We start from the raw sequence: 51,592 nt of genomic DNA, 5'->3' as shown, positions 1-51,592 counted from the left end.
AGATCCGTTCCAAAATTTAAGATTTTTTATGTTAATTCGTTTTTGCAACGGAGCCCTTTTTTATGCAATTGAAACATAGAAATTTTTGGTGGAAAAACTCTTACGGTAATCCCCTTCATTTAATAAGGGGTAAATGGATTTAGTTGAATACATATCCGGGTGTAGAACTAAAGAGGAACAAATATTCCTAAAGTGATGTGTGGTACAGAAATAAGAAGTGAAGCTTAACACCTCATTTCATGGCTCTTTCAACTGGCTGAAACATAAGAAATTTATTCTTTCGCCTCTCGAAGAAGCGCACCTAAGACTTCTAAGTCTCTCCCCATCTTCAAAGATCTAAAAATCCGCCCGTTCCTGACATGTTTTGAACAATAATCTTGTAAGCTGAAACAAAGTTGAGGTTGACATAGAGTTTTGAGGAAATTTTCTTTTTATTTCATGCAAGAACTATACTTGTGTTCTATTTGAACAAATAATGTCAATGGCTCGATAAATGGTTAATTATTTGACAAATTAATTTCTCTTATTAATCTTAAATTAAGACCATGAGAAAATGCGAAGGCTATAGGAGAAAAATCATGAAAGGATTTAATGAGAACATGAATGAAATTAAACAAAAATCTAATGAATTATATGACACTGCTAAAGAAAAGGCGACAAATGCCTATAATGAAACGAAACCCAAGGCTGAGGAATTAGCAGAGCAAATTGGAAAGACTGCTTCTGATTTATATGAGTCCGGTAAAAAAGGAGTAGTTCAAAGTGAAGAAAATGTGGAACTCTATATCGACTCTTTAGCCCAAGTAATTCGCAGACACCCCCTTACTTCGATTCTTATTGCAGCAGGAATTGGTTATCTATATGCTAAAATTTTCAAATAATGGATTACTTTCAAGGATAAAAAATGAACTCACCACAATTAACTAAGGATCCCTATAATAATCTTGAAAAAATTAAAAAGCAAGCCCATGAATCTTTAAAGGAAGGAGCTATTACCCAAGACTATCCATTGGTTGTGGAGGAAGCATGCCATCATTTGAATAAGGCGTTAGCGACAGAAATTATGTGTGTATTACGCTATCGACATCATCAAATTATAGCCAAAGGAATCGATAAGCCTCAAGTGGTTGCTGAATTTGCCGAACATGCTGCAGATGAAGAAAGACATATGATGATGATTGCCGAACGTATCAACCTCTTAGGGGTAATCCTGATTTTAATCCGGCAACAGTCGTAGAGCGAACAGCTACAGAATATGGTACTGGGGAAAATTTATTTAAATTAATTGAAGAGGATTTAGTCGCTGAACGTATTGCTATTATGATTTATCGAGATCTTATTGAATGGTTTGGAACTAAAGATCCTACAACTCGACGAATGCTAGAAGATATCTTGAAAGATGAGGAAGATCATGCGGATGATTTATCGGATTTATTGCATCGGAATGGATTATTTTTATCCAATTTCTATAAGGGGTGGATAGAATAAATCCCAAATACAAATATATTACAATGGTCTTCGATAAAAATTAAAGAATATCTAAAGAAAAGAGGCCACATACTCAATTTACTTTAAAGCGTTAAATCGTAAGTCCCTTTAGAGGATATTATCTAAAGGGACTGTCGCGTTGTCTTCAGATGTGACTCTTTACTTATTTAAAGTGGATTGTTATATCTTTTCCAGTCTTCACTCAAAGTACTATTAGGACGTGTTTCATGAACACCTAAGACAATACCTCCGGATTGAATTCCAGTCTCATAAATTTTTGCTTTATCTTCGGGAATACCCCAGCCGATTAATGCACCGATTAACCCTCCTGTGATGCCTCCTGCTCCAGCACCTGCTAAACCAGCCGCTAAAGGGCCGGCAACTACAAGACCTAGGCCAGGGATAACAAGACTGGTACCAATAGCTGCTAAGGCTGCAACAATACCTCCGATAGCAGCTCCTGTGGCACCACCTACACCTGCGCCTTGAGGCGCTTTTGACTCTTCTTTTACTAAAACAGAATCATAGTATTTTTTACGCGAATCTTCCGACATAAGGACATTAATGTCTTTTGGAGTATACCCATTTTTTAGGGCGTCATTATATGCTTTTTCTGCTGACTCTTTATCTTTGAACAATTCGGTTGTAATAAGAATATCTTTTTTGTCGCTCATGATTATTTCCTTATAAACGTTAATGAAAAATTATTTTTTTAATAAATGAGATACAAGAAAGCCTATACCTCCTGCGATAAGCAGGGAAGTTAAGGGCTTTTCTTTCACCTTATTTATTAATTCCTCCGTGTAGTTACAGATAGTGTCATCCAAATCATTAATTGTTTTTTTTCCTTCCTCATACAAATGTTCTGCTTCTTCTCTAATTTGGTGAGCTAATGATTCGGTGTTTTCTTTTTGCTGGTTAAAGGATTTATTGGCTTTATATTTAGCCTCATCGCTTTTTTCATTAAAATCACTCATGGTAGTTCCTTAATTACTGTTTATTAAATAGACTTTAATTATCTGGATAGCAATAAATCATAGTTCCCGTGGCATTTTGTGGCTTTAACACTACAGGATTAACCCCCGGAATTTCTGTTTTATTAATGAGGCATCGATAACCTGAATAAGTATAATAATAATTACCTTCCGGCAATAAAAAACCTTGGGCGGTGGTATAAGTATTGGTGTTTGTATCCACTGTTATGGGAATACTTTTCCAAGTTTTAGTTTGTGTATTAATGGGGTTCTCAGCAAAAGCATGAGCAGTAAATAGAGTAATTATTGAGCATATAATCAATTTTTTCATTTTTATATCTCCGTGTAAAAATTCTCCAAAACTTCTTATCTTTTAGATTTATTTCATTTCTTACTGTGTTTTATGACTGTCCTCTTTTTTCGCTGCAGAAGTCATTGCCTTTTCGGGAGAATCCACTTTTGAGGTATGGGTTTTGGATGAATGGGAGCTTAAGTGAGATGCTTTTTTTCTTGAGGAAGAGGCGCTCTTTGCAGGCTGTGTTCTTGATTTCACACCTGATAGTTTATTCACGCCTGAAGTGGCCGCAGATTGAGTGTGTTGCATTAAATCCTTAGTTTTTTTCTCGGTCTCCTGAGATAAGTTTACCCATGAATTTCCTAAAATATTAAATAATTGATGCATATAATCTATGCTTGTATGAGTATTATCGATAAAAAGTTCTACATTTTTTTCTAATAATGCTTTTGGGTCATGAATGTGAGTTAATTCTTGAGATTCAAGATAGGAAAATTTTTTTAATGTACGTTGATTTAACTCCATAATTTGTTGTAGAGGATTCGCTAAATGGAGTGGATTTATATTTAAGTTGAAATTATTTTGCATGGCTATCTCCTTATTGCATTGCACAATAGTATCTTAGTTTACTTTCGGTAAATGTCAAAAATAATTCTTGGAAATAAACTTCTTTAAAGGGCAATGAGTCATTTTTTGGTAGTTATTAACAGGATGAAATGCAAGAGCACGCAGTTAATTCCATGATTTGTCATAGGGTTTGGAGAGAGGTTTTTCGGATTTTCTTTTTATTAGGAACTTAATCCCGGAACGTGTTAAAAATAAGATTCCAGAAGGTAGGGGTAAAAACAGTCCATCCAAAACTAGGAAGATATAAATTGCTATTAATAAGTTAACCTTCCTAGTTTTGGATGGAATCCATTTTTCAATTTTAAAACCTCTTGGTGGCAAAAGAGTGTTATTCTGAATATTCCTTTTTAAAAACGAGCATGGATAAACCTATTTCCAATAATTGTTTCTCAGTGAGAATTTTTTTCACCTCAGGGAATAATTTTTTTTCTTCCTCTTGAGCATGATGTTCGACATCCTGTTTAAATTTTATAAAGTGTTCTTTCCATGCGGCCTCTGTTTTTAAGCCGTCAATTTTTTTTATTTCTTTTTCAGCACTTTTTTCTTCTTTTAATAAATGCTTGACTGTATCTGGAACCTCATTTTTAAAATGCGGATACCACACGGTATATTCCATCTTCTCATGGCGAATTAGATCATGAATTAGAAGTTCAAAACGTTTTTTTTGAGTGTCAAAATGATGTGAACCATTGGCAATATCATCCAATGTGGTTCGAACTTTATCATGTTCTTTGATTAAAAATTCGATAGCATTCATAATGTCCTCGTTAGGTAGGTAGAGATAATTAGGTATAGCATATTTTTAGATAATTATTATTTTTATAAATCTAGTGCCCATACATAAATCATAAGTAATAAAATTCAGACCACTATAAGTGGGATGGGGTCAAAGCGCTTTTGCACTTTTATCTACTTTAAAAATATCAAAGCATGATGGTCCAAGACCTCTTGCTTTCTATCTGTTGGTTAGGAACCGTCAAGTTAATTAGCTGTGTTAATCTATTGTGATTTAAGGATAGGAAAATGCTTGATCAAAAATTGAAGGGCTATCGCTATCCGTTGGAGATAATCAGCTTTGTGGTATGGAGTTATCATCGATTTAACGACAGTTATCGGGACATTACGGAGCGCTTGCTATACCGAGGCATTTCTGTAAGCCATGAAACGGCTCGAAGCTGGTGTATCAAGTTTGGTTCTCACTTCAAAGACGTGATTAAAAAGAGGGAATCGAGACCCTCTGATAAATGGCACATGGATGAGCAACAAATCAAAATTAACGGCGAGCCTTATTATCTATGGCGTGCAGTGGATGAAGAGGGCTATGAGCTCGATGTATTAGTGCAGAAAAGACGCAATAAACGCGCCGCTATTCGGTTCTTATCGCGTCTTCTGCACTGTTATCCTAGGCCCCGAGTGATTATTACTGACAAACTACGTAGCTACATTAAGCCAATTAAAACGATGTGCAAAGGCACTGAGCACCGCAGTCATAAGCGGTTAAATAATCGCGCCGAAAATGCCCATCTGCCCACACGAAAAAAAGAAAAGTGCTTGATTCGCTTTAAGTCACCGCAAAGCGTACAACAAACCCTGCCTTTAATGGGTAAAACGCGAAATCTCTTTGCTATTTCTGTGGGACGGTACACCAACTCCGCTGCAATACAGCGACAACACTTTGTGAAAGCTAAACAAATCTGGACCCAAGCCGCCATGGAGCTTTTTTGCGCCTGAAATTTAGCAACAGCTTCCTTTTTGCCTCATTATTTTAACTTGACGGTTCCTCCTGGAGCGATGCTTACACCTGAGTTTGAGTCATATCACCAAAGAATAATACGTTCAGACTATGAATTGCCGCCGGTCACTTCAATAGAAACAGAAATAAAAACCACGTCATCTCGTCAGCTTGTGTATGAAGCAATATATTTGATCAAGTGGGCAAAATCAAAAAATATACCTATTTGCAAAGAATATCAGCCAGTTATAACGCCTGAAAGAAAAAAGATAAATTTACTGAATGAGATCAGAGGGTTGGAAATTATATCACTAAGTAAATTTGCAGAATTATTAGCTCTGTATAATAACTATGAGGACGAAAACCATTTTATTCGCATGCTAATTCTAGCTCAGAAAACCAATAAAATAATTCCTTTTGCGCAAACAAAACAGCAGATTGCATCTGATTTTATTGTTGAGCCTGAAAATTATGAATATGAAATATCTCTGCTGCTAACGTGGGCTCATCAAAAGAATTTTTCCTTGCCCATTGAGATGACCCCACAATCCCCAGAAGAATCTGATCCCAGAAGCATTGGATCACTTCAAAAAATGGTATTAGGCATGGCAATAAATAAATATGGTTATGATCCATTAAAAAATAAAAATAGTGCCACAGGAACCAATACAAAAAGCATTGGTGAGGATTTGAGTACAGTAGGACTAGGGCTTTCTGATGATACGATCCGAAATATTTTACAAAAAGCCTCTGAAAAATATCGTGAAAAAATACCAAGCAGCAAAACGTAATATGTAGTTCAAACCTAATAAGCACTAATCGGTTAACTCGTACCCTAATTAGGGTACGGGATTTTTTTAATAAGGCTTAATTCACGTCAGGCGATTGCAACAATCTGCAATCATTTATAGTAAAACCTGATAGGTGAATTATGTTAGAAAAATATCGAATCCCCCCACTATCTACCCTTAATCAATTTTGTGAAAAATACCCCGCGTTTACTCTTGGTGGCATGAGAGATCGAATTTTTTACGCTGAAACAAATGGCTTAAAACAATCCGGTGCTATTTTGCGAAATGGTCGGCGAATTCTGATTGATGAAGAAAAGTTCTTCAATTGGTTGCAGGAGTATAGCGCATGAATAGTAATAATAAAACCGCAAACGGCGTTGGGCGCATATATGAAGCACTAAACTTTATACCAGCAAATGATCGTGATGTATGGCTTAAGATGGGTATGGCAATCAAATCTGAATTAGATGAGGCTGAATTTGAGATATGGGACAACTGGAGTGAGCAGGATAAGACTTATAACACTCGTGATGCGCTCGTTGTTTGGAAAAGTATCCGTGCAGATGGCGGAATAACAATAGGCACCCTATTTCATGAACGCGCTGGCAAAGTATTGACAATATTTAATAGACTTGCGCACCTAGTGTTTTCATCTGAAACAGCAGACAAATCAAAATCCATAATCAAAACTCATAAGTTGCATTTAAAATACACCTTTAATATAATATATCTTATACCGCACACTCCAAAGGAGCATATCATGCCAGTAACTCATAAGTCGGCTAAAACCATCAGCGATAAAATTGCCTTTGGTCTGGTGAAATTTTTTCGTTTTTTTGCAGATACTTTTTTTCAAAAACGTTATGGCAATCGAGCCATTGTGCTGGAAACAGTCGCCGCCGTACCTGGCATGGTAGGAGCTGCTTTGCTGCATTTAAGTTGTTTAAGGAAAATCAAAAATGATGAGGGCTGGATTAAAGTTTTATTAGATGAAGCAGATAATGAACGAATGCATTTGATTACGTTTATGTATATTGCCAAGCCCAATTGGTTTGAACGTTTTATTATTTTTACAGCGCAAGCTATTTTTGTAGTGTTGTATCTGTTGATGTATGTTTTTTCTTCAAAAACAGCACATCGTTTTGTCGGTTATCTTGAAGAGGAAGCCGTTGTCAGCTATACCCATTATTTACAAGAACTGGATGAAGGTCGCATTGAAAATGTCCCAGCTCCTGATATTGCTAAAAATTATTGGGGACTAGCCTCCGATGCGCGATTACGAGACGTACTTTTAGTAGTGCGTAATGATGAGGTAGAACATCGGGATGTCAATCATCAATTAGCGGATAAGTTAGCAAGCGAACGTACTTTGTTAACTAAATTGAAACCGGAATTTATCGATAATACAAACAACAAAGAATCAAAAAAGCTTTAATAACAGTATAAGGATGCCTCATGAGATTAGAACACAATGAGTTACTGTGCTACAAACAAACAGAAATTGACAGTCATAGAAAATTGAAATTTTTCCTGGAAAAACACAGCACAAAAGAAGGAACCTGGGGGCAGCTTTCACTGCATGAAGGAGCAATTGATTTTGTATTTTTAAATGGTGAAGGAAAAGAACTGTCACGTAATCGAATCAATGAAGAGCAGCCCCAAATAATGATCCCTCCTGCTACATGGCATAAAATTATTCTAATCAGTGAATCGTTTAAAGCAACCCTTAAGTTTTATTGCATACCCCAACGTTACTTCAATAAAAAATACGGTCTAAGTGCCGTACACAATGATTTGGTGCCTATCTATCAAACATATTTGCGTCATTTACAAAGCGCATCAATTCTTGATGCAGGCTGCGGTTCGGGCAGAAATTTACTGTATTTAGCAAAAATGGGGCATCGTATAAAAGGGATTGATCACAACCAATCGGCAATAGAGGCGATCCAGGATATCGCTCAAAAAGAAACCTTGCCTAATGTAGTCGCACAATTGCACGATTTAAATCAACCCTTGAATCTTGAACCAGAACATTATGATTTGGTACTCTCAACAGTCACGCTGCAATTTTTAAATCCAGAGCGGATTCCAGCCCTGCTCACTGAACTTCAAGAGGTGACTAAAATAAATGGATATCATTTTCTAGTCTTTCCTATCCAATCAGAACTTTATCCATTGCCTGATTGTTTCACTTATCTTCCACAAAAAGAAGAGATCTATCATAGGTATCAAGACAGTGGGTGGTCTATACTGGAATATAAGGAATCAGTAGGTCATTTGCATAAGCAAGATGCATTAGGAAGGCAGATTCCAGGTTTGTTTGGTATTTTGCTTGCGCAAAAAACTGGATGATGCATGGTTTATTGTAAGGAGTGCTATGAACTCTACTTATAGAAACAAGATAGTCATTTGCCGTGTCTATACTCCCCCACAGGTTAAAAAAGGGGTGTGGGTTTTGATTGATAAACTTTGGCCTCGTGGTCTTAAAAAAGAAGCACTTGCTTTTGATTTGTGGCTAAAAGACATCACTCCGAGTACTGCTTTAAGACAATGGTTTCATGAAAATATTGAACAGCGTTGGAGCGAATTTATTGATTGCTACATTGAAGAATTAAACCATAAAGACGACTTAATAGAGCGCATTTTGGAAATGGCAGAACAAACTCCTGTCACTTTGTTTTATGCGGCGAAAGATCCTAAGCACAACCATGCACTCATTCTGCAAGCTGTTTTGTATTCCTGGCCCAATCTTCCCGATAAAACCTTACTTCTCTAGTGGTTTGATGTTCAATAATACGGACAGTTCAGGTTTGTTGTACATCACATCTGCCAAAGTATAGCGTTCTAAAACACCCATAAAAGCAGCTTGAGCTTCATGTAATACTCCTTTCAATCTGCATACAGGGGCAATACAACAATTAGCCTTTGCTTTATTAAAGCAAGGTACTAAATCAAAATGTGGTTCCAATTGAACAATTAGTTGACCTAAATTAATGGTTTCAGGCTGCGATGCCATTAAAATACCACCGTTTTTCCCACGGATGGTTTTAATCAAACCAAGTTTGGCTAAATTATGAATGATTTTCACCATGTGATGGTTCGATATGCCATAAGCTTCGGTAATGTCTCTAATCGTGCAGGATTCATTTCTAAGCGTGATATAAATCAGAGCTCGTAATGAGTAATCGGTAAATTGCGTCAGTTGCATCATTAATTCCTAATTGATTGTTGACTGTGATTATTTCTTTTTATAAGATGCATTGCAAATATATCTTTAAGGGGTCACTATGTCAGAGTCATTATTTGAGCGTTTGGGTGGTCAAGACGCGGTCAATGCTGCGGTTGATATATTCTATCGTAAAATGTTGACGGATGAGCGGGTCAGTCATTTTTTTGACGACATTGATATGGAGCAACAAATCCTTAAGCAAAAAGGATTTTTAACCATGGTGTTTGGTGGGCCCAATCAATACAGCGGGAAAAATATGCACGAAGGACATGCCCACTTAGTCAAACGTGGGTTAAATGATACGCATATGGACATTGTTATTGAGCATCTGGGTGCAACGCTTACTGAATTAAAGGTTGCAATTGAAGACATTGAGCACGTGGCCGCTGTTGCTAACAGTGTTCGAAATGACGTATTGGGGCGCACATGAGTACCTTAGAATTTAAAAATCAATTCTATACTTTAGAACATCAAGAAAGCGTGCTGCAATGCCTGCTTCGTCATGATATTGATTATCCTAATTCGTGTCAGGCAGGTATTTGTCAGTCGTGCTTAATTAAAGCCAAAGATGGGGTTGTTAGCCCTTCCTGGCAAGAAGGATTGCCCGAAACACTGAAAGCGCAAGGTTATTTTCTGGCCTGTCTTGCAAAGCCTGAGAAACCACTTCAAGTCACAACCCCTGAGAGTGCTGAGTGCGAGGTAAGTGCACAAATAATCAATGTGAAACCACTTAATTACAATGTGATGCAAGTAACGCTTAGCACGGATAATTTGGAACATTGGGTGCCTGGCCAATATCTTAGTTTAATTAATTCTGAAGGTGTGATACGCAGTTATTCAATCGCCAACATTCCCATGCAAGAAGGATTTATTGAATTACACGTTAAAATTTATCCAGGCGGAAGTATGGGGCAATGGCTGATGAACAAAGCAACAAAACATACTGAAGTGAAACTAAGAGGTCCTTTTGGCCGTTGTTTTTATTATAACCCAGAGCAATTGGCTTTTAATATGTTACTGGCCGGAACAGGGACAGGACTTGCTCCACTCGTTGCCATTATTAAAAGTGCGCTAAGTCAGAATCACCAAGGGAGCATTACTTTGGTTCACGGAGGTCTTTCTGATGAGGATATTTACTATAAAGAAGAGCTGGAAATGTTATCGATGTTGTTCCAATCTTTTGTTTATGATCCTTGCGTACTTCAAAGCCAAGGACGTCATCCTGAAGCTTGTATAGAACAACGAGCATTAATGCATTTAAATCATCCGAAAGAAACGCGCGTTTATGTCTGCGGTCCTAAAGATACGACCGATAAGTTGAAAAAACAGATTTTTCTTGCTGGCGTGCCTTCTCAGGCCATCTTAAGTGATGTATTTTTATAAGCATTATTTTTAAGTAAGTGATACGTTATTTCATGGAGTGAAACAATGATTCAAAACAAGGAAGCAGTGCCGGAATATTCTCAGGAAGCGAGTGGCCCAGTTTCCCTGATTTTAAAATGGATTTTATTGTCCACCAACCAATAAAATGAAAAGAAGCATCAATTAAATTCTGGAGAGCTATTGTGACTGGGCGCTGCAGCGAATGGGTTATTGATAAAATAGGCGGCTTACTGCTACAACAAGAGCCGCCCCAAAGAGCCTATCTCTGTGATTTTAATAAATTATGCAGCAGAATACGTCCTGCTGACGTGCTCTTGGTGGAGGGGCGAAGCCGAGTCAGCCGCATGATTAGGCATGTGACTCAAAGTCCCTGGTCTCATGCTGCATTATATATAGGACGGCTTCAAGACGTTCAGGAGCCATCCCTACATACACTCATTAAAGAACACTATAATGGCCCATGCGATAGACAGCTTTTAGTTGAAAGTGAACTGGGATTAGGAACCATTATTACCCCACTCGATAAATACAAAGACGATCATCTTCGTATTATGAGACCTGAATGGTTAGCACAGGAGGATGTATCTCGTGTTGTGGGTTATGCTTTAGGTCGCCTGGGCAAAAACTATGATGTACGTCATGTGCTCGATTTGGCACGTTTTTTGTTCCCGTGGGGATTTTTTCCAAGAAGATGGCGTTCAACCTTATTCCAACACAATGCTATGCAGCCTACACAGGATATTTGTTCTTCAATGATTGCGGATGCGTTTCAGTCAGTACATTACCCAATTCTGCCTTTTATCCATGAAGGAAATAAGCATCAAATGGAACTTGTAAGGCGTAATCCTCGTTTATTCACACCGAGTGACTTTGATTACTCCCCGTTTTTTTCTGTGATTAAATACCCTATATTTCCACCCAATACCTTAAGAGAGTACGCTCATTTACCTTGGGATGAGGAGCAATGGAGTGATATCTAGACGTTTGTTTAACGCACCATGTTAAGTTCATCAATGCTGCTATTTGACTAAGACTTAAACCCGAGTATAAATCCCAATTTATATTGTTTAATTCTCACTCAGTAATGTATAATTTAAGCCCTATTTAAAAATAATAGAAATTAAGTTAAACATGTTTAAGGCCCAAATGCAGAAGACCAACGGTTTGACAAATAAAGAAGATCCTACTCTCGTTTATAGAAATAAAAGGAAATGGCTAAGATTTGAGAATAATTTGTTAAGAAATGACCATATGCCAAAGTTAATCAGTTTAATGATACTAGTTATGTTTAGCCATCAAGCACTTAGTTATATGAACGGAAATTTAAATAAGCACAACCTCATATACTGCCCAGAATTTATCGAATGCCCAGAGACTACCACACCATTTTACTGTAAAAAAATCGGTGGGAGCTTAGGTTATTGGAATACACCAATCGGGCTTGAAGGTTCTGTTAAGAAAGGAACTTATCATTTTACACGGAGTAAAACAGGCTACGCTTTATCCCCTCCCTATGGAGAATGCACCTATACTCACACTGACTCTACCCAGAAAAAGCCATTGGTTATCTATGTAAACGAAAATTACAACAGTTTGATCGAAGCCTTTTATGACGAAGATACGAGCTGGATGATCAAAGAAGACACGGCTTCTTGTGACTCAGATTCTCCTTCTAAATGCCCATTAGCACCCGCTCCTTTTTTAAGTGTTCGCAATGGACAGGTGCTTGCATTTTATATCAGTGGAGTTCGTATTTACTCGATAGGAATGCCTGCTAACCCCAATTTATTCCATTATCTGCCACTTAAAGAGGTTTTACGTGTATGTGGTGAGGTTAATGAGTGTGAAATAGATATCCTTAAGAATAAAACAGGAACTTATTACGGCTCTGTTATGGTAAACGTACAAGACAACCTAAAATTAATTCAGCCCATGGCTATGTAATACAACAAGAAGAACCCTTTAATTCTATTAGAATAGTCAAAGACCGAAGAAGTTAATTTGTTGAAGTAAAAAAGCAATTGATTTCGTGGGACACTCATGGGACACTAGCCCGCGAGAAACAGCAATAGATGATGGTAATTGGCAACGATTGTTTTTACGTAACACCATGATTTGACTGTTGTTATTTTTTGTGGATTGCTGCGGTTAGTAGCTAGGTTCGGGACTGTTAATCATTAGGTCACAAGTTCGAGTCTTGTCCGGTGAGCCAATTAAATCAAGTAGTTACGGTTATTCTCATGAAATATAAAAATTTCATGTAGAAGCAATGTAGAAGAATGGAATAAGCTACCTTCTCAATATGTAAGGAAACATTGTCGTTATGTCCGCACTTTTTCAAAGTATTTTAGCAAGTATTATTAGTGTACTTTTTTCTAAATGGCTTGATAATAGGAACGATCTTCTTTCAATAGCTATCGCCTTTCTTATGTATCCTTTTATTAATTTTTTTTCGCGGGTTCCGTTTAAATTAATTATTTCTGTTTTAAAAAGCATGAAATTTACTTTCACTGAAATGAACGTACAGCAAATTCGCATGGGAACATGTGTATCTCTATCGGCATTATTAGTACTAGGTATCATTTATTGCGTTTTCTAATATTTCAGAAAAAAGAAGCTAGATTGTCACAGGAAATAAAAATTATAGCTAATCACGCTAAAGTTATATAAGTTTAGCAGTTAAATATAAGGAAACCATGTTTTAAGGCAAGCACATATAAAGGAGATTAATTTGGATTATAAAAAAATAACTAATTGCGCATTAATGTTTATAGCTGTGATTTCACATGCAGGGGTATGGGAAACAACCGCACATAGCAGAGCTAATTGCGCGAATAATGAATCAATCACATGGAATGCTCATCATTCTTATAGATGGAAAGTTGTTTCGCTTCATCATAATATTTATGGAACGCAATATGATCATGGAATTGATACCGGATGGGCTTTAACTTGGAGGCAAGCTGCTGTTCATTGGAATGAAGCTCCTCTTGGAGATCATCGCTGGGTTGTAACCGGGTACCATTTTTTTATTGACTACGGCCAAGGAAAAGTCCCATTTGCAGAAGAAACAGTGGGAGATTGTTCTATTTATGATGGATGGTGGGATTAAGATATGAATAAATTTTTAACTATTGCATTTTTTACAGCCGCTGCATTTCCAGTAATGTCAGCTCAATCAAATTACTATCTTTTAGATGATGAAATTAAGATAGTAAAATTAAAAGATTTTATGAAACCCTCTATAAAGAACGATAAAGATGCTCAATTTATAAAAGAAACTATCAATGAGTTTAAAAAAATACATGATGACATGATCACTAGAGGTTACGTAGAAGAATTTAACTCCACTGCAAGAGACCTATTAACGCAAGAAAATATAATACATTTTAAAGGCAGCATGGGGCTCAAAAATAAAGGCCTTAAACAATCAATTAGTGAGCTACCGATTGCTTATGAATATAAAACTATCCCTTCAAATACCTATACAAATCATCTAGGATTTTCAAATATGGGGGTTTATAGAGAGATAAACCAAGGCTATGAAAAAGAAGGATGGACTGGTGTTGTTGAGCTTTTTGTTAAAGATAAACTTACTTGCCTTTATTCTGAACATAATACTAAGTTAGCTCATGGTGGTAATGAATTAATTGAAGAGTTCTTAACTTACAAAGTTCATAATAAACCAACCATTGAACTTGTAAAAGGCAATAATAGTTCGGGGTATTCCTATAAAGTTGAATGGTATGAAAAAGGATTTGATAAAAAACTAGACTGCGCTAATAAAACTTATTCTAAGGATGTATTAAATAGCGTCATTTCCTTAGCGAATGACATCGACTTAAAATAGTTTTGATACCTATCTGCAACCTCTGTTTTGGTCAAACTGGTGATATGTAGATAGGATCTTAGTCAAAAATTCTATTAAATGAATTTCAGGAATCCAATCTAAATTGAATACGGGAAAAAAGGTAAGTGCATTTTTATTAGCATTAGTTATTCAAGTTTGCATAGCTGGACTTATTTTTGTGGGTGGATTATTAGATCCCTTAATCGGCTTATGGATAGTGGGAATATATTTTTTTATCATTGGTACTTATTTGATGTATCGATATGTACTAACAAAGTCCCTCTAAGTTATCAAATAATGATATGATTAACTTCTTGAAGGATAAAGCCATGCAACAATTATCGCTTTACATTTAGATCCGTCATGGCATCACAACAAGCGCTTGTTCATGAATGGTTAAAACAAGATTATATACAGGAATGGATTCATGGGGCTGGGCTTCAAAATACACTTACTGGACTGAGTAAATTTATCGAGTATTACGTAACAACACAAAAAATTGAGCGTACCTCCGATTTAACCCAGCATTGGATCGGTTATGAAGGTGACCATCCTTTTGTATACCGGCTAACATCTAATGTACTTAAAGAAGAGATAAGTGAATATGCTAAATATCGTGAAACCGATGGCTTAGCGATCACTTTAGATATTTTTATTTGCGATCAACAATATTTAGGAAAAGGGCTCGCCACTCAAGTCATCAAAGAGTTTTTGATGAGCCAGTTTTCGGATGTTTCTGAAGTATTTATTGATCCCGAACAAGGAAATAAAAAGGCCGTCCATGTTTATCAAAAAACAGGATTTCAAATAGTTGGTGATTTCATCGCTTCCTGGCACCCAGTCCCACATTACGTCATGAAGCTTGAAATGAAGGCTCTAAAATGAAAAGAGAATCACACCTATTTGCCTGCCATAAATTCCTTGAAGAGCTGGGAAGCCAAATCTTGATTTATTTGGCCAAAGTTGATTTTCGCAATACAGCAGAAATCGAAATTCTTTGTAACCAGCTTGAAGAGTATGTTTCCACTCTGACGAATCATGCCCGATGGGAAGAAGAATTTATTTTTAATAAATTTTTTACCCAGGATGAAGTTGAATCACTTTTTGGGGAGCACTCCGAGCTGGAGCATTCTGGAGAAAAATTATACAAAGGTAAACTGTTCTATTTAGAGTTTAGAAAATTTTATGCTGCGAATCTTATTCATTTTTATGATGAAGAAACAACCTTCTTAAGCTTGTTACAAGAAAGAGCTACGGATGCTGAAATCAGAGCCATAGACCAACCTATTTATCAGGACATGAGTGACAACGATATGGTAGAAATGCTTGAGCGGCTCCTTCCACCAACGAACCCTTCCGAAAAGGAAAATATCCTCGATGACTTGAAGGCCTTTAATGCTCTAAATTTTGAGTTGGCTCTACCAAGAATAAAAAAGATCCTTACGCAAAAAGAAGCTGAAGAAATTGGGTCTTTCCCAATTACGGGGGCAGCAATAATCACCCACAGAGCACCTTAACACGCACTCTATAATTTTCAAAATTTCTAAAACCACTCGCTTTTTGCTTTACTTTTTCTACTAATAATTTACCCACGCCTTGATTTTGATAAGCTTTATCCAGCACGAGTGATTCTAATCATGGCGTTAAACTTGGTTTTATTTCCTCTTTTTTATGTAAAGATACAGCGCCAATGACTTCAGAACCCTTTAATGCGACTAAGGTTAGCGGTAAGGAACAATCATTTAGTTCATCATAAAAACCTTGCTTAATCTGTTCAATAGAGGCATCAGAAATCCAAATGCTACCCAAAACTTCATGCCAAATTTTTGCAAGCCTCGGAATTGCTTCAGAATGCTCTTTTAAATATGCTATTTTAATATCCATTAAATCATCTCTATATTTTTTAGCATGATGCAGTAGGTCAAATCCTCACTATAATTTGATTGCTTAAATCCAGCCTTTTCATAACACCGAATAGCATGAATATTATCATAATTTGGATCTACAATTATTAAATGAAAATGAGTCAAAAACTCATTGATAAATTGATTGATAATTACTACCCCAAGCCCTTGTCCTCGATTTTTGTGGGTAGAAATAAACAGATCAATACCAGCAATTTGATTGGGATGATAGCTTTTAAATAAGGAGCTTTCCTTATGAATACCTTCTGGATAATGTTCTGATAGACAATAATATTGGATAAAACCAATAGCCTTATTATCCAGATGAATAATAAAGCTGGGCACATTGTCCTGCCCTATAAGTCTAGGTAAATATTTATTTTCAATATCTTTGAGCGACCAGTTTTGGCCACGCGCGTATAACTGATTAAATGAAATCGCTATGATGCTCAATGTTAAGTCCGAGTACCAAAAAATCTCTCACAATTATGAAGAAAAGATAAAAAAAATATCGCAAAAACAAAAAATCAAACTTAAACTCTATTTATCCAAAATTAATATGCCATTTTTAAATAATATCCAAGACTTAGATTTATGGAATAATCTTTTAATTCACCCTGAAGAAGCATCTATGAGTACGAGCAAAATACTATTTTTTAATGTTAAGATACGTCAAATTACATTTGATTTTGCTAGAAAAATTTATAGGACGCGAACTCTGTTTCATGCAGAAACGAATAAATTATTTTGGAATGCTTATCAATACCAATTAAGTTAATTGAGGATTAATAAAATTATCAAAGTTAAACCCCATAGTCCAAGGCCAACACAAAATCCAAGGATAAATTGAAAAACCTTTATTTCTGTTTTCATTCATAGATCCTAAGAATGGTTGTACCTGGCTGCATGATTTTGGTGCTACTATAAGGCCCAACACCTCTGCTATTTCCATGAGTATAAACACCATAAGCAAAATAAAGAAAGCCGGATAAGAACCCTGAAAGGACTCCAAAATATAACCATGGTCTCTTACATTTCATTGGTCATTATCTCCAAGATTAATCGCCCGACTACAAATTTGATGAGGCTGTTAACCTCATCAGTACAAATTTATTATCCATTATCAATTTCTTTTGCCAATTCAATAACTTGATTTTTAATTGATTCAGAATAATTATTAGCAGAACGCGGCACTCCAGGATGCTTCTTTTGCTCATCTATAAGCTCCTGGATTCGCTCCTTAGAAAAATGCAATTCTTGCGTTGTTAGCCCATTATCATCAGCACAAACAATATCTGTCAGTAAAATACATAAAATTAAAGTAGATAATTTTTTTATTTAATACTCCTTGAATTTTTTCTGGCATTAGTTAATTTATTCTTATCCCACCATCCGTCCAGGACTGTTAATCATTAGGTCACAAGTTCGAGTCTTGTCCGGGCAGCCATATACAGTAAGACTTCTAGTAAAATTCAAATTTCTTCACCACCTCTCTGGGTACACTTTGGGGTACACTTAATCGAAAAACGCTCCGATAATTTTCGGCTAAATGCTTTTCTTCTTTATATCTCATCATATAAAATTCCCCAAACGCTTAGATTGCACAGGAGTTGAAATGCAGACTGCCGATTATAAAAAAATTAATAAAGAGAGTTATCAAGTTACAGCACAAGAGTTTGCTTTCAACGTTAATACTCTTGCTCCTACTGGTTCAATTGAAAAATTTATTAAGCTTCTTCCACCTAATGCTAAAATTATTGATATTGGTTGTGGTTCCGGTAGGGATGCAAAGCTATTAACCAACATGGGTGCCACAGTTTTAGGAATTGATTTGAGTTCTAATCTTATTGATATCGCGAAAAGCAATGCCCCATTAGCTGAATTTCAATTAATGGATATTGAGGCTATGAATTTACCCGACGCTGCTTTTGATGGAGCCTGGGCTGCTTGTTCTTTAGGGCATGTATCTAAAAAAGTATTCCCAAGTGTTATTCAGAAAATTCATTGCATCCTCAAAGAAAACGGTTATCTTTATATCACTTTAAAAAAAGGTAAAGGTGAGAGTTTAGAACAAGATATACGCTATGAGGGTGATGTTAAAAAATTCTGGGCTTTTTTTGAAGAGGAAGAAATCAAGAATATCCTACAAGAAGCAAAATTTAAGATATTAGATTGTGATGTCATCGAAAAAACGCATAGTTATCAAACACATAATGCAATTAGGGTATTTTGCCAGAAGGCCTGAATTATTTTTTACGGAGAAATTTTAATGATTAATAGAGATAATGCTTGGGAATTTGCCCATGAATGGCTTGATGCCTAGAATAAGCATGATGTAGATCTGATTATGAAACATTATGCAGATTCGATTGAGTTTTGTTCGCCTGTAGTGCAAAAAGTTTTGGGCGACCCAAAAGGTGTGGTTACTGGAATTGATAATCTTCGAGATTATTTTTCAAAACAGCTAAAGAAATTTTCTACCCTACATTTTCAGTTACTTGATGTATTTACTTCGCCACAAAGTATTGTTTTATACTATAAAATCAATCGAGCGTTATTTTACTGTTATGTAGCTGCTGACTCATCTCCTCAACCTTTAGGTGTAGAAATCGCTCTTGTAACTGATTTGGTTGCCGAAGCACATCAACGTGCTCTTGCAGCAGGTGCTTTATCAATTAATAAACCAATAATTAAACCTTGGGGTCAAACAGTATCTTATATTCGTTGTCCCAATGGTACGTTAGTCGAATTGTGTTCACCAATGTCTGTGTAGAAAAGAATATGGCATCTAGACGAAGTACAGTTGATTTTATTCTTGAGCAAACTTCGGGCTCTGGAAAAAGATGTCAGCGAAAAAAATGTTTGGCGAATATGCTGTTTATTGTGATGGGAAAGTCATTGCTTTGATCTGCGATGACCAGTTATTTGTTAAACCTACTGAAGCTGGCCGAGCATTTATTGGTTATTGTTTTGAAGCTTGCCCATATCCAGGTGCTAAACCCTATTTACTGATTTCAGGAGAAAAGTGGGAAGATCACGAGTGGCTAACAACTCTCTTTAAAATTTCTGCAGAGGAGTTGCCTCTGCCGAAGAAGAAAATTTAAACTAAGGTTGGGAGTGAGTCAAACGGAGCTTCCTGTATCTAATAGACTTGATTTTATCTGCCCAGAGGAGAGGCCTCAGATCAAATGTGATACAATCATAATCTTTTACTTATAAACAGTAATCTAGGGGCAGTATAGTGCTTACTAATTGCATTGATCTTCGTTCTTATCATACTGAAAGTTGCAGTCATGCTCATGATTTTGCTCAATTAGTATTACCTGTTTCAGGTTCTATGGAGCTTGAAGTAGGCTATTATTCGGGGTTCATCAATAACGATATTGGGGTTTATATCGCACCCAACGAACTGCATTCCTTCGCTGGGAGCCGAGAGAATCTGTTTTTAGTTGTAGATATTACCAGTAAAAGCCATTCTTCTGATGAACACTCTAAATCCAATGTTCTCAACTTAACTACGAATACTAAAAAATTCATACAATTTACGCACCACTATTTGGTTCATAATGAGAGAGATTTTTTCACCGATTCTTTAATCAATCAGTTGCTATTTCATTTCACAGCAAATTCGTTTTCTCCAGAGCCTGATCCGGTTGTGATAAAAGCAAAAAACTGGATCGATGCTTATTTCAGTACGCCCGTAAATATTAGTCACATAGCAAAGTATTGCCATTTGAGTATTAGCCAATTGCAGCGTCGTTTTAAACAAGCAATAGGCTGTAGCCTTGCAGAGTATTGGCGGATGAGGAAACTACACCATGCTAAAAGGTTGTTATCGCAAAAACATTCTTCTATTGAAGCAATCGCATTTGAAGTGGGTTATGAAAATTTACCTGCATTTAGTCGGCGATTTACCAAAGTATTTGGCGAATCACCTTCTCAATGGAGATCTAACACGTTATTAGCAAAGAAAATGCGTGAATTGGATAACTCATTTTAATTTAAAAATTGATAGACTGTAAATTCATTTAATGATATCGGTTATTGTGTGAATAAATCGAGTACTTATTTCCTGCAAGGCATGCTGTTTCTTATTCTGGCCCAGACTATGGTAGGCGTTAATATTGTTTTTTCCAAGTACGTGCTCTCATCAATTCCTATACTTTTTATATTGACACTTCGGTTTGCATTAGCTGCGGTTATTTTATTACCCTTGCATTGGCTAACACCAGCGAAAAAAGTACCAGTGTATTCCTATTTTACAAAATTAAAACGACGCGATTGGCTTTTTATTTTAGCTCAAGCATTATCTGCAGGGGTATTGTTTAATTTCCTGATATTATGGGGATTACGTTATACGGATGCTAACGTAGCAGGTATTATCACCAGCGCCTTGCCTGCAATTATTGCTATCATGTCCTGGGTAATTCTTGGTGAAAAAATATCTGGTAAAAAAGCCGTTTGTGTAGGTTTTGCTACGCTTGGTTTAATTGTTATTGCATGCGACAAGCTTATCGGCATCAAAGTAAGACATTCTTTTTGGGGAGATGCTCTCGTTTTAGCTTCCCTTTTACCAGAAGCGACTTACTACGTTTTATCTAAGATGCATGTTAATTCGCTACCCGTATTTCTCATCTCCTCTCTACTGAATGGAATTAATGCTATTTTATTAGCATTCTGCCTAGCTTTTACTGCATGGGGTGATTTTTCTATTAATTCCTTTAATTGGTTCATTTTAATTATTTTAGGCTTAAGTTCTGGTCTTTTTTATGTGTTTTGGAATTTTGGTTGTCAGAGGGTGGATGGTGTCATGGCTTCCTTATCGACGGCCATAATGCCTTTAGCTACAGTGATTATTGCTTGGATGGTTCTTGGTGAACAATTAACCAAAGGGCAATTACTTGGGATGGGCATGATCATACTGTCTATTGCAGTCTATGCAAAACGTTAAGGTGATAACATGATAATATCTTATGAAGAATTTGAAAAAGTAGATTTACGCTCCGGAACAATTGTAAAAGTAGAACCCTTTTTGCGTGCCAAGAAACCTGCTTATAAAGTCTGGGTAGATTTTGGTCCTGAAATCGGTGTTCTCCAAACTTCTGCACAAATAACAGTGCACTATATGCCCGAAACATTGATAGGTCGTATGGTAATTGGCTGCGTGAATTTAGGTGAGAAAAATATCGCAGGGTTCCTCTCTCAGTTCTTATTAGTTGGTTTTTCTGATGAAAAGGGTGCCATTTGTCTTGCCACCATTGATCCTCATGCTCCTAATGGTAAAAAAATGCACTGATTACAACTGAGATTATTTATAAATCATAATTCTAAATCATTTATCAACTTTTCCACTACTGACAAATCCCTCACAGTTTCATGCTTGAACGAACCATATACTTTGGGCACCAACTTACATGCTAACCATTTACGTGTATCAATTCTAAGTCGGGCTCGTTGAACAGCTTGGCTGTTAAAGTGAAGCTGTCCTTCAGAGTCAACTATCTGATCGTTAGATGCATCATCTGCAATGCCTAATAATTCATCTACCACACATTCTATTTGTGCTTGTTTTGCTCGCGCGTATTGGTCGGAAAAATCTTTATTATCTTTTAGCCAGGTGAATATGGTGTCTTTTGGAGTGCTCTTGACACAGTACTTTTATACCCTTACTGCTAAGCAATAGCTGTACAGATCTCTTTAGCTAGTACTTTGGTATACTTCGTTGGTCTACATTAATTTCTTGAGGTAAAATAACGCGTTCCATTCCAGTGGCACTGACAGTTGCCCAGGTAGGTAACCCTGATGCAAGATGAATTGCAATCGCTGTTTCAATGCCTTCTGCACAGACCAGGGTTTTATTCGCTATGGAAGGACATACGCGTATTGCACCACCTAAACTTGAGCCCGGAATAACAGGAGGAATAAGTTTTTTAGGTTGTGGAACATTTGCTTTGCAGCCATCACCAAGATAGGTTCGATGTAAAGTAACTCCCTTGCCATTTAAGTCTTGAATCAAAGCAATCATTGCTGGAAATTTCCCTATCTCAATACCATCATGATAGTAAGGTAATTTAGAGTGATACCTTAGACAATTTGGATAGATTTCGAGATTAATACCTCGCTCTTGCAAGTATCGATCAACTGGGTCACCCTGAGTGATCAACATCGATTGAGACAAAATATTTTTCAATCTCCTACGGTTAGATTCCGGATCGCTTTGCCTATTAGAAGCTTGTTGAACGATTGGATTCCGCTTCAAGATATTACCTATTGACCTCCCCTGTGAAGGCAATAAAATTAATCGCCTCTTTGAAGTTCCAATCGCGCAACTTCATTATTAGCCACGCGGCTTCTCCAGCATTCATTATTTCTGGTAATTTTTCAGGAACTATTTTTTTATTTTTATCATGACATTTCTTGTATAGGTTAAGATAGCAAATTCTTTTGATTTATTAACACCATGCTCTTTCCAATAATCAGTGAGCTTATTCCGGGTCTCTTGCCCCATCATTCGCTGCTGGATCCATTTTTTACTATAATCATGCTTTTGCCATGTTTCTCTAGCTCTATCAAACGATTTAGAGAGACCAACCATTTCTTGCATTCGTTCATAACCAACTTTCGCAAGCCATAATTTGATAGGCTCAGCTTTTGGGCTAGGAATAGCATGTAGTTTGTTGCATTTAGATACTGTTTTAGAAAAGCCAATTAAAGTAAGAAGTATTTATCCCGCCACAAACAATAACCAAAATTGATTCGGCATCATGAAGTGCTGGATGATTGTTATAAACTAAAGACAATGAAGCGCCACTAGACAACTCCACCAAAACTCGCTGATCATGCGCAAAGTTCCAACACGCCTGTTCAGCCTCTTCATCAGTAACAACAATGTTTTCTATTTTATGAATTTTTGTCCAATCCATTAGTTTTTGCGCAACTCGTTTCGCTCCCAAGCTTGTTGCTTTGCTGGTAATAGCGTCTAAAGTAACTAATTTATTTGACTTTACAGATTGAGCAAATGCATCAGCCTCTTTTGTTTCAACAGCAATAAGAGGTACATTCTCCCATTTATGTTGATGCATCCCCTTCAAAACACCACACGCCAGGCCTCCGCCACCAACAGACAGAACAATGACATCAGGTTTTGAAAGTCCTTGTTGAATTGTTTCTGTAATCATAGAAGCATGCCCTTTCCAAAGAGAGGGATGATCGAAGGGAGGGATATAAGCTGCTTGATGTTGTTCAGCAAAATCTAATGCCGCTTGATGTGCTTCGTCCCATACAAGACCCGCTACAATGACTTTCGCACCATACGATTTAATTGCATCAATATAAATAGGGTTGCTAGAGCTAGGAATAAAAACCGTGGTAGGAACATTTAATTTCATTCCACAATAAGCGACAGCAATGCCTGCATTACCACCTGATGATGCGACAAAGGTCTTTGCACCTTGCTGTAATTTTTCTTGACATAATGCGCCAATCCCACGTAACTTAAATGACCCTGGCGGTTGCATACATTCCAATTTAAAGTAAACCTGTTTATTTAATTTATTTTTTAAATATTGAGATTCGATAAGCGGTGTTTGAATATGTAGAGGCTGCATAAGATTATCCTCATTACGTAAGTTTAAAAGTAGAGCCTAAATTCATTTTTAAAGCATTTTGATATACAACTTGAGCAACCGCCAAATCCTGAATCGCAAGACCCACCGATTTAAATACGGTAAGTTGTTTCTGAAAATGAGGAGCTTTTTTGAGTAACCAAGAACCTATTTCAATAATCGACTCTCTTTTAATTTTTTGTTGTTCAACAGCATTAACAACTTCACCAGCTTCTTTCATAGCTGCTTCTATTTGATCCACTATCACCACTGCTTTTTGGAGCACTTCACCGCTTATTTCTTGCATGGAGGGATGGTGTGAGCCAATCGCGTTAATGTGTGCATGGGGTTGAATATAGCATAGATGAATCAAGGGCTCTATACTTGCTGTGGCAGTACAAATGATATCTGATTTTTTTAAAGCAACCGATAATTGCTCACAAATTTGAACATCATAGAAAGCACCCATTTCCTTAGCAAATTTATCAGCACTTTCTAGATGCCGTGACCAAACAAATACTTTTTCAATTTGGCGTACAGCAGCTACTGCCTCAAGCTGAGTGATAGCTTGTACTCCTGCGCCTACAATGGCTACAGTTGATGGCAAGTCTTTAGAAAAATATTTTGTTGCTAAACCAGAAATAGCACCGGTGCGAAGCGCTGTTAAATAACCTGCATCCATTAACATAAGGGGTTCGCCGCTTGTAGCATCAAGCAGTAAAATAGTGCCATTAATGGACGGCTTATCGTGTTGTACATTATTAGGAAACACAGAAACTACTTTTAATCCTAAGATTTTTTCTTCCGATAAATAAGCAGGCATGGTCAGAGTTAATCCATTTTCTCCTACTGGAATACCCGTTCGTAAAGGCAAGGTCGCTTCTCCTTGCGCTAATTGAATAAATGCTCTTTCCATAGCGTCAATGGCTTCAGTCATGGTGATACTTTGCTTCACTTCCGAAAGCGATAATAATTTAAGCGCCATGAACAATCTCCTTTTGCACTGAAGGAACGCAAATTTCACCCTGTAAATATAATTGACTGTATCCTGATAAGATGACCCTATCCTGGTTTACTTCACACCAAAGCTCTCCTTGACGATTCCCTCCTTGGCGAGCATGAATTTTTTTCTTATTGAGGCGTGCACACCAGTAAGGAGCAATAACACAATGAGCAGAACCTGTTACTGGATCTTCGGAAACATCACATCCAGGATAAAAACACCTTGAATAAACATCATATTCTGTATCTTGGGCTGATAAAATAATACCTCGACAAGACATATTTGCCAGGGCATTTAAATCAGGTTTCGCCTTTTTAATTGACATTGCATCATTAAAAATACATAACATATCAAATGTACTTTGATAGACTTCATCTGGAATTATTCCTATGGCTTCAATAAGCTCATTGTTTGCTTCTATTTTTGTAAAAGGCAGCCCAGGAAAATCCATTTGCAATAGATTTCCTTCTTTTTTTACCGTCAGTAGCCCACTTTTGCTTTTAAAGACAATTTTTTGTTCTTGATGTTTTAACAACTCAAATAAAACAAAAGCGCTGGCTAATGTAGCATGGCCGCATAAATCAACTTCTGTATTGGGTGTAAACCAACGTATTTGGTAATCTTGACCATCGGGAACAATAAATGCGGTTTCAGATAAATTATTTTCTCGGGCAATATGCTGCATAACAGTATCATCTAGCCAATATTCTAACGGACAAACAGCAGCAGGGTTGCCTGTGTATAATATGGAAGTAAAAGCATCTATTTGGTAAATTGGTTGTTTAATCATTACAAACCCCACGTGTTAATGAAACTAGATTAATTTTACATAGTTTGTTAATATATAGCAAGCTATGTAAAATGGACAGAAAAAATGTATCCCTCAACCCTGATTAAAAAAGCAAGTCGATTATTAATTAAAAAAGCCAATGAATTACTGAAGCCACACGGTCTTACAGATGCCTATACTTATTTTCTAATGGCTCTTTATCAGCAAGATGGCTTGACTCAATCTGAAATGCATAAACAGATTGGTATCGAGCAACCCACGGCTGTTAGAACGCTTGATCGTATGGAGCGTGATGGGCTGATCATAAGAACTCGAAGTGCCACGGACAGGCGCGCTATTGAAATTAGATTGACTAAAAAAGGACGAAATTGCCAAAAAATTATTGAAAAATGTGCTGATGAGCTAAATCAATTTGCTTTAAACGGATTTAAAGAGGAGGAGAAAAATTCTATAAAGTATCTTTTAAAGAGGCTAAATGATAATTTTTAATTCTAATCTAATGTTTCAAATACCAATCAAATTCTCACTTTAGGGTATTTAGGTACTAATTACAAAAAGTAAGGTGAATTTATATGAGTGATTTTATGAGATCATGTGCGTTTTTCAAACTTCAATAGTTTATAAAATCATGCCATTAATTTGTGTTTCCCAAAGTCGTTTAAAATAACCATCTTTTATCAGCATCAGTTGATCAAATGTACCGTCTTCTATGATACTGCCAGCATCCATAACGACAATTCTGTCCATGTGCCTTATGGTTGAAAGTCGGTGAGCAACAGCGATAACTGTGGTGTGACTCGACTCAAGCATATCATTAATAGATTGTTGTATTTCTTGCTCTGTTGCTGTGTCTAAGCTTGATGTGGCCTCATCTAAAACAATAATTGGTGCAGATTTTAAAATGGCGCGAGCAATAGCGATACGTTGTCTTTGTCCACCAGAAAGCTTAATTCCCCGTTCTCCTACAAGTGTGTTATAGCCATCTGGGAGAGATTGGATGAAATCATCAATATGCGCTTTTTTAGCAGCATCTCTAATTTCGTCAATTGTTGCGTTATCCTTTGCATAACCAATATTTTCTGAAAGCGTGCGATGAAACAGCAAAATATCTTGAGGAATTAAAGCAATTTGGGAACGAAGAGAGTCACATGTAATTTGGCTCATAGATCTATTATCAATTAAAATATCTCCCTGAGTAGGTAAAAAGTTTTTAAGCAATAGCGAAACCAGCGTTGATTTTCCCGCGCCTGAATGCCCAACAATCCCCACACGTTGACTTGCCGGAATGAGCAAGCTAAGGTCATTGAATATATTTTTACCATCCGGATAAGCAAAGGCAAGATCTTTAAATTCAATAGAAGGAGATTGAATATTAAAAGACCTGGCATCAGCTCGATCTATCTTCTCATGAGGAACGGTTAAAATAGAAAAGGCTGCTTTGAAATTACCGACTTCTTTCATAAAATCAAACATGAAAGAGGAAAACATCCAAAGCTCAAAAGAGACAGTAATAGAGATCATTATAATAAATACAAAATCACCACTTGTAATAAGATTTTGCTGTTTAAGCCAAATGGAAAATATAAATACAGAAATAAGCATAATCCAATAGAGTATTGAACCCATCAATGAGAACCAAAACCAATATTTTTTAATTCGGATTAATGCGGGTATGTAGTTCGTTGTGATTTGAGCTTTCGTCTTACGCAACTCTTGCTTACGTTTGGAAAAATAAAATAATGAGAAAATATTGAGTATATTGTCAGATAAATTTCCCATAATTTCATGCTTAGTGTCAGCAGTTACTTCCGCTAATCGCTTTAACTTAAATGACATGGGTATAGTAAGTGTAGAAACGAGGACTCCCCAAAAAAGCATAAATAGAAAAATGTATGTGTTGATAAAAGCAAGTGAAAAAATACAAATAAGTACAGTTAAAAAAGATTTTCCTACAACATAGCATAAACTTGAGAAAATACTTTCATAGCCATCAATAATACCTTTTAGTCTACTGATAATAATGCCACTCGGATGATTTTGAAAATAGCTATAGGAATGCTGCTGGATATAATCATACGAGTTTAAAATAATAGCGCGATGCACATAAGGTTCCGCATGCCAAGCCGCAATATCATGAATTCGCCAGGAAAGATCTAGTCCGATTTGTGCCAGGATAAATACGGTAATCGGCACTATAAGCTGACTGTACTGCAAAATATCATGTTCTGAAAAAGCATCCACAATTGATTTAATGGCATAATTATTCATGGGGAAATAAAATCCCGTTAAAACTGTTGCCTGAAACATGAGAACAAGCCACCAACGATAGGGTTTGATGATGGGCCATAAGAAGGCATAAATTGATTTAATCATGGGTTCCTCGTAAACTGCACGATAGAATTGGGCTAATTGCTTGATTTAGTTCCTCAACAACTCTATAAATACACCTTTAATTACATCCGCTGTGTTTACTAAACTCCATCGTGGAGTATGTATTGTATCAAAATTTCGGTTAAATTACAGAAACAAGGCAAATGCGAACTGACACAACCTTATCTCCATGTACATAAAACAGTTTGCGTGATGGGATGCGTTGCCTGCAATTATTGATATAATGTCCTGGATAATTCTTGGTGAGAAAATGCATTAGCACTCATACCTGTCCATTCTTGAGGAATGATATTAGTTAAAATGGCAAATTCATTAGGCTCATTAACTCCATGCTCTTTCCAATAAATGGCTGTGAACTAGCAAAAGAGCATAGTTCGCATATTGAAGATTAAAATAGTTCTGCGCATCGCTCTGGAGCTGTTTTTTCATCTAAGCCTAACTCTTCTTTAGCTCGTGCTGATTCGCATGGAATAGTAAAGAAAGTACTTATATTGTTTGAGAAATATCCCTTCTTATTAGATAAATAAGGTTTACCTGAATGTGAGTAAGCTGATTTGCCCTCTAAAGCAGCCTGGTTTAATAAGGCTCCAGGCACAGCTTGAGCTACTCTATCAGCAGCAAATGCTGCCTCTGAACCATTAATATTAACTCGCAAAAATAACGATTCAAACAGAGAGTTATTTATGGTTGACTCAGGGGATTTAAATCGGCCTATTAAGCTCTCGTGCAAAATAATTTTAAACTGATTCGTGTTTGGATAGGTTTGATAAACAGATATTATTTTGGTTATATATGAATCTAAATCTTGAATGCCAGGATGAAGACCAAGGCGCACTTGTATACTTGGATGCTTAGGAAGCTCAGCTAAAATATGATCCAAAAATTGAGTATCGACTTCAACAGGTTGCGTTGTACTGCTTATAAAAGCAAGTGATTGCTCAGATGCTATTTGCAAGCTGTGCTTGATTTCTTCAGAACTTTTAGAGTCAATAGATTTTGGCAAATAAGCATTATCAATACTTAAGTGACCAATCACATGTAATTTCTCACTATCAACATCAAAATCTGCTTTTGCATCTGAGAGTGGCAGTGCCCACTGAACATTAGGTTTGCTTCTCAGCTCAGACACATATTTCCATAGGGAATGATTTTCAGGCTTAAACATAAATTCATAAGCCATTAATACTGGAATATCATCCAACTGCATAGCAATTTGAAAAGGAATTTCATTATTAACTGAGGGGACACCAACATAGGTATGATTAATACCACAATGATGAATATATTCAACTACTCGCTCAATCTGCTCATCTGTACAATACCCTTCTGGAAGTAGGTCTGGGCTTAAGTCTAATATTTCTAATAATGATTTTTTATTAATGATAGCGGGCGACTCGAAGCTTGCTACACGTGATTGAGCTGCTTTAGTTAAGGTGAGGTTTTGTTCTTTAAAAATCTTGATATCACAGAATTACCAAAAGAAAGAGCATCAACAAAAAGCTTTTGACCTTGAATAAAGCGCATCGCAAAACATTTTCTAGAACGATTAATGGTAATTTTTAATCCAAACCCTTGAGAGATAAGGAACCGACTAACATTATATTGCGCAGGATTATTAAAATAAGCTCATTAATGTTAAGATAAGCACATTTATTTTGACACGCAGGATTGAATATGTTTAATCAATTTCATCAAGGTGGTATAGAAGCGTTAAACCAACAAAACTATGAACGAGCAAAAATTTTATTTTTACAAGCAATTAGCCAAGATCCAACAGAACCAGAAAGTTACTTTTTTTTAGGAGAATCCTGTTTTCTATATGATGAACAGGATGAGGCCGTTAAATACTTAATAGAATACATAAAGTTAAGTAAACAACATAATACTCCCAATACGAAGCGTGCTTGTGCCTATGATCTATTAGGACAATGTTATGCAAAACTCAATATGCGCAATGAAACACTACTTAGCTATAAACTGGCAACACTCTTAAATCCTTCTTCAGCTTCGGCTTGGCATAATAGAGGGTTATTTTTTATGAGCTTAGCGCAAAGTCATTTACAGCAGAAGAATCATGATGAATTTTCCACTTATTCTAATGAGGCGTATAAATTTATCAAAGAAGCATTACGGATTTGCAGCACCATCCCCATGTTTTTGCACAGTTTCGCTCAGTGGCATGCTACCTATGTTGAAGCATTAGAACAGTTAAATATAGAAAGTCTCACCATCCACGAAGATATTTATAAGAATGTTCAATTAGCAATTGAGCATTATCAAGAAGCAGTGAAATTTTGTTCTAAAGATGATAGTGGATTAAGAAACATCATCCTAGCGAACCATACTCGATGTTTATCAGAGTATGGCTATTTCTTTTATCACACTAAAGATTATGAAAATGCCGAGAAATGGTATTTACAAGCTCTTCAACTCACTCCTAATCATATTGTTTCTATTAATCAAATGGGAATGATATGCTCGAACCAAAAGCGCTTTGATGAAGCAATAGAATATTTTGCCAGTATTTTTACAAAAACAGATGAAATACCAGAGCATGCTGATGCAGCACTTAATTTAGCATATGTATACCGGCAGCAAAATCGCCTTGATAAAGCAGAAGAAATGCTTACAAAAGCTGAACTATTAACTCCTCCTGGTGATCATTATATTACTCAAGAAAGAGACAAATTAAATGAAGCAAAGCAAGAGGCTAATAAGACAGCCGAAAATGCATCCCTTATTAAAGCACCTCAAGTATTTTTTAAGGCAAGTCCTGTTACAACCAATCCAAAACCACCAGCAAGCACAAAAGATACTTATCAACCTTAATCAATATGCTGTTCAATTTATCGTTTAAAGAGCCTCGTACAACACAAGGCTCTTTGGAGTAATTACTAAACTTAATTTTTTTGATAGGAAGTGGATATCCTTCTAATGCTTTCCTTCATGTACTCATCACTACAACCTGACCAAAAAGTATCTTGGCGTTTAATGTAACGAATCGGAATATCACGAGACTTGCCATTCTTTAAAACGGTCCACACACGAAGATAAGAGGTTTGCTGACCGTTAATCAACCTGCTTCCTACAGTATATTTTTTGCCTGCTTCTGGAATGAATGTTAAGGTGTCATAAGTGGTAGATGCACGTTCATCCCCTTGGGTAATCACTCTTAAGGTTAGCGGCTTTTCCGCAGGAATTGCCACAAAACGACCTTCAGTTTTTACAAAAGGTGGGTGCAAAGGACGTGGGCCACCAGTACATTGGATCGCATCCCCATATACAGCAACATCTACTGAGGAATGATGAACTGATAATTGGGCAAGTGGTCCATTCGTAGGTGGTATGTAAAGTACAATACATCCACTTAAAGTTGTAAATAGAGAAAAAACAATACTAAAGCTTAAAATGCATTTATGCATGAGAGCACATCCTCTAATTACTTTATTTTAACGACCATTCGCATTTTTATTGCTCTTGATTATTCTCGTTTAATCCCATTAAATAACGGAGCTTGATACCCACCATAAAGACCTTTTTTTGAAAACACAATTTGCCATAACTGCATTGCTCGTGCGCGAAAACCCCCAGCACAAGCTAATAGATAATAGCGCCACATACGATAAAAACGTTCATCATAATGCGATTTTAATTGCGCCCATCTTTGTTCAAAGCGAGCATTCCAAGCCATTAAGGTATTGTCATAATAAGCACCAAAATTCGCCCAATTCTCCATAACGAATAAGCCATCAACTGCCTTGCTAATTTGTACCATGGAAGGCAAGATACCATTAGGAAAAATATATTTGGAAATCCAGGGGTCACAAAAATTAGTGGTTATATTATTACCAATAGTATGTAATAAAAATAAACCATCCTCTTCCAGACAGTCATATACTTTTTGCATGTAGGTACGATAATTTAAATAACCTACATGTTCAAACATACCTAAAGAAACAATACGGTCAAATCGCTCATTCATATCGCGATAATCTTGAAAACGAATTTCAATAGGTAAGCCTGCACAATTTTGTTGTGCATACTCACACTGCTCTTTTGAAATCGTCACCCCAACGACAGTCACACCATAATTTTCTGCAGCATATTTGGCAAATGCTCCAAAACCACAACCAATATCCAAAACCCGCAACCCGGGTTTTAGCATTAATTTTTGACAACTTAATTCCAGTTTATTTTCTTGTGCTTCATCCAAATTCTCTGCATTAAGCCAATAAGCACACGTGTAATTCATCCGACTATCTAACATGGCTTCAAATAAATCATTACCTAAATCATAATGCCTGACACCTACTTCCAAAGCCCTATGTTTATTTTGCAAATTTATTAATTTAACTAACAATAGCTTAGGTAAAATCCAATGAGTAGTTTTCACCTTACTTTCAAGATCAGCGCGCATCACTCGCTCAAAAAATTGATCCAAGCGAGGCGCATCCCACCATCCATCCATATACGATTCACCAAGTCCTAGCGAACCTTCATTGAGAACACGAGCATAAAAATCGTCATTATAAATTTGAATGTCCCAATCTTCTTTACCATTAGGAATGATACCGGCAAGTGCGAGTAAGTCTGTCGCAATTTTTATTGTATTTTTTTGGTTCATAAAGTAGCCTCATCCTGTAGTGCTACCCAAAGGAATGTTATTAATTATGGCGCAAAAAATCTAAAAAGAGAATGAATGTCAGCTTTAAGCATTCATTGCATTATACCGATGAACAATTAAATGACACACAAAGATAATAGTAAGGAAGAATTTTAAATTGAAATTAAAAAATATCCTATTTTTACCAATCCATTACCCTATTGTATAAACAATGAGTAATGGAATGATAATCCTTTAATGTTTATTGATTATAACGCGTAAAGCCTGTAATTTCAGAGTCGAACTATCCATATAATAACTCCCATCCTTAATCTGTTGTTTAAAGAATACGATTTCCTCATCACGAATGGCAGGATTAACTATTTGCAGCGCCTCAAGACGCTGTATTTCCGCACTAATGCTTTTGTCCATGAGGGTTTTAGCTTGTGTGACAATTTCTTCCAGTTGCGCTTCAACAACGGCCTTACTACGTTCTAAAATCGATTCTATTTCAGGGCGTACCTGGTTGATGATAGGGTAACCCAAATGCCGTTTTACAGCACTGCATAATTGATTTAACTTGGAGTAATCCAATACTTGAGTCAAATTTTTACCCGAAATATCCATAAACACACGAAGTGGGGTTAAGGGTAAGAAACGTTCTAATTGCAAATGTTTAGGTGCAGCACAATTGACGGTAAAAAACGATTCTAAAAAGACTGTGCCTGGTTGAATGCTTTTAATTGAAATAGTTGCTAAGGCAGCATTGCCCATCTCTGAATCCAGCATCATCTCCATACTTTCTGTAACCATCGGATGTTCCCAACTCAGAAACTCCATGTCCTCTCGTTGCAAGGCTTTAGGGCGAGAATAAGTAACGGTAACACCGTCTTCTCGCAAGCCTGGAAAATGAGTAGTTTTCATATGATCTGTTGGATGCAACACTTCAGTTGCTTCTGAATGGAATTCATGATCAATGCCATATTCATGGAACACTTGAGCCATGTAATTTTCCAAATCCAAACAATTCTCTTCTGCTTCAATATCAGCAATTAACGCTTCGGCTTGAGGAATATTACAGGAGTTCATTTCTAACAAACGATCGCGCCCCTCATGAAGTGCCTGGTTAATTTGCGCCACACGTTTTTTGGTATCGGCAATAAGTTGCGCTAATACCTCATGTGCAGGAAAAGTAGTATACAACAATGGCAATAAACGCTGCTCAAATTCTTCATAAATCGTAAAACCAACTGAACAACTCTGATTAAATAAATTCAGGCCCTCATGATACCAGCGAAAGAGTATTTCTTGAGCAGTGTTAGCCAGGTAAGGCACATGAATCTTAATATCATGCTGCTGACCAATACGATCCAAACGTCCAATACGCTGTTCCAGTAAATCCGGATTTAGCGGCAAATCAAATAAAACCAGATGATGCGCAAATTGGAAGTTACGTCCTTCACTGCCTATTTCAGAACAAATTAAAACCTGCGCTCCATTTTCTTCTTCTGCAAAATATGCAGCAGCACGATCGCGATCAATAATTGATAACCCTTCATGAAAAGCCGTACTACGAATACCCGCTTTTAATTTAAGATGACTTTCCAAAGCCAGAGCAGTTTTTGCTTGAGCGCAAATAACTAATACTTTTTGTGGATACAATTCATTAATCTGATTCACAAGCCAGGTAACACGGGGATCATTATCCAACCATAAATTTTTATTGTTAAAACCACTTTCAGGATATAAGCTTCCGGCAATGGATGAAGCTGTCGACATCACATAAAGCTCTGGGTATTCTAAGGAATAGGCATGCATACAGCGTTTAGGAAACCCTTGGATTGCTGCGCGGGTATTGCGAAATAGCACACGCCCGGTACCATGTCTATCGAGCAAACCTTTGATTGCCTCACCTACCATACTTCCAGCTGCATCACCTAAATATGCGGTTACTTGTTGTCTTAACATAGGATCTAATTTAGTGAGGGCCGTGTTTTCCCCTTGCGCCAATAATTCTTGTACTAAAATATTGATGCGCTGATAACCTTCTTCTTCCTTTTTGAACACTGCTAAATCATAAAAGCGTGAAGGGTCAAGCAAACGTAAGCGAGCAAAATGACTGACAATACCGGCTTGCTCAGGCGTCGCTGTCAGCAATAACAAACCTTTACTTTGCGTAGACAAGGCTTCAACACATTCATATTCCGGGCTTTTCTCTTCTTCAGACCAATGCAGATGATGTGCTTCATCCACTACTAATAAATCCCAGCCGCCGGCAATAGCGTGCTCACGTGCCTCATCATTCTCAATAAGGAAATCAAGACTGCATAAAATCAGATTTTCTGTTTCGAAAGGATTTGCTGTATTTGCGGTTATATGTTCAGTATCGCGTTCCCCTTCATCAATCTCATAATCATCTTCACCATAATAATCGTTGACCTGCTCATAACGACTGGCATCAATAATCGAAAAACGCAGATTAAAACGACGAATCATTTCCACTAACCATTGATGGATCAATGTTTGTGGCACCACAATCAATACCCGACGGGCTCGACCAGTAATCAATTGATAATGCAATATCATTCCTGCTTCAATCGTTTTACCAAGTCCCACTTCATCTGCCAATAATACTCGTGGTGCATAACGTTGTGCCACTTCATTGGCAATATAGACCTGATGTTTTAAATGACTGGTTCTTGAACCTACAAGTCCACGCACTTTTGATTGTTGTAATCTACTGGCATGCGTTAAGGTATCTATACGTAAACGATAAGAATTCAATTTATCTAGCAAACCACTAAATAATCGTTGCTGTGGCGTATTTAAGGTAATAAAGCAGTTTAATTCCACCTCACTTATACTTATTTCTTCGCCCGCTTCATCAACACCACTATAAAAGAAAAGCCCATGACGCTCTGCAATTCGCGTCAACCGTATTTTCTGTTGCTTACTGGTAACAACTTCTTCTCCTTCCTTATAAATAATACGGCTAAGTGGGGCATTATCGGTAGAATAAATACGCTCTTCACCTGCAGCAGGAAAGCTAATACTTACCTGTCTGCCACTTAATTCAGTAATGATACCTAAACCTAATTGCGACTCGGTATTACTTATCCAGCGCTGACCAATACTAAATGTCATAAAAACACGATCCTTTATTTAAAAGCGAAGTAAAATAATCAAAAAATAAAACAAACTCAATGCTACAGTACATCTTTTTTGGCAATATTTACCCCAAAGAATCCCAAATATACTCTAAAATAAGCCTCCAGAGGCTAACATTTAGCACACCTGAGGATTCATCTTTCTCACAAATCTATTTTTAACACAATGTGCTTATTTTAAATCTTAGTGACAATTAATAAAATAACCAATTGACTTTACTCAATAAATTAACTCTTGTCTTATTGTTTTTTTTGGTAAAAAATACAAACCACAGGGAAATTTTAGTCACAAGGAAATTAATATGACCACCTTAAGAGATAGTGCAGATCTTGCTGTTAACATGGATACAGATGCAAATGAACCTAATAAGAGTACTGATGATACATCCACTAAAAATGATTCTATTGTAATACCAATCTCTCCTCTTTTTAGTGCAGAAGAAATTAAAAATTTATTAACATCAATGCAATCAGATAATTACGGTAATATCCAAAAAATAATTATAACCCCCAATATTTTAAAACTGATCCGAGAAAACCTGCTAGCAACTATTCAAAGCATGGAAAAAAATCCAAGCATGTTTTCTCAAGCAGCAGAATATTGGAGTCACTTGTCTTTGTGGGAAAAAATTGTCGGTGGTGCCACGCTCACTGTACCAACACTCTTCATTGGTCTGTGTTTCCATATTGGGTTTCTTCTTGCTCTTTGTGGAGTAACTACTATGGCGTATACCGGCAGCAGTATTATTCTAGATGATCATCATCAATGCAGTATTGGTCTCACTAAAGATCTTACCAAAGGCATTCTCGGATTGGTAAGCCTTCTTGAGCTAATCATTGTTGAGTTGGATAATATTCGCCTCAAACTTGAGAAAGAAGTTACAAAATTCACCCAAGAAAATATTTTGATCTCTGAACATATTAACGATTTAAAAACACAGGTCAATGAATTAAATACACAAATAGCTGCAGCAACGCAACTAACTCATAATTTACAAAAAACTAAAGATGAACTAGAAAAAACTGTAGACACATTTAAAGAACAAATGGATCAACAAAATCAGCTCCTGGCCACAACACAAAAACAATTAACTCAAGCCACTACGGAACATCATGCGGCGAAGCAACAATTAACTGAACACATTACTGAACTAGCCCAAGTAAAAGCAACCCTTGAAGCAGATTTAAATAAAGCCAATACTATTGCCAAAACCTTAAGTGATTCGTTACAAGAAGCCATCGCTACATACGCTTCACTTAATGTGGAAACTCAACAAGAATATAACCACCGCCTGAAAGAATTTATTACGAATAAAGAGGCCAGTTTTATTAGTATTAGCACAATTGAAAAAGAGCTAGAGCAAACACATGCGCAATTAGCCGAACAAAAGAGTTTCTACGCCAAACTTCTACAAGAACAAGGAAAACAAGTGATGGTATTAAGAAAAATAATCGAAAAAGCCAGTAAAAACCCTCATATCAAAGAAGCACTTTGTGAGCTTGGTTTTTTTGCTAAAAATGCCCCAATTCTTGCTAATCAAATATCTAAAGCAAATGATGCAGCTGAAATTGTTGGACCAGTACCCAACTTACATGTTATCTAATCTAATTGTTTATTTTTTGAATCTTGATGAAATCGCCCTGAGTGAATGGAGCATACTTAATTATGCTCAATACCAATTTTTAAAGTATCAGCAGAAAAAGAAACGGATTGATTCCTTGTCGAAAAAATTCCTATTCTCTTGGTAATATTTGCAAATCTTAGAGATGCATTTTTTTCGACAATTCGTGTTTCTTGAGATAATACCCCTATGATTTTAGCAGATTCTTGATAATACTTCTCAACGGTATTAGTAGTCATTCCGAGTTTAATCCTGCCGAATGCCCAATCAGCGATGAATTGGCCTTCGATTATGGCGTTATAAGAGATGGTTTGCAAATAAGTGTCTTCAAGTATTTTTTGCATTTTTTTAATATTCTTATGCCATGAGTTTAGTAAATATCCTTGTAAATAGGGTAAATTATCGGAGCATTTTTCCGTAAATAATAAAGCATGATTTAAATCATGAGGGATTCTAAAATTATAATAACTAACATTATCAAGTGTGAAATCAATTAATAGAGCCCAAACTGGTTTACCATCAGCAGTAACGTCTACAGTTGCTTTCAGAACATCTAATAAGGTTAGGTTATCCTTCAATTTAAGTTTTCCCTCGTCCATTGCTCTGGATAGGATATACCATTGAAGGTAATGAGAATATAAACCATGAGCAAGTGCCGTACCTCTTAAATATTGTTCTTTGAATAACCCTCCATTTCTAACGATGCTATTTGCATATTTTGTTGGAACAAAACCTGCAAAAATATATAATTCGTTTTGAGTTTCAATATTATATTTTTGTAATTGCATGCGTAAAAGAAACCGTAATGCCCCCTCGCTATCAGCAATTATGGGTGTGGTCTATGTAGGCACCTCTGGCCACTGCAGGCTCCCAGCGATTATTCCTTTGCCAGGTTTGAGATGAGAGAAATTGCAATTTAAAGAAAGTTGTATTTGTTTTAGTTGGTCATCTAATAACTTCAATAAATTAATACACAGATCCGTCTTCCCTAATAAAAAGCTCATTTGTTGAAACGCATCAATTAAAGCTTCTTGCCTTTCTTTAGAGGTACTATCCGAAAATAGTAAATTATTCGTACTGAAAGAAAGCTCATCCCACCCGGGATCACTTGCTCGTAATCGTTTAATTTCAGTAATCTTGCCAGGAAATAAATGAATGTTTCTTTCCTTTTATTCTTTGTTTTTTGATAAGGATCGGCACCATAACGCATGAGTGTCTGTACTGATGAGATATGCTCATAACTGGTTGCAATATACAACGGCATTTCATCAAAATTATTAACTAAATGAATATCTGCGTGAAAATTCAATAATATGTTGATGAATGTCGATGTTTTTGCATATTGAGCACTTAGGTGTAGCGCTGTATTATTATTCTTATCGCGAGCATTAACAGCAGCTCCTTTTTCAAGAAGCATCTTACCGATTTCCACAAAATCCTGTTTTGCAGCAATATGCAGTGGTGTGCCTTCTTGCAGCACACCACTATTGACATTAATCGTTTTATTTTCCAAAAGATGTTTTACTACATCAATTTTTCCAAAGAAAACAGCTGTCATCAAAGGAATATTAATATCCATCTCATATTCAAGTAAACATTCCAATATTTCCTTGTCAATTCTAATTCTTTCATCATAATGAATAATAGCTACCTGGAGTGCTGTATTAAAAACATTTTTTAACACGACATGAGACCTTGCACCCATTTGCAATAATACGCGACAAGCCAGAATATTTTTATGATTTACTGAATTATAAAGAAACTCATCCAGTAATAATTGCTTTTCCGTACCCAAAAGCTCTACTAAAATTTTTAAGGGGATATTATCTTTTTCCGTAAAAGATCCCCTCACAATTTTTTCACTTATATTATTCAGTTTAATGTTCAATAAATCTTCAATCATTAGAAATCATCATGTTAATTTAAAAAATTTAGCAATTAGAACTATGCTTTATTAAGCGATTAGAATTGTATAAAATTAGGGCTTCTCAGGGCAAGCACATCTAATAGCAAATACAAACTGATGATATCCTTATTCCACACTTTATGCGCGAAATCTAGTACCGAGCCTTGATATGGAATCTTATAGATACCCGTGTATAAAGCACGGTAAGTAGGCTGAGAGAAAGCGGTTATCTTGCTGACATTAGAACGATATTATCCAAAGAGGCTCACAACAGAGAGAGCAGGTAAGAGGTCACGGGGGATGGTGAATCTTAGCTGAACGCTGCTTAAACACTATCGCGATTGTAAACTGCCAATACAGTTTTAATTGCAGAACGTTGAGCAATATGATGATACCATTTCATTAAATGAGGAAATTGTTTGGTATCAATCGCTTGCTGGTAAAATTCTTGGAAACAATAAACCCAAGGCCATATAGCAATGTCGGCAATGGTATAATCCATACCACTCATGTAGTGATGATGCTGTAATTGTTTATCCATAACTCTCATCAAACGATTACATTCATCAGCATAACGTTTCATCGCATAAGGGACTTGCTCAGGCGCATAACGATGGAAATGTCCGAATTGACCAAACATTGGTCCAATATGTGCGGCTTGAAAAAAACACCATTGTAACACTGTATATTTATCCACCAAAGAAGTTGGCAAAAATTTGCCATGTTTTTCAGCCAGATATTCTAAAATAGCCACACTTTCAAATAAATAAAAATCCTTTTCCTGATCATACAAAACAGGGATTTTATTATTCGGAGAAATTTTTAAAAATTCCGGTGCAAATTGTTCATCAGCAGAAATATCGATTAATTTAAGTGCGTAGGGTTGCTCTAACTCTTCGAGCATAATCGTCGGCTTAAAACCATTAGGTGTTCCAAATGAATAAAGTGTATACATTTAATTTCCTTATTTTTCATACTACTACCTAAAGTATCATGATTCTCTATTTTTAGTCTATGCTTAGAAGAGAACAAGGAATCAATCATGAACTTAGATAAACAAGTGGCAATACTAGGAAGTTCTCGCACCCCTTTCGTCAAATCACAAACTCTTTACACTGGTAAACCAAATCAAGAATTACTAGGGATCGCCTGTGCGGATTTGATAAAAAAAACCAACATTGAAGGGGAGCAATTAGGTGATGTTATTGCAGGCGCGGTCATGAATCATCCCTTTGATTGGAATCTATCGCGTGAAGTCGTTTTAGGAAGTGCTTTATCACCAGAAACTCCAGGGTTAACTATACAGCGAGCCTGCGGTACAGGCCTTGAGGCAATCAATATTGTTGCTCTAAAAATTGCCAGTGGCGAAATGAGTTCAGGAATCGGTGGTGGTACCGATACGAACTCTGATATTCCATTAATTGGCCAACGTCGACTGACTCATTTCTTGATTAATTATCAACACGCTAAAGGCTTTAAAGAGAAATTAGCTGTACTGAAAAAATTTCGCTTCAACATGTTAAAACCGCTGCTGCCCGAGGTTCGCGAGCCTCGCACTGGCTTATCCATGGGTGAACATTGCGAATTAATGGTTAAAGAATGGCAAATTACTCGTCAAGCCCAAGACGAATTAGCACTACGCTCCCACCTTAATGCAGCTAAAGCTTATGATGAAGGATTTTATGACGACTTAATCGCATCAGTGAATGAGTTAAAACGCGATACCATTACTCGCAAAGACACCACGTTGGAAAAACTTGCTAAACTCAAACCTGCTTTTGACAAATCCGCAAGTGGCAGTTTGACTGCGGGAAATTCAACACCATTAACTGACGGTGCTTCGGCAGTTTTATTAAGTTCACCCGCTTGGGCTAAAGCTCATAAACTCGATGTCCTGGCTTACCTCATTGACTGTGAGGTAGCCGCAGTCGATTATGTGCACGGTGCAGGTTTACTCATGGCGCCCACCATCGCTGTTTGTCGTTTACTGGAACGAAATAAATTAAACTTACAAGATTTTGATTACTACGAAATCCATGAAGCCTTTGCTGGTCAAGTACTGTGTACTTTAAAAGCCTGGGAATCTTCTGAGTACTGTAAAAATGTGCTCAAACACGATAAACCTTTAGGCAGTATTGATAAAGAAAAAATGAATGTCAAAGGTGGAAGTTTAGCGTTAGGTCACCCCTTTGCAGCTACTGGCGGACGTATCGTAGGCGCTGCCGCTAAATTACTGGCTGAAAAAGGCAAAGGACGCTTACTAATCAGCATTTGTACTGCTGGAGGCATGGGTGTTGCAGCGATTCTCGAGCGCTAAATTAAACCAACATAATCAATAGGAGTGGCAGTCAGTACGCCAGAAACAACGTTAGTATCGAGGATAATCATTCAAACCTCAGCGGTTTGGCAGGTGTTTTGTCACGAATCTGAGTGAATACTTCGAAATCCTCATTTGGAGCATTACTGAATTCTTATCCATTAAAATAGTTGCTTAAAAAATCCTCATCGAAGGGTTGATTTGGAGCGGTAAATAATGATGCTTCTCCATTTTGAGAGATATTTGGATTCTTATCGATAGGTTGATCGAGAGCAATAGAAGAGGATTTTCTTAAAATAGTATGAAATACCCCATATCGATTAACTGATGTGTTGTCAGAAATATAATCTTGTCGGATCTGATCTGACGGTAGAGTGTTGCCTGGATTGTCTTGCAGTTCATCATTATCTAAAGAACAAGCACTTTCTTTCAATATATTGCTCGTTTGTATTTCATTTGAAGGCTCTTCAATCTGTATTGAAGCCAGGATACCATCAAAAATAAGCTGAGCCCTAATTGGATCCTTTATTAAACCTAGATTATATTGGTTAAGCTGCAACTGGTTATATAACTGTTCTGGTCTAAAGCAATTAATCACTTTAATAAAATTATCTTGACTTAATAAATTAACACCTCTCTGTTCTTGAAGAAAATTAAGTATTTGAACAATAATTAATGGATTTTGTCGTACTACTAATTGTGAAAAAACAGTTTGAAAATCAATTTCTAAATCTTCAAGCAGCTTGATAGCTTCGATTAATTTTGTAGGGTTGCTGTGATTAGAAATTTTATGAGAATCATTTATCAATCCTTTTTCCTGTAGTATATTGCGCGCATTAAGCAAACTATGTTGATCTGGCTCAATAGTACGTGAAAAACGTTTAAGACATGAGAAAAGTCGTCTTTGAAAAAACCATGTATGGCGTGTAAAGGCTTGCCTCATTTCTTGTTCATTTTTGTTTCCTGAAACCTTGGCTAACAAAGAACTTGGGAAAAACCATTTTTTTAATTTTATCAATTCATCGTAGTCTTTTTGCAATTGTTCACTAGGAGATAGATCATAAGAGGATACTTTGGACTTAGGCATAACTAATCCATTACAATTAAAAAAATGTATTGTAACATAATTGATGCCTAAGTTAAAATAATGAACAATTTGGTCTGTACAGTTGAGACCTACCCCAAATTTAAGATTTTATAAGTCGAATCATTTTTGTAACGGGCCTCTAAGCTTAAAATCCTTCAAACAGATATAAGACTTAAGCATTGATCGCTTGATATTTTTTATTGTTTGAAATAAAGCTTGAATAGTTCCCTTTAATTTTTTTTCTTAACATAGTACCACTCACGTCTTGCTTAATTTAAGAGTTTAGTTAATGATAAGGGAAGACAAATGGACTTTGTTGCCCATAAAAATTGTTAACCAGGTCAATCAATAAATAACACTCAATAATAAAGATTGGATTTATGGACATTCACTCCCTGAGCTCAACCTGGAAAACTCACTACGCTAATCGCCCTCAACGCAAACAAGCCCTGAAAGTCATTGGTGTACTGCTGATTTTGCTGTTAATGATTTTATTGTGTAAACGCTGCAATAATCTTGGTGACTCCAAGCCACAACCACCCCTATTGATTCGCAAACAACATACTATTTTTATTCCGAAAAACTCTCCTTTACGGGAAAAATTAGATGTTAAATCCGTAACTACCTCAAATGCTCCTCACATAGTAATACTGCCCGGCATTGTGGAAGCAAACCAAGCAGGGAATATTTCCGTGCTTTCTCCGGTTACGGGAAACATCCTCTATCTAAATACTTTTCTCGGTGATGAAGTAAAAAAAGATCAAGTATTAGCTGTCATCCAATCAGGAGGATTTGCCCAAGCATACACTGATAAGCTTAAAGCTCAAAGTGCATTAAAATTGACGGAAGAAGCCTTACAACGAGCACAAAAAGTGAACCGTGCCGGTGCAAATGCAATTAAAGACATCGAACAATTAAAAAACCACTACGTGCAAGCCCAAGCGGAATTACAACGTGCACAAGCTACCATTGATGCTTTAGGCACGGATAAAAATAATTCACTGCAAATCCAAGCCCCCATAGATGGCAAAATCATTGCTCTTAATTACGGCGCAGGCTCCTATATCAACGACAACACCATTCCACTATTTACTCTTTCCAATATTAATTCTGTTTGGATTACACTTTGTGTTCCAGAAAATCTCGTGCCCTTAATTGCTAAAAATCAGAAAGTAGATATTTCTTTTCAGGCTTATCCTAAACAAAGTTGGCCAGGCAAAATCGCCTTTATCAACCACATTTTGGATTCAGAAACTCGCTGTAATAAATCCCGAATTTTTCTAGATAATCCTGATGAAAAACTTAAACCCAATATGTTTGCTACGGTACACACTCAAATACCACAACCAGAACAAGTTATGGTTCCTTTATCGGCAATTCTGATGAATAACGATACCACCTCTGTCTATGTAGAAATCACCCCCTGGACTTTTACAGCACGAAGAGTCGTTTTAGGTGCTGAAGATAAAGACAAGGTTCGTATTATCTCTGGTTTGAATACAGGTGATCGCATTGTTGTGAGCGGAGGAATATTAATTAATGATTGATAGAATCATCACCTGTTGCTTTCAACGTCGCCATATTGCTTGGAGTGCAGCCATATTAATTGGAATTTATGGCTATATCTCTTGCACAAAAATGATCATTGAAGCATACCCAGAATTGGATGATGTCAAGGTTTCCATCACTACTCAAGTTCCAGGTTTAGCCGCTGAAGAAATAGAACAACAAATTACTGTGCCTTTAGAACGAGCACTCGTCAGTGTTCCTGATTTATCAATCATGCGCTCTAGTAGTACGTTTGCTTTATCACTAATCACTATGATTTTTAAAGATAAGACAACAGAATATTTTGCGCGGGCACGTGTATTGGAAATTCTAAGTAGCCTTTCCTTACCCGCAGGCATCCAACCCTCTATTGCTCCCTTAACCGGTTCTGGCAGTGAGATCTACCGCTATACATTGGAATCAAATACCAAAAACCTCATGGAGTTATCCGAAATTCAGCGTTGGGTAGTCATGCCTGGTTTAAAGCAAGTCTCAGGGATTGCCGAAGTGAATAATTTTGGCGGCTTTACCAAAGAATATCGTCTCATCATCAACCCTCTTAAATTACGCAGCTATAACCTTGCTTTAAATGATGTCAGCAATGCGATTAACAATAATACCACTTATGCTGGTGGAGGAAGGATTTCGCGTGGCGAGCAAAGTTATATCATTCGCGGCCTGGGACAAATTCATACTTTGGATGAATTAGGTTCAGTAGTTGTCACCCAGCATAAAGGAATACCCATCCTATTGCGTGACTTGGGAGATGTCCGTTTTGGCCATAAGGAACGTGAAGGAATTTTAGGTAAAAATCATAATCCGGACACCATTGAAGGCATCGTTCTTATGCGTAAAGGTGAAAACCCCGGCAAAATCTTAGAAGGCTTACATGCCAAAGTTGATGAACTCCAAAAACAATTAACACCGATGGGGGTGTTCATTGTACCCTATATTGATCGTGATGATCTGGTGCACTTAACCGTCCATAAAATCACTCATACGGTCATTGAAGGCATTCTCATGGTGTGCATTGTGCTCATGTTATTTCTGGGAAATTTACGAAGTGCACTCGTAGTTACCGTAGCCATTCCTGCCGCTTTAGCATCCGTATTTATTTTCATGAATCTCACGCAAATGCCTACGAATTTATTCTCATTAGGCGCTATCGACTTTGGTGTTATTGTTGATGGGGCAATTGTCGTTATGGAAACCATTTTACTTCGCCGAGAAAAATATCCAGAACTGCTGCTTTCAGCAGAAGAAACGTTAAAAGCAACCAATCAAGTGGCACGCCCCATTTTTTTTGCTACCTTAATTATTATTTCAGCCTATTTACCTTTGTTTGCGTTCGAACACGCTGAAGGCAAATTATTTACCCCCATGGCCTATACGGTGAGCTTTGCTCTTCTAGGTGCTTTGGTTTGTTCCCTAGTTTTAATTCCTGGCCTGGCTTATACCGCACTACGTAAACCGCAAAAAATCCGCCATAATCAAGTATTGGCCTGGCTCAATAACAAATACCGCCGTGCCTTGCGCTACTTACTTAAAACTCCCATAATTACTTATGTGATTGGCGTCATGATTTTAATTTTAGTGGTTATCTTAGGCATTACCGCAGGGCGCGAATTTTTACCTGAATTAGATGAAGGCGCTTTATGGCTACAAGTAGAATTACCTGCAGGATTGTCACTAGAGAAAGCCAACGAAATGGCAAAAACACTACGAAATGTCATCTTGAAACATCCTGAAGTCTCTTATGTAGTCACCCAACTTGGCCGTAATGATGATGGTACTGATCCCTGGACTCCTTCACATATTGAAGTCCCAGTAGGTTTAAAACCCTATTCACAATGGGCCAGCGGCAAAACAAAAAAGCAATTTATTGAAAATTTATCAGCAGAATTTGCGAAAATGCCAGGGTATACCATTGGTATTAGCCAACCCATTGTTGATAACGTCAATGATCTCATTGGTGGTGCTCACAGCCCTCTATCGCTACGCATTTATGGTAATAATTTACAAGAATGCCGACGCATTGGTAATGAAATAGTTGCCATTTTAAAAACCATCCAAGGAACTGCTTCTGCATCCCTCTTCCAAGAGCCTCCGATCCCACAATTAGTAATTACCGTCGATCGCGATAAAATAGCACGCTATGGTATTAACGTAACTGATGTTACCAATCTCATTCAAACCGGTTTTGCTGGTACTCCCATCACCACCATTTATGTAGAAAATCGTCCTTACGGTGCCACAGCTGTTTTTCCAAAACCGGATAAGAAAAGCATTCAAGATATAGGTAATTTATTTCTTAATAGTTCGTCTGGGGCTAAAATACCTTTATCAGAATTAGCACAATTAGAATACAAAACCGGTGAAAGCAATATTGCACATGAAAAAAGCCAACGAGAAGTAACCGTACGTATGGATAATCGCGGACGCGATCTCACCTCTTACCTGAACGAAGCCAAACGCCGTATCAGCAAAGAGGTCTCCTTTGACAGCAAAAAATATCGCTTGGAGTGGGCAGGACAATTTGAAAGTCAAGAACGCGCAGAAAAACGTTTGGTTTACATTTTAGGTTTGGTATTAGTGCTGATGAGCTTGCTCCTTTTTTTTGAGTTTCAAAAAGTGCATCTGGTGCTTCTAATTTTAGGCGTAGTCCCCATGGCTACTCTGGGGGGATTAGTCACCTTACACCTCACAGGTGAAACGTTAAATGTCGCCACCGCGGTTGGCTTCATCGCTTTATTTGGAGTTTCGGTCCAAAATGCGATTATCATGATTTCCAACATTCGTCGTATACGTACTACTTCGAAATCAATAAGCCGCGCGGTTGTTCATGGCGCAGCCGAACGTTTACGCCCAATCTTGATGACCGCAACGGTTGCTTCTTTTGGGATGTTACCTGCCGCACTTGCTACCGGAGTCGGTACTGACGTACAACGTGGTCTGGCAACAATCATTGTTGGCGGTTTAGCCATCTCTACATTACTGACACTTTTTATTTTACCAACCTATTATTATGCCTTGGTCCGCTTTATCGAACACGATAGGAGCAAACATCATACCTGGAGGAAAAAGTCTTGACGCATTCCTCATGTATGTCCCTATTGCGGATAATACTAGTACTCAGTCTGTGGCTACTGAATAGTTGTGCTGTAGGGCCTAATTTTAAAAGACCAGCACCCTCTTTGCCTGAAACCTATGCTGCCAAAATCAACAGCAAAACCATAGCCACCAATACTAAATTAGGTACGGCGCAAACATTCATAGCAACTCAAGATCTTCCCAAACAATGGTGGCGCGTTTTTAACTCATCTGCTTTAAACGATTTGGTCATTGCCAGCCTAAAGTGCAATCCAACAGTAACTGCCGCTCAGCACGCTTTACATGCGGCTCTTGAAACTGCATACTCAGCTCGCGGTGCTTTATATCCCACTCTCGCAGTCTCATTTCTACCAAGTCGGCAAAAGACAGCAGACCTTTTGACCAGCGTTTTGGCAAGTAATCAATACCTCTATTCTTTGTATACTGGACAAATTTATGTCTCCTATACTCTCGATGTCTTTGGCGGAACACGTCGTCAGGTGGAATCACTTATGGCGGATGCAGAAGCGCAACATTTTCAATTGGAAGCCACCTATTTGACCTTAACAGCGAATGTAGTCTCTGCAGCCATCCAAGAAGCGGGCTTACGTGAGCAAATCGCAGCAATCCATGCCATTATTACCAGCCAGAAAAAACTCTTAGCCATTGCCCAACAGCAATTCAAGTTAGGCGATAACGCACTGATTGATGTGGTAACACAACAAGCGGCATTAGCAGCATCTGAAGCAAGCTTACCCCCTTTACAAAAGCAATTGGCGATTCAACGCAATTTGTTAAATGCGTTAATTGGTCGCTATCCCGAGGATAAACGTACACCACGCTTTACTTTAAACTCATTACATCTTCCAAAAAATTTACCTCTTTCAGTACCTTCTGAATTAATTGAACACCGCCCCGATATTCGTGCAGCTGAAGCACAAATGCATTCCGCAAATGCGTTAATTGGTGTTGCAATCGCAAATCGGTTACCAAAGTTCACTCTTGATGGAACTAATGCGGGTACCGCAGCCACTACTATCGGCACATTATTACAACCGCAGACACGCTTTTGGGCTTTAGCAGGCATTATTGCCCACCCTATTTTTAATGGAGGCATTTTGCGGCACAAGCAACACGCAGCAAAAGAAGTTTATTGCCAAGCTGCCGCACAATACCGTAGCACGGTCATTAACGCGTTCCAAAATGTGACAGATACTCTCAAGGTTATTCAGTCTGATGCCATTGCTCTACACGCAGCAAATAAATCTGAACGCGCAGCTTTAACCAGTCTGAACATTTCACGCAAACAATTTGCTTTAGGAGACAATAGCCTAGTGGCCTTATTACTACTGCAACAAAACTATCAGCAAGCCAGACTAAATCTTATTCAAGCACAGACAAACCGGCTTGCAGATACAGTTGCTCTATTTCAAGCGTTAGGTGGTGGATGGCAGAAAACTTCTCTTGCAAAAAAGTAATCTCTCTTTATAACGCATTCAAGTTGTTACTAACTACTGCCACATTGTTCGTAAAAAGCCAATAAATTCCTTTACGTAATTCCCTATACATACTGTATTTAGAATCAACAAGCCCCACACCAACCTCTTGTCCATTTGCTTTTAATCGCTTTGCTAATTTGGTGGTCAATAATAAGTAATGACCTAAAACGCCACCATAATGATTGTCTAAGCTTAAATCACAAAAAGCAGTCATATTATTATGTGAGGCAACTAATAACATGGCAGACTTAGGAATGTGAGATAAATCGGCAAAGACGGAAGCCTCGAGCGTTAAAAGATGATAATCAGTGACTGCTTGCAATCCTTGTAAAATTTGGATTAACGCCATTTCACTGGTAAAAGGTTTTTTTAATTCGATAAATAAATGGACACGACCACCAAATTCAGCGACCACTTCAGCAAGCATTGGAATTTCTGGCACTTGTGCACGTAAGTCAGCAAAAGTTAAATGGGCAATGCGAAGATCAAGACCCCATAAACGTTTTAAAGTGGGATCGTGATTCACTACCAAAATGTGATCTGCTGTCGCATGCACATCTAATTCAATTCCCCAACAACCTGCTTTTGCAGCTAAGCGAAATGCAGGAAGCGTGTTTTCAATTATCCCTTGTGCATGATTATGAGCACCACGATGCGCAATCAAACGAACAGGATGCGCGGGATCTAATGATGGTTTAGATCTAGGCATTACGGCAAAAAAATTATCGATAATTTTTTCCAACAAAACAAGTGACATAGAAAATTTTCCTGGCAATAAATACTTTCATTCTAGGCAGCTTGTATTGAAAAGGCAAAATATCGCAATATGCTGTGCTATTTTCATTCATAACTATTCCATTAATAGGCCTAATTGTGTAAAAATAATGAGTTTTTTAAATCTACATATTAATTATAGAAACGGGTAGATTGTTACTGAGACCTGTATATGCCTTTAATTACCACAAATATGGATCTGGCTGTTCGTGATCTACATGCGGGGAAACCCGTTGCCATTCCGACAGAAACCGTCTACGGATTAGCCGCGATGATTAACAATGAACATGCGATTAAAGCGGTTTTTGCGATGAAAAACCGCCCCTTAAACCATCCTTTAATTGTGCATGTTCCAGTGCATTGGAACTTAAACGCGCTGGCAGTCGATATTCCTGATTATGTTGAGCCACTAATTAAAAAATTCTGGCCTGGCCCCTTAACTTTGGTATTGCGCTGCAAACCAAATCAAGTAAATCCCTTGGTGAATGGTGGTCAAACATCCATTGCTATACGCTGCCCAGCTCACCCAATTGCGCAAGAATTATTGGAACACTTAAAAGAGCCCGTGGTAGCCCCATCGGCAAATCCATTTGGCAAAATTAGTCCCACTACCGCTGTACACGTGCAAGAATCATTTCCTGATCAAGAATTAACAATATTGGATGGCGGTCGCTGCAATGTAGGTATTGAATCAACCATTATTGATGCTACCCATCCCGATCATTATCAAATTTTGCGCTACGGCCTTATTGATGAACAAGCCATTGCGAAAGTGATTGCCTTACCCTCACTCAATGAGTACAGCAATTTACGCGTGCCTGGAAAATTAAACAGCCATTATCAGCCCAAGAAAACACTGTACTATTTCCCAGACTACATAAGCCTTGAGCAATTCTGTATTAATGAGCCACGTGATGTGTATGTTATTGCCAGCAGACAACCCCAAGACGTCAATGACAATCACTTCCATCCCTTAGCAGAAAATCCAGAAAAAGCCGCGTTTGACTTATATTTCCAACTACGAAGAGCAGATGCTTCCAATGCGCAATGTATCGCTATCGAACTCCCCCCAGCTCAAAGTTTATGGCAAGGAGTGAGAGAACGCATTCTTAAAGCAGGAACGCCTTATTTTGAATAAGATTAAAATTCTCTCTATGTCTATGTCCTAGAGAGAATTCCTTGCCATTTCTATGAAAAATATTGACAGCCCCATAAAATATGAGTAACTTACGACCCAATGCCGAGGTGGTGGAATTGGTAGACACGCTAGCTTCAGGTGCTAGTGGGGGTAACCCCGTGGAGGTTCGAGTCCTCTTCTCGGTACCATTGATTAAGTTTAAAACACTTCGCAATGGTTCGTAAATACATGTAATGTATTGATTATTATTGAAATAATACTGACTTCTCTCTCTCAAATCTTTCTCAACTATTCGTTATTTTTCGTATATAACCGCAAGCACTTTGGGTAAGATCTTGGGTAAGATTTTTATTTCCTTTATTTTCCCAAGTTGCCGATAGTTGAGGTAACTGCAATGCTTTCAGATTCAAAAATTAAGTCATTAAAAATAGAAGACGGTAAACGTCACGCGGATAGGGATGGTCTGGTATTAGAAATAAGACCAAGTGGAAAAAAGGTATTTCTCTTTCGTTTTCAGTAGGAGAAGAAACCACAGACAATCACCTTGGGTAATTACCCAAACTTGAGCTTGGCTGATGCTCGAATCAAAACAACCTTCTATGGAAGTTTACTTGATAAAGAAATTGACCTAAGAAAAGGGGAAGTTAGCGAACAAACCAAACTTACTTTTCGTGAAGTGGCAGAACAATGGCATCAAAAAAAACACTCACAGATGGAAACCAGTTTCTAGGTTCTGTGAACAAAATTTTAATTAATTGAAAAGAAGGCAGTTTTATAGTG

58 protein-coding genes, 1 tRNA gene and 2 pseudogenes are annotated in these 51,592 nt (G+C 37.3%); 36 read left to right on the top strand and 25 right to left on the bottom strand.

Annotated features, from left to right (window positions below):
• Positions 1-578: 578 nt before the first annotated feature.
• From QM652_RS06215 to QM652_RS06205, 3 genes and pseudogenes are all read left to right on the top strand, one after another.
• Positions 579-881: a hypothetical protein gene (locus QM652_RS06215; protein ID WP_415073903.1), complete on the top strand. Its 303-nt coding sequence runs from the start codon at positions 579-581 to the stop codon at positions 879-881.
• 23 nt (positions 882-904) lie between these two features.
• The gene (locus tag QM652_RS06210) at positions 905-1,237 is read left to right on the top strand and encodes a ferritin-like domain-containing protein (RefSeq protein ID WP_415073901.1); all 333 of its coding nucleotides are present in this window, start codon (positions 905-907) and stop codon (positions 1,235-1,237) included.
• Between the two features lie 32 nt (positions 1,238-1,269).
• Positions 1,270-1,488: pseudogene (locus QM652_RS06205) on the top strand (ferritin-like domain-containing protein); the annotation flags it as partial.
• A gap of 167 nt (positions 1,489-1,655) precedes the next feature.
• Here QM652_RS06205 and QM652_RS06200 read toward each other — a convergent pair.
• The 5 genes from QM652_RS06200 to QM652_RS06180 form a co-directional block, all read right to left on the bottom strand.
• Positions 1,656-2,162, bottom strand: coding sequence for a hypothetical protein (locus QM652_RS06200; RefSeq protein ID WP_415073899.1), 507 nt, complete (start codon positions 2,160-2,162; stop codon positions 1,656-1,658).
• A gap of 30 nt (positions 2,163-2,192) precedes the next feature.
• Positions 2,193-2,465, bottom strand: coding sequence for a DUF883 domain-containing protein (locus QM652_RS06195; protein WP_415073897.1), 273 nt, complete (start codon positions 2,463-2,465; stop codon positions 2,193-2,195).
• A gap of 34 nt (positions 2,466-2,499) precedes the next feature.
• Positions 2,500-2,793, bottom strand: coding sequence for a hypothetical protein (locus QM652_RS06190; protein WP_415073895.1), 294 nt, complete (start codon positions 2,791-2,793; stop codon positions 2,500-2,502).
• A gap of 60 nt (positions 2,794-2,853) precedes the next feature.
• On the bottom strand, positions 2,854-3,345 hold the full coding sequence (locus tag QM652_RS06185; RefSeq protein ID WP_415073893.1) for a hypothetical protein: 492 nt from the start codon (positions 3,343-3,345) through the stop codon (positions 2,854-2,856).
• 367 nt (positions 3,346-3,712) lie between these two features.
• Positions 3,713-4,141: a hemerythrin domain-containing protein gene (locus QM652_RS06180; RefSeq protein ID WP_415073891.1), complete on the bottom strand. Its 429-nt coding sequence runs from the start codon at positions 4,139-4,141 to the stop codon at positions 3,713-3,715.
• Between the two features lie 266 nt (positions 4,142-4,407).
• On the opposite strand from QM652_RS06180, the gene QM652_RS06175 reads away from it, so the two are divergent.
• The 6 genes from QM652_RS06175 to QM652_RS06150 all read left to right on the top strand — a co-directional run bounded on the left by QM652_RS06175 (position 4,408) and on the right by QM652_RS06150 (position 8,683).
• Positions 4,408-5,115: an IS6 family transposase gene (locus tag QM652_RS06175; RefSeq protein WP_415073889.1), complete on the top strand. Its 708-nt coding sequence runs from the start codon at positions 4,408-4,410 to the stop codon at positions 5,113-5,115.
• Positions 5,116-5,175: 60 nt separating this feature from the next.
• Positions 5,176-5,907, top strand: coding sequence for a hypothetical protein (locus QM652_RS06170; RefSeq protein ID WP_415073887.1), 732 nt, complete (start codon positions 5,176-5,178; stop codon positions 5,905-5,907).
• A gap of 140 nt (positions 5,908-6,047) precedes the next feature.
• A complete protein-coding gene (locus QM652_RS06165; RefSeq protein WP_415073885.1) occupies positions 6,048-6,257 on the top strand; it encodes a DNA-binding protein in 210 nt (69 codons plus the stop codon).
• Positions 6,254-7,342 (top strand): alternative oxidase, encoded by a 1,089-nt coding sequence (locus QM652_RS06160; protein WP_415073883.1) that lies wholly within the window; start codon positions 6,254-6,256, stop codon positions 7,340-7,342. The genes QM652_RS06165 and QM652_RS06160 overlap by 4 nt, the downstream gene beginning before the upstream one ends.
• A 20-nt stretch (positions 7,343-7,362) precedes the next feature.
• Positions 7,363-8,259 (top strand): SAM-dependent methyltransferase TehB, encoded by an 897-nt coding sequence (gene tehB, locus QM652_RS06155; RefSeq protein ID WP_415073881.1) that lies wholly within the window; start codon positions 7,363-7,365, stop codon positions 8,257-8,259.
• A gap of 25 nt (positions 8,260-8,284) precedes the next feature.
• Positions 8,285-8,683, top strand: coding sequence for a DUF488 domain-containing protein (locus QM652_RS06150; protein ID WP_415073879.1), 399 nt, complete (start codon positions 8,285-8,287; stop codon positions 8,681-8,683).
• On the opposite strand, the gene QM652_RS06145 is transcribed toward QM652_RS06150, so the two are convergent.
• Complete coding sequence (locus QM652_RS06145; RefSeq protein ID WP_415073913.1) at positions 8,672-9,115, bottom strand: Rrf2 family transcriptional regulator; 444 nt, start codon at positions 9,113-9,115, stop codon at positions 8,672-8,674. The genes QM652_RS06150 and QM652_RS06145 overlap by 12 nt on opposite strands.
• Positions 9,116-9,194: 79 nt before the next feature.
• On the opposite strand from QM652_RS06145, the gene QM652_RS06140 reads away from it, so the two are divergent.
• From QM652_RS06140 to QM652_RS06100, 9 genes are all read left to right on the top strand, one after another.
• Complete coding sequence (locus QM652_RS06140) at positions 9,195-9,566, top strand: group I truncated hemoglobin (protein ID WP_415073877.1); 372 nt, start codon at positions 9,195-9,197, stop codon at positions 9,564-9,566.
• A complete protein-coding gene (locus QM652_RS06135) occupies positions 9,563-10,519 on the top strand; it encodes an FAD-binding oxidoreductase (protein ID WP_415073875.1) in 957 nt (318 codons plus the stop codon). The genes QM652_RS06140 and QM652_RS06135 overlap by 4 nt, the downstream gene beginning before the upstream one ends.
• 182 nt (positions 10,520-10,701) lie before the next feature.
• A complete protein-coding gene (locus QM652_RS06130; RefSeq protein WP_415073873.1) occupies positions 10,702-11,499 on the top strand; it encodes a YiiX/YebB-like N1pC/P60 family cysteine hydrolase in 798 nt (265 codons plus the stop codon).
• Between the two features lie 331 nt (positions 11,500-11,830).
• A complete protein-coding gene (locus QM652_RS06125) occupies positions 11,831-12,463 on the top strand; it encodes a hypothetical protein (protein ID WP_415073871.1) in 633 nt (210 codons plus the stop codon).
• A gap of 379 nt (positions 12,464-12,842) precedes the next feature.
• Positions 12,843-13,118 (top strand): hypothetical protein, encoded by a 276-nt coding sequence (locus tag QM652_RS06120; RefSeq protein WP_415073869.1) that lies wholly within the window; start codon positions 12,843-12,845, stop codon positions 13,116-13,118.
• A gap of 132 nt (positions 13,119-13,250) precedes the next feature.
• Complete coding sequence (locus QM652_RS06115) at positions 13,251-13,631, top strand: hypothetical protein (protein WP_415073867.1); 381 nt, start codon at positions 13,251-13,253, stop codon at positions 13,629-13,631.
• A 3-nt stretch (positions 13,632-13,634) separates the two neighbouring features.
• Positions 13,635-14,369, top strand: coding sequence for a hypothetical protein (locus tag QM652_RS06110; protein WP_415073865.1), 735 nt, complete (start codon positions 13,635-13,637; stop codon positions 14,367-14,369).
• A gap of 363 nt (positions 14,370-14,732) precedes the next feature.
• A complete protein-coding gene (locus QM652_RS06105) occupies positions 14,733-15,254 on the top strand; it encodes a GNAT family N-acetyltransferase (protein ID WP_415073863.1) in 522 nt (173 codons plus the stop codon).
• Positions 15,251-15,886, top strand: a complete 636-nt coding sequence (locus QM652_RS06100; RefSeq protein ID WP_415073861.1) for a hypothetical protein — start codon at positions 15,251-15,253, stop codon at positions 15,884-15,886. The genes QM652_RS06105 and QM652_RS06100 overlap by 4 nt, the downstream gene beginning before the upstream one ends.
• On the opposite strand, the gene QM652_RS06095 is transcribed toward QM652_RS06100, so the two are convergent.
• Genes QM652_RS06095 through QM652_RS06085 form a run of 3 tightly spaced genes read right to left on the bottom strand, consistent with a single transcriptional unit; the run spans position 15,867 to position 16,726 of the window.
• The gene (locus QM652_RS06095) at positions 15,867-15,992 is read right to left on the bottom strand and encodes a hypothetical protein (protein WP_415073859.1); all 126 of its coding nucleotides are present in this window, start codon (positions 15,990-15,992) and stop codon (positions 15,867-15,869) included. The two genes, QM652_RS06100 and QM652_RS06095, sit on opposite strands and share 20 nt — an antisense overlap.
• Positions 15,993-16,004: 12 nt before the next feature.
• Positions 16,005-16,253, bottom strand: a complete 249-nt coding sequence (locus tag QM652_RS06090) for a hypothetical protein (protein ID WP_415073857.1) — start codon at positions 16,251-16,253, stop codon at positions 16,005-16,007.
• On the bottom strand, positions 16,253-16,726 hold the full coding sequence (locus QM652_RS06085; protein ID WP_415073856.1) for a GNAT family N-acetyltransferase: 474 nt from the start codon (positions 16,724-16,726) through the stop codon (positions 16,253-16,255). Before QM652_RS06085 ends, QM652_RS06090 begins: the two co-directional genes overlap by 1 nt.
• Here QM652_RS06085 and QM652_RS06080 point away from each other — a divergent pair.
• From QM652_RS06080 to QM652_RS06050, 7 genes and pseudogenes are all read left to right on the top strand, one after another.
• Positions 16,716-17,051: a hypothetical protein gene (locus QM652_RS06080; protein ID WP_415073854.1), complete on the top strand. Its 336-nt coding sequence runs from the start codon at positions 16,716-16,718 to the stop codon at positions 17,049-17,051. The genes QM652_RS06085 and QM652_RS06080 overlap by 11 nt on opposite strands.
• A gap of 837 nt (positions 17,052-17,888) precedes the next feature.
• Positions 17,889-18,518, top strand: coding sequence for a class I SAM-dependent methyltransferase (locus QM652_RS06075; protein WP_415073853.1), 630 nt, complete (start codon positions 17,889-17,891; stop codon positions 18,516-18,518).
• A 90-nt stretch (positions 18,519-18,608) separates the two neighbouring features.
• Positions 18,609-19,046, top strand: a pseudogene (locus tag QM652_RS06070) (hypothetical protein); the annotation flags it as partial.
• A 70-nt stretch (positions 19,047-19,116) separates the two neighbouring features.
• Complete coding sequence (locus QM652_RS06065) at positions 19,117-19,377, top strand: TfoX/Sxy family protein (protein ID WP_415073851.1); 261 nt, start codon at positions 19,117-19,119, stop codon at positions 19,375-19,377.
• Between the two features lie 134 nt (positions 19,378-19,511).
• Positions 19,512-20,273 carry a helix-turn-helix domain-containing protein gene (locus QM652_RS06060; RefSeq protein ID WP_415073911.1) on the top strand — a complete coding sequence of 254 codons (762 nt, stop codon included), beginning with the start codon at positions 19,512-19,514 and terminating at the stop codon, positions 20,271-20,273.
• 108 nt (positions 20,274-20,381) lie between these two features.
• Positions 20,382-21,224 carry a DMT family transporter gene (locus tag QM652_RS06055; RefSeq protein ID WP_415073909.1) on the top strand — a complete coding sequence of 281 codons (843 nt, stop codon included), beginning with the start codon at positions 20,382-20,384 and terminating at the stop codon, positions 21,222-21,224.
• Between the two features lie 9 nt (positions 21,225-21,233).
• Entirely contained in the window at positions 21,234-21,569 is a 336-nt protein-coding gene (locus QM652_RS06050) for a tRNA-binding protein (protein ID WP_415073849.1), read from the top strand.
• A gap of 23 nt (positions 21,570-21,592) precedes the next feature.
• Here QM652_RS06050 and QM652_RS06045 read toward each other — a convergent pair whose 3' ends face one another.
• The 6 genes from QM652_RS06045 to QM652_RS06020 form a co-directional block, all read right to left on the bottom strand.
• Positions 21,593-21,898 (bottom strand): hypothetical protein, encoded by a 306-nt coding sequence (locus QM652_RS06045; RefSeq protein WP_415073907.1) that lies wholly within the window; start codon positions 21,896-21,898, stop codon positions 21,593-21,595.
• 76 nt (positions 21,899-21,974) lie between these two features.
• Complete coding sequence (locus QM652_RS06040) at positions 21,975-22,532, bottom strand: hypothetical protein (RefSeq protein WP_415073847.1); 558 nt, start codon at positions 22,530-22,532, stop codon at positions 21,975-21,977.
• Positions 22,533-22,661: 129 nt separating this feature from the next.
• The gene (locus QM652_RS06035; RefSeq protein ID WP_415073845.1) at positions 22,662-22,877 is read right to left on the bottom strand and encodes a hypothetical protein; all 216 of its coding nucleotides are present in this window, start codon (positions 22,875-22,877) and stop codon (positions 22,662-22,664) included.
• A 91-nt stretch (positions 22,878-22,968) separates the two neighbouring features.
• Positions 22,969-23,880 carry a pyridoxal-phosphate dependent enzyme gene (locus QM652_RS06030; protein WP_415073843.1) on the bottom strand — a complete coding sequence of 304 codons (912 nt, stop codon included), beginning with the start codon at positions 23,878-23,880 and terminating at the stop codon, positions 22,969-22,971.
• Positions 23,881-23,893: 13 nt separating this feature from the next.
• Positions 23,894-24,862 carry an ornithine cyclodeaminase family protein gene (locus QM652_RS06025; protein WP_415073841.1) on the bottom strand — a complete coding sequence of 323 codons (969 nt, stop codon included), beginning with the start codon at positions 24,860-24,862 and terminating at the stop codon, positions 23,894-23,896.
• Positions 24,852-25,670: a PhzF family phenazine biosynthesis protein gene (locus tag QM652_RS06020; protein WP_415073839.1), complete on the bottom strand. Its 819-nt coding sequence runs from the start codon at positions 25,668-25,670 to the stop codon at positions 24,852-24,854. The genes QM652_RS06025 and QM652_RS06020 overlap by 11 nt, the downstream gene beginning before the upstream one ends.
• A gap of 84 nt (positions 25,671-25,754) precedes the next feature.
• Between QM652_RS06020 and QM652_RS06015 the strand changes: the two genes are divergently transcribed.
• A complete protein-coding gene (locus QM652_RS06015; protein WP_415073837.1) occupies positions 25,755-26,159 on the top strand; it encodes a MarR family winged helix-turn-helix transcriptional regulator in 405 nt (134 codons plus the stop codon).
• A gap of 129 nt (positions 26,160-26,288) precedes the next feature.
• Here QM652_RS06015 and QM652_RS06010 read toward each other — a convergent pair whose 3' ends face one another.
• Both QM652_RS06010 and QM652_RS06005 read right to left on the bottom strand, forming a co-directional pair.
• Complete coding sequence (locus QM652_RS06010; RefSeq protein WP_415073835.1) at positions 26,289-28,043, bottom strand: ABC transporter ATP-binding protein; 1,755 nt, start codon at positions 28,041-28,043, stop codon at positions 26,289-26,291.
• 406 nt (positions 28,044-28,449) lie between these two features.
• Positions 28,450-29,268, bottom strand: a complete 819-nt coding sequence (locus tag QM652_RS06005) for a hypothetical protein (protein ID WP_415073833.1) — start codon at positions 29,266-29,268, stop codon at positions 28,450-28,452.
• Between the two features lie 467 nt (positions 29,269-29,735).
• Here QM652_RS06005 and QM652_RS06000 point away from each other — a divergent pair, with 467 nt between their 5' ends.
• Positions 29,736-30,890 carry a tetratricopeptide repeat protein gene (locus tag QM652_RS06000; protein ID WP_415073831.1) on the top strand — a complete coding sequence of 385 codons (1,155 nt, stop codon included), beginning with the start codon at positions 29,736-29,738 and terminating at the stop codon, positions 30,888-30,890.
• Between the two features lie 71 nt (positions 30,891-30,961).
• Here QM652_RS06000 and QM652_RS05995 read toward each other — a convergent pair whose 3' ends face one another.
• The 3 genes from QM652_RS05995 to rapA form a co-directional block, all read right to left on the bottom strand.
• Positions 30,962-31,483, bottom strand: a complete 522-nt coding sequence (locus QM652_RS05995) for a hypothetical protein (RefSeq protein ID WP_415073829.1) — start codon at positions 31,481-31,483, stop codon at positions 30,962-30,964.
• A gap of 59 nt (positions 31,484-31,542) precedes the next feature.
• A complete protein-coding gene (gene cfa, locus QM652_RS05990) occupies positions 31,543-32,685 on the bottom strand; it encodes a cyclopropane fatty acyl phospholipid synthase (protein WP_415073827.1) in 1,143 nt (380 codons plus the stop codon).
• A 234-nt stretch (positions 32,686-32,919) separates the two neighbouring features.
• A complete protein-coding gene (gene rapA, locus QM652_RS05985; RefSeq protein WP_415073825.1) occupies positions 32,920-35,808 on the bottom strand; it encodes an RNA polymerase-associated protein RapA in 2,889 nt (962 codons plus the stop codon).
• Positions 35,809-36,133: 325 nt separating this feature from the next.
• On the opposite strand from rapA, the gene QM652_RS05980 reads away from it, so the two are divergent.
• Positions 36,134-37,435, top strand: coding sequence for a hypothetical protein (locus QM652_RS05980; RefSeq protein ID WP_415073823.1), 1,302 nt, complete (start codon positions 36,134-36,136; stop codon positions 37,433-37,435).
• A gap of 56 nt (positions 37,436-37,491) precedes the next feature.
• On the opposite strand, the gene QM652_RS05975 is transcribed toward QM652_RS05980, so the two are convergent.
• From QM652_RS05975 to QM652_RS05965, 3 genes are all read right to left on the bottom strand, one after another.
• Positions 37,492-38,280, bottom strand: a complete 789-nt coding sequence (locus tag QM652_RS05975; RefSeq protein ID WP_415073905.1) for a LirA/MavJ family T4SS effector — start codon at positions 38,278-38,280, stop codon at positions 37,492-37,494.
• A gap of 194 nt (positions 38,281-38,474) precedes the next feature.
• Positions 38,475-39,356 (bottom strand): ankyrin repeat domain-containing protein, encoded by an 882-nt coding sequence (locus QM652_RS05970; RefSeq protein ID WP_415073821.1) that lies wholly within the window; start codon positions 39,354-39,356, stop codon positions 38,475-38,477.
• A 328-nt stretch (positions 39,357-39,684) separates the two neighbouring features.
• Positions 39,685-40,314: a glutathione S-transferase N-terminal domain-containing protein gene (locus tag QM652_RS05965; RefSeq protein ID WP_415073819.1), complete on the bottom strand. Its 630-nt coding sequence runs from the start codon at positions 40,312-40,314 to the stop codon at positions 39,685-39,687.
• 87 nt (positions 40,315-40,401) lie between these two features.
• On the opposite strand from QM652_RS05965, the gene QM652_RS05960 reads away from it, so the two are divergent.
• Positions 40,402-41,676: an acetyl-CoA C-acetyltransferase gene (locus QM652_RS05960; RefSeq protein WP_415073817.1), complete on the top strand. Its 1,275-nt coding sequence runs from the start codon at positions 40,402-40,404 to the stop codon at positions 41,674-41,676.
• A 154-nt stretch (positions 41,677-41,830) separates the two neighbouring features.
• Here the strand turns inward: QM652_RS05960 and QM652_RS05955 are convergent, their stop codons facing one another.
• Positions 41,831-42,763, bottom strand: a complete 933-nt coding sequence (locus QM652_RS05955) for a hypothetical protein (RefSeq protein WP_415073815.1) — start codon at positions 42,761-42,763, stop codon at positions 41,831-41,833.
• Positions 42,764-43,143: 380 nt separating this feature from the next.
• Here QM652_RS05955 and QM652_RS05950 point away from each other — a divergent pair, with 380 nt between their 5' ends.
• Genes QM652_RS05950 through QM652_RS05940 form a run of 3 tightly spaced genes read left to right on the top strand, consistent with a single transcriptional unit; the run spans position 43,144 to position 48,879 of the window.
• Complete coding sequence (locus QM652_RS05950) at positions 43,144-44,310, top strand: efflux RND transporter periplasmic adaptor subunit (protein ID WP_415073813.1); 1,167 nt, start codon at positions 43,144-43,146, stop codon at positions 44,308-44,310.
• Positions 44,303-47,401: an efflux RND transporter permease subunit gene (locus QM652_RS05945; protein ID WP_415073811.1), complete on the top strand. Its 3,099-nt coding sequence runs from the start codon at positions 44,303-44,305 to the stop codon at positions 47,399-47,401. Before QM652_RS05950 ends, QM652_RS05945 begins: the two co-directional genes overlap by 8 nt.
• A complete protein-coding gene (locus QM652_RS05940) occupies positions 47,398-48,879 on the top strand; it encodes an efflux transporter outer membrane subunit (RefSeq protein ID WP_415073809.1) in 1,482 nt (493 codons plus the stop codon). Before QM652_RS05945 ends, QM652_RS05940 begins: the two co-directional genes overlap by 4 nt.
• A 7-nt stretch (positions 48,880-48,886) precedes the next feature.
• Here the strand turns inward: QM652_RS05940 and QM652_RS05935 are convergent, their stop codons facing one another.
• The gene (locus QM652_RS05935; protein ID WP_415073807.1) at positions 48,887-49,657 is read right to left on the bottom strand and encodes a glycerophosphodiester phosphodiesterase; all 771 of its coding nucleotides are present in this window, start codon (positions 49,655-49,657) and stop codon (positions 48,887-48,889) included.
• Between the two features lie 189 nt (positions 49,658-49,846).
• Here QM652_RS05935 and QM652_RS05930 point away from each other — a divergent pair, with 189 nt between their 5' ends.
• From QM652_RS05930 to QM652_RS05915, 4 genes are all read left to right on the top strand, one after another.
• Entirely contained in the window at positions 49,847-50,812 is a 966-nt protein-coding gene (locus QM652_RS05930) for an L-threonylcarbamoyladenylate synthase (RefSeq protein WP_415073805.1), read from the top strand.
• Between the two features lie 101 nt (positions 50,813-50,913).
• Positions 50,914-51,000 (top strand) — tRNA-Leu (locus tag QM652_RS05925).
• 206 nt (positions 51,001-51,206) lie between these two features.
• The gene (locus QM652_RS05920; RefSeq protein ID WP_415073803.1) at positions 51,207-51,332 is read left to right on the top strand and encodes an Arm DNA-binding domain-containing protein; all 126 of its coding nucleotides are present in this window, start codon (positions 51,207-51,209) and stop codon (positions 51,330-51,332) included.
• 42 nt (positions 51,333-51,374) lie between these two features.
• Positions 51,375-51,542, top strand: a complete 168-nt coding sequence (locus QM652_RS05915) for a hypothetical protein (protein ID WP_415073801.1) — start codon at positions 51,375-51,377, stop codon at positions 51,540-51,542.
• The last annotated feature ends 50 nt before the right edge of the window (positions 51,543-51,592 follow it).

The organism is Legionella sp. (assembly GCF_047605385.1).
In the GTDB taxonomy this organism is placed as follows: Bacteria; Pseudomonadota; Gammaproteobacteria; order Legionellales; family Legionellaceae; genus Legionella.
This window is presented reverse-complemented; position numbering and strand designations above follow the sequence as displayed.

Bases quoted from the DNA above. Each gene is read 5' to 3' on its own strand.
- QM652_RS06110 (WP_415073865.1), top strand. From the start codon at position 13,635: ATGAATAAATTTTTAACTATTGCATTTTTTACAGCCGCTGCATTTCCA.
- QM652_RS06120 (WP_415073869.1), top strand. From the start codon at position 12,843: ATGTCCGCACTTTTTCAAAGTATTTTAGCAAGTATTATTAGTGTACTT.
- QM652_RS06195 (WP_415073897.1), bottom strand. From the start codon at position 2,465: ATGAGTGATTTTAATGAAAAAAGCGATGAGGCTAAATATAAAGCCAAT.
- QM652_RS06035 (WP_415073845.1), bottom strand. From the start codon at position 22,877: ATGCAAGAAATGGTTGGTCTCTCTAAATCGTTTGATAGAGCTAGAGAA.
- QM652_RS06080 (WP_415073854.1), top strand. From the start codon at position 16,716: ATGATGCTCAATGTTAAGTCCGAGTACCAAAAAATCTCTCACAATTAT.
- QM652_RS05980 (WP_415073823.1), top strand. From the start codon at position 36,134: ATGACCACCTTAAGAGATAGTGCAGATCTTGCTGTTAACATGGATACA.
- QM652_RS05955 (WP_415073815.1), bottom strand. From the start codon at position 42,763: ATGCCTAAGTCCAAAGTATCCTCTTATGATCTATCTCCTAGTGAACAA.
- QM652_RS06145 (WP_415073913.1), bottom strand. From the start codon at position 9,115: ATGCAACTGACGCAATTTACCGATTACTCATTACGAGCTCTGATTTAT.
- QM652_RS05930 (WP_415073805.1), top strand. From the start codon at position 49,847: ATGCCTTTAATTACCACAAATATGGATCTGGCTGTTCGTGATCTACAT.
- QM652_RS06200 (WP_415073899.1), bottom strand. From the start codon at position 2,162: ATGAGCGACAAAAAAGATATTCTTATTACAACCGAATTGTTCAAAGAT.
- QM652_RS06210 (WP_415073901.1), top strand. From the start codon at position 905: ATGAACTCACCACAATTAACTAAGGATCCCTATAATAATCTTGAAAAA.
- QM652_RS06100 (WP_415073861.1), top strand. From the start codon at position 15,251: ATGAAAAGAGAATCACACCTATTTGCCTGCCATAAATTCCTTGAAGAG.
- QM652_RS06190 (WP_415073895.1), bottom strand. From the start codon at position 2,793: ATGAAAAAATTGATTATATGCTCAATAATTACTCTATTTACTGCTCAT.
- QM652_RS06160 (WP_415073883.1), top strand. From the start codon at position 6,254: ATGAATAGTAATAATAAAACCGCAAACGGCGTTGGGCGCATATATGAA.
- QM652_RS05970 (WP_415073821.1), bottom strand. From the start codon at position 39,356: ATGATTGAAGATTTATTGAACATTAAACTGAATAATATAAGTGAAAAA.
- QM652_RS05950 (WP_415073813.1), top strand. From the start codon at position 43,144: ATGGACATTCACTCCCTGAGCTCAACCTGGAAAACTCACTACGCTAAT.
- QM652_RS05945 (WP_415073811.1), top strand. From the start codon at position 44,303: ATGATTGATAGAATCATCACCTGTTGCTTTCAACGTCGCCATATTGCT.
- QM652_RS05995 (WP_415073829.1), bottom strand. From the start codon at position 31,483: ATGCATAAATGCATTTTAAGCTTTAGTATTGTTTTTTCTCTATTTACA.
- QM652_RS06180 (WP_415073891.1), bottom strand. From the start codon at position 4,141: ATGAATGCTATCGAATTTTTAATCAAAGAACATGATAAAGTTCGAACC.
- QM652_RS06010 (WP_415073835.1), bottom strand. From the start codon at position 28,043: ATGATTAAATCAATTTATGCCTTCTTATGGCCCATCATCAAACCCTAT.
- QM652_RS06105 (WP_415073863.1), top strand. From the start codon at position 14,733: ATGGCATCACAACAAGCGCTTGTTCATGAATGGTTAAAACAAGATTAT.
- QM652_RS06090 (WP_415073857.1), bottom strand. From the start codon at position 16,253: ATGGATATTAAAATAGCATATTTAAAAGAGCATTCTGAAGCAATTCCG.
- QM652_RS06125 (WP_415073871.1), top strand. From the start codon at position 11,831: ATGAACGGAAATTTAAATAAGCACAACCTCATATACTGCCCAGAATTT.
- QM652_RS05965 (WP_415073819.1), bottom strand. From the start codon at position 40,314: ATGTATACACTTTATTCATTTGGAACACCTAATGGTTTTAAGCCGACG.
- QM652_RS06005 (WP_415073833.1), bottom strand. From the start codon at position 29,268: ATGCAGTTGGATGATATTCCAGTATTAATGGCTTATGAATTTATGTTT.
- QM652_RS06065 (WP_415073851.1), top strand. From the start codon at position 19,117: ATGTCAGCGAAAAAAATGTTTGGCGAATATGCTGTTTATTGTGATGGG.
- rapA (WP_415073825.1), bottom strand. From the start codon at position 35,808: ATGACATTTAGTATTGGTCAGCGCTGGATAAGTAATACCGAGTCGCAA.
- QM652_RS05960 (WP_415073817.1), top strand. From the start codon at position 40,402: ATGAACTTAGATAAACAAGTGGCAATACTAGGAAGTTCTCGCACCCCT.
- QM652_RS06000 (WP_415073831.1), top strand. From the start codon at position 29,736: ATGTTTAATCAATTTCATCAAGGTGGTATAGAAGCGTTAAACCAACAA.
- QM652_RS06030 (WP_415073843.1), bottom strand. From the start codon at position 23,880: ATGCAGCCTCTACATATTCAAACACCGCTTATCGAATCTCAATATTTA.
- QM652_RS06140 (WP_415073877.1), top strand. From the start codon at position 9,195: ATGTCAGAGTCATTATTTGAGCGTTTGGGTGGTCAAGACGCGGTCAAT.
- QM652_RS06150 (WP_415073879.1), top strand. From the start codon at position 8,285: ATGAACTCTACTTATAGAAACAAGATAGTCATTTGCCGTGTCTATACT.
- QM652_RS06020 (WP_415073839.1), bottom strand. From the start codon at position 25,670: ATGATTAAACAACCAATTTACCAAATAGATGCTTTTACTTCCATATTA.
- QM652_RS06050 (WP_415073849.1), top strand. From the start codon at position 21,234: ATGATAATATCTTATGAAGAATTTGAAAAAGTAGATTTACGCTCCGGA.
- cfa (WP_415073827.1), bottom strand. From the start codon at position 32,685: ATGAACCAAAAAAATACAATAAAAATTGCGACAGACTTACTCGCACTT.
- QM652_RS05920 (WP_415073803.1), top strand. From the start codon at position 51,207: ATGCTTTCAGATTCAAAAATTAAGTCATTAAAAATAGAAGACGGTAAA.
- QM652_RS06170 (WP_415073887.1), top strand. From the start codon at position 5,176: ATGCTTACACCTGAGTTTGAGTCATATCACCAAAGAATAATACGTTCA.
- QM652_RS06055 (WP_415073909.1), top strand. From the start codon at position 20,382: ATGGTAGGCGTTAATATTGTTTTTTCCAAGTACGTGCTCTCATCAATT.
- QM652_RS06185 (WP_415073893.1), bottom strand. From the start codon at position 3,345: ATGCAAAATAATTTCAACTTAAATATAAATCCACTCCATTTAGCGAAT.
- QM652_RS06025 (WP_415073841.1), bottom strand. From the start codon at position 24,862: ATGGCGCTTAAATTATTATCGCTTTCGGAAGTGAAGCAAAGTATCACC.
- QM652_RS06165 (WP_415073885.1), top strand. From the start codon at position 6,048: ATGTTAGAAAAATATCGAATCCCCCCACTATCTACCCTTAATCAATTT.
- tehB (WP_415073881.1), top strand. From the start codon at position 7,363: ATGAGATTAGAACACAATGAGTTACTGTGCTACAAACAAACAGAAATT.
- QM652_RS06215 (WP_415073903.1), top strand. From the start codon at position 579: ATGAAAGGATTTAATGAGAACATGAATGAAATTAAACAAAAATCTAAT.
- QM652_RS05935 (WP_415073807.1), bottom strand. From the start codon at position 49,657: ATGTCACTTGTTTTGTTGGAAAAAATTATCGATAATTTTTTTGCCGTA.
- QM652_RS06015 (WP_415073837.1), top strand. From the start codon at position 25,755: ATGTATCCCTCAACCCTGATTAAAAAAGCAAGTCGATTATTAATTAAA.
- QM652_RS06135 (WP_415073875.1), top strand. From the start codon at position 9,563: ATGAGTACCTTAGAATTTAAAAATCAATTCTATACTTTAGAACATCAA.
- QM652_RS06075 (WP_415073853.1), top strand. From the start codon at position 17,889: ATGCAGACTGCCGATTATAAAAAAATTAATAAAGAGAGTTATCAAGTT.
- QM652_RS06175 (WP_415073889.1), top strand. From the start codon at position 4,408: ATGCTTGATCAAAAATTGAAGGGCTATCGCTATCCGTTGGAGATAATC.